Raw genomic sequence first — 41296 nt, 5'->3', positions numbered from 1 at the left:
GTTGAGGCGCTCTGCGCCCCGTGTTTGACGACTCGACGCCGAGCGTCCGAAAGGTAGGAACGATGGAAACTTACGGACTATCAGTAGCATAATTTTAGAAAAATGGTATAAAACTATGAGTTTGGCGTAGGTTAGTTATCGTTGTCTTATCGTTCCTACGCTCGGCGTGGGAACGGGAGTTGAGGCGCTCTGCGCCCCGTGTTTGACGACTCGACGCCGAGCGTCCGAAAGGTAGGAACGATGGAAACTTACGGACTATCAGTAGCATAATTTTAGAAAAATGGTATAAAACTATGAGTTTGGCGTAGGAACGATGGATTCTCCCCAATCTCTGGTTCAAAAGGAGGTTGGGGAGACATGAGAATTCGCCTATCAACGAATACTTTAAACCGTCAACTTTTCACCGCGAATCGACAAATCCAGAAGTTCGATTGGGTGGCGTAACGGCATCTCGCGACCCTGTAGATTCAAATGTTTCTTAATCTGCAACGAACACCCCGGATTGGCTGAGGAAATTAACGACGCTCCCGTATTAACCAAATTCTCAACCTTTTGCTGTCCTAAATCGTCAGCCACTTCCGGTTGCAACATATTATAAACCCCCGCACTGCCACAACATAACGCCGCGTCTAACGGTTCTCGTAACGTGATGTTGGGGATTTGACGCAAGAGTTCTCGCGGTTGAGAGCTAATTTTTTGACCGTGGATTAAATGACAGGCATCTTGATAGACGATCGCCAGTTCTTCGTCCGTAATCGGATGCAATTTTGCCGTCAATTCCACGGCGGACAAAAACTCATTGATGTCCTTCACTTTCTCAGTAAAAGCTTCCGCTTTTTCCCGATAGTCCGGATCGTCTTTCAAAATGTGACCGTACTCTTTTAATGTATGACCGCAACCTGCCGCATTAATAATGACGAAATCGACATCCGTTCCCTCAAAACTGTCGATGTTTTGACGGGCGAGTTCTTGGGCTTGGGCTTCTTGTCCCTGGTGGGCGGGTAACGCTCCACAACAGCCCTGGGATTTGGGAATGACAATTTCACAACCGTTGGCGGTGAGAACGCGGGCGGTGGCTTCGTTGACGGGGTTGAAAAAGAGTTGTTGGACGCAACCGAGAAGCATTCCGACGCGATAGCGTTTTTCGCCTTGGGCGGGGATGATGTCGGGAAAGTTGGGTTTGAAGGCGTCGGGGGTGATTTGCGGGAGAATCGATTCCATCGCCCCGAGTCGCGGAAGCCAGCGGTTGAGTAATCCGGTCGATCGCACAAGGTTCTGCAATCCCGATTTTTGATACGCCATTAGGGGATACAGTAGCGGACGCAGGCGATCGGGGTAGGGAAACAGGTTGAAAATGAGGCTGCGAATGAGGCGATCGCCGATCGATCGCGGAACGTTGCGTTCGACTTGCGGGCGAGTGGCGGCGATGAGTTTGTCGTATTGAACGCCGGAAGGACAGGTGGTGACGCAAGCCAGACACCCCAAGCAAGAATCGAAATGTTGGACGGTGGCGGGTTCGAGTTCGGCTTCGCCGTTGTGAATGGCGTCCATCAGGTAAATTCGCCCTCGGGGGGAGTCCATTTCTTTTCCGATGACGCGGTAACTCGGACAAGTCGCCAGACAAAAGCCGCAGTGAACGCAGGTGTCGATGAGTTCGGGTTTGGGGGGATTTTGGGCGTCGAATCCGTCTTTGGGGAGTTCGCCGAGGTGGGGGTTCTGTTGGAGGAAGTTACTGTCTTTGGCGGGGATGCGGTTGGTTTCGGTGGGGTTGGGTTGAGTCTGCATAGCTGCGGTGAGGATGCGATCGACTGGTTTTTAAGGGAATGTCTGAAATGGGGTTTTGATGCTACAGGGAGGCTAAGCCTCCCGATAGCATTCCCAGCGAGAGGCTGGGAATCTGGTGAGAAAGGCGCGAGTTACGAGCTTTTCTCGGGGGAAGTCGGGGTTTCTGAAGCTGTTTCTGAGGCTGTCTCTGAAGCTGTTTCTGAAGCTGTTTCGGGGGTGTCAGCTTCGGTACTTTCGGAACTGGTGACGGTGACGGTTTCGTTGGCGGGAAGGGGTTCGATCGCCTGAATCGGTTTGGGATCGTTTTCGATTCCTAACTGTTCTTTAGCCCGATCGATGGCGAAGGCGGTTCCCGAGGAACTCGCCGACAGCAGGGCTTTTCCGGCTTCGTTAAACAGATTTTCGTGGTCGCGGCGTTCTTGGTTTTGATACCAAACTTTGGCGTTTCGCCCGATTTGGGTGGCGTAATCCCATCCCCAGACGAAGATGAGGAACACTAAGCAAAACATCATCCACAGCAACAAGGCGGTTTCTTTGATGATGTTCCAGGTGAGTTTGAAGGCTTGGGAGTAGGTTTCGCCGGTGTTCGGGGAAAAAACGAGTTCTCCAACTGTGGCGAATTGGGTTTTGAGTTTGTTCATAGGTTAAAGCTCCATGCAATATCGATCGACAGTAATATTTAAACGATAAACCTAAACGATAAACCGTTTCGGACTGAGTAAATTCTGAGCGTCGAACTTGGCTTTGATTTGCTGCATGGCGGTTTGGGCGTTTCCGACGTAGCCCCAAACGTCGAGTTGGCGTTTGAGGGATTGGGGGGCTTCGAGAATCGTCAGGAAGCCGCTGTTGTGTTGAAGGTGGTTTCGTAGGTTCAGGAGGTTAGATGTCGTCGCCAGGGGGGTGGGAACGCGAACTCGCCCTAAGCCACATCCGGCGTGAACCACTGCGATCGCATCTCCGCTAAAGGCTTCCTCGAGGTATTTCAAAGCGGCGACGGCGGCGGTGGGGCGTATTCCTATTTTCCCGAGAACGCGGGTTTGAGGATCGTCGGCTTCGATGAGGATTCGCGATCGATCCCATAAGTCGGTTTCTGATTGGGCTTCAGTGTCGTCGCGGTAGCTTGTCGCCGTCAACCCCAGTTTTTCCCCGAGTTGTCGAAGGCGATCGATCTGCTGGTTGACGCTTTCGGCGACGCTTTGGAAGCGAACCAACAGCCCGAAACCGCTTCCCAATTCCAGAGATTTGACGGTTCCCGGCGACAGAAGATCGATCGCCGTGGGAACCAGCGACGAAGCGAGAACCGTTTGAGTCACGCTGGCGATCGCCTCGGCGTCGCCGCAGAGGGCGAGGGTTTCAGAGGCTTCGGGAATGGGATACAGGCGAAAGGTGAGTTGGGTGGCGATCGCCAAGGTTCCGTAAGAACCCGTCAGGAGTTTCATCAAATCGTACCCGGCGACGTTTTTCACCACTCGCCCCCCAGCTTTAACGATTTCCCCATCCGATCGAACGAAGGAAATCCCGATGAGTCGATCGCGAACGCTGTTGTAACGCTGTCGCCAACTTCCCATATCTCCCGTGGCGACAATTCCCCCAATGGTGGCGTCGTCGGGATAACTCGGATCGAGGGCGAGAAATTGTCGAGATTGCGCCAAAATTGAATTGAGATGGCGTAATGTCGCTCCGGCTTCGACGGTGAGAGTGAGATCGCCAACAGCGTGTTCGACGATGCGATCGAGCCGTTTCGTACTCACCACCACCTCGACATCTTCGACGACGCCGCCCCAGTGCAGTTTACTCCCGTTCCCCATCGGTAACATCCGCCAACCCTGGCGATGACACGCCGCCACGACGCGGGATAAGGCGTCGGGGGTTTCGGGATAAACGATACAAGCGGGGGGAGTTCCCGCGATCGCCTGTTGGAGACGCTGACGAGACGGTTCGTCGAGGGTTTCCCAAGTGCAAACGCTGTCTTTGTCGAGGAGTCGTTCGAGTTCCGGTGTAATTTCGCCCATTCCCTGCCGATTCTGTCGAGTTGTCATAAAAACATGGTACAGATCGACCACGTTCACTTCTACGTTGAAGACGCCAAATCTGTTGGCGAGGATTTCGTCAAACGCCTGGGATTTCAGGCGGTGGGGGAACAGACAACCGACGACACCCACATGGAAATTTTGCAAACGGGGGGATTGCGGTTTTTACTGTCGTCGCCGCTGAAGGAAACCAGTTCCATCGCTGCGTATTTGCGGCGACATCCTCCCGGTGTGGCGGATGTGGCGTTTCGAGTTCGGGATTTAGACGAGATTCTCGATCGCCTGGTGCGATCGCCTCGCCCACTTTCCCCATTTCCCATTCTCCCATCTCCCCTCGTTCGCCAGGGGGAACGTTGCAACCAAATCGCCGCCTGGGGTTCCTTGCGTCATACGTTAATCGAAGGCTACTGCGAAGTTGAAACTTCCGAATCGGGGACGTTTGAGGCGATCGATCATCTGGTTCTCAACGTGGAATCTCGAGAGTTCGCCGCCGCTGCGAATTGGTATTGTGAGGTATTCGGCTTCGTTCCGCAACAGCAATTTTCCATCGCCACGGATCGATCGTCTTTGCATTCTCAAGTTTTGGTACATCCGGAAACCGGGGTTCAGTTTCCCATCAACAAACCGACTTCGGAAAATTCCCAAATTCAAGAGTTTTTAGATTTCAATGGTGGGGCGGGACTTCAACATATTGCCTTGAAAACCTCCGATATTTTAACGACGGTTCCTCGAATGCGTCGAGCGGGGGTGGATTTTTTAGAGGTTCCCGAAACCTATTTCGATCGCCTCTCTCAAAAACCGGGATTTAATTTGAACGGTTCTGAATTTCAGATTCTCCGAGAACAAGAAATCCTGGTAGACTGGAAACCATCTCGTTACCCGGCGTTTTTACTTCAAACTTTTACAAAGCCTGTTTTTAAAAAACCGACATTTTTCTTTGAGGTTATTGAAAGAAGAACGGGAATTTATGATAATATTGAAATAGAAGCCACAGGGTTTGGAGAGGGAAATTTCAAGGCTTTATTTGAGGCGATCGAGCGCCAACAAATCCAGCGAAATTCCGTTTAAAAAACAGCGGGATAGATTGATGGATCGAAAAAGGTGCGTGACGCCGGAATCAAATGTTTTAAAATTCAAATAAATCGAACAAATCAAACCGCGATGTCTGCCGACGAACTCCCCGAACTCGACCTTTTCCTCGTCTGTGGCTTAGGAAGCTTGGGACAACAATGTGTCTTAGCCCTCAAAGACTTCGGCGTTCGCGTCATCGGCATCGAACTCACCCCACCGAGTTACTGGGACGTTCCCAACCTGCCCGAATTGCTCGACGATCTCATTATCGGCGACTGTCGCCAAAACCGCGTGTTCGAGCAAGCCCAAATCCATCGCTGTCGCGCCGTTCTCCTCGTCACCAGCGACGAAGCCATCAACATCGAAACCGCCCTCGCCGTGCGTCGCCTCAACCCCCGCACTCGCCTCGTGGTGCGATCGGCGAAAGACACCCTCAACCAACTCCTGCAACGACAACTGGGTAACTTCACCGCCCTCGAACCCACCCAACTCCCCGTAACCGCCTTCGCCCTGGCTGCCCTTTCCGTCAAAACCCTGGGCTTTTTCAACCTCGACGGAACCTGGCTGCGGGTGGTTCGCCGCAAAATCGAACCGTCTCATCCCTGGGGCGGGCGCAATCTCCACGAACTCAACAGCCGCACGCAACGGATTTTAGCCCATTCGGGGGATGTCACCGACGCCGCCGAACCCTTCCACTGCTGGCATCCGGAAACCCGGATTTGTCCGTCTGACGTGGTGGTGTACGTCGAAACAACCGATCGCTGGACGTTTCGCCGCCCCAGAAACCGCAAGATCGATCGCAACCGCCTCCATTCTCCCTGGCGTCGTGTCTACCCGGAAGAACTCAAACGCCTTTGGGTCAAAATTTGGTCGAATCCCAGCGATCGCGCGTGGCGAGTGGCGATCGTCTGCGGCATCACCGTTTTCGCCTTGCTAGGCATCGGAACGGTACTGTTTCACCGCTACTATCCCGAAACCACCTGGATGTCGGCGTTTTACGCCACGGCGATCCTGTTGCTGGGGGGATATTCCGATTTGTTCGGCAACTTTACCCCCCTCCCCGTCGAGATTCCCCATTGGTTGCAATCCTTCGGACTTCTCCTCACCCTCGCGGGAACGGCGTTTGTGGGAGTTCTATACGCTCTGCTGACGCAAGCTTTACTGTCGGCGAGATTTCAATTTACTCAGCAACGCCCGCCCCTTCCCAAACGGGATTTCATCGTTATCGTGGGGTTGGGGCGCGTGGGGCAGCGGGTAGCGTCGTTGTTACAGTCGTTTCAACAGTCGATCGTGGGCGTGGCGTTTAACGCCGATCTCGATCGCAACATCCTCCCGCAAATTCCCCTGTTGCTGGGTTCCCCTCGGGAAGTGCTACCGCACGTCAACTTCGCCGACGCCCAAAGCCTGTTGGTGTTGACAGACGAGGAAATCACCAACACCGAAGTCGCTCTCATCGCCCGAGAAGCCAATCCTCAGCTTCGTTTAGCCATCCGTACCCAACACCAACGCCTCAGCGAAGACTTGGCGGAGTTGTTCCCCAAAGCGCAAATTATCTGTGCTTATTCCGTCGCCGCCGAAGCCTTTGCAGGGGCGGCGTTTGGCGAGAAAATCCTCAGTTTGTTGCGTCTCAACGATACGACGGTGTTGGTGACGGAGTACCAGGTGGAAGCGGGGGATACCCTCAACGGCTTGCTGTTAGCAGAAGTCGCCTACGGTTACGGGGTGGTTCCGCTGTTACACCAGCGATTCCCCGGTTCGTCGAAGTTGATGCCCCTCGACGACGTGGTGTTGGAAATCGGCGATCGCTTGGTGGTATTAGCCACCAGTGAAGGGTTGCGTCGCGTCGAATACGGCGATCGATCCCGGTTTTCGAGAAACATCTGGATTCGCGTTACGGGTGTCATGACGCCCGATAGTGCCTTTGAAGGAGCCAACGCCATTTCTCGCATCGCCGGATACCGTTTGAAAGAGGCGCGAGAACTGTTCGATCGCCTCCCGATAACGCTCCCCAAACCCCTTTACCAACATCAAGCGTGGCGTTTGCTCCGGGCATTGTATAAAGCTAGAGTAGACGCCCATGTGGTTAACCAGCTTAACCTTTAATTGAAGAATAATTGAGAAAATCTAACTCTCGCCGAAATTCCATCCTCGATCGCACCCAAAAAAACACCCGCCGGGTGCGGGTGTTTCCAAGTGAACTTCGATGCAGGTTAACCAGGCAGATAAACCCTATCCTTAACCTTCCGGCGTTTCGGCTTCAATTTGTTTCGGTTCCGGCGTTTCGTCGAACAAGTTCACCTTCACCACGCGATGAACCGCTTCCGGGGCTTTCGGCAACCATAACATCAAGATACCGTCGCGATATTCCGCTTTTACATCGTTATTGACGATGGGTTCGGGTAAATCGACACTGCGGCGGAATTTACCGATGGGAAATTCGCTGTAGAAACGATGTTTGTCGTCTTCCGGTTCCCGTTTGCGATATTCGCCTGCGATCGTAACTTTATCGCGAGTGACTTCAATATCGAGATCGTCGCGATCGATCGCCGGAACTAACGCCCGCAACAGAAACGCCTCGGGTTTTTCTTCCAGTTCCACGGCGATCGACCAATTGCGAGAATAGTTTTCGCCCGAAACTTCATTAAACACGCGATTGAGTTGACGTTCGATTCGATCGAGTTCTTCAAAGGGATTGACGGTGTAGAATCGCATAACTGCCTCCTCTGACTTTCGGCGGTTTTTCGCTCTCAGCGAACCGTTTCTTCGGACAGTTTTATTGTGCGATCGCACCGCCGAAAGTGAAAATGCAGACAACCGTACTTCCATAGGAAACTTGCCGAAATTCGGTTCGCCTCACCCCATTTTCGGTTCTCCGAAACCTTAACCTTCGCCAGGACAAATCCCACCAGCACGGGCGGCAATTTACGGCTGAATTTCCATCCGTTGCGCGTTGAAACCAGGGCTGGCGTCGGAGTCGATTTCGTCGTACAACAAGCCGTTGATACGGCGTCTCACCACGTCTTCGCAATTTTCCGCCCGGGTGAGAGACGCAAGGAGGAGGGGAATTCCGAGAGCGGTGAATCAGACCAGTTAGAAAAGTTACATAGGTCTATCACGAACCGCTTCCGAGGATGACCAAACTCAGTAACGTACCGCTATTCCACAACCCGTGCATTAACATCGCGGCTAACAGATTGCGAGAGCGAGTGTAAACGACCCCTAACACGATACCGAGAGTCGCCAACGGCAACACTTCCGATACGCTTAAATGAGCTAGAGCAAAGACGAGACTGCTGAGAACGATCGCCCCCCACACGGGGACGTATTTGGTCAAAGACGGCAGTAAAAATCCACGAAAAATCAACTCTTCAAAAACCGGGGCGAGAATCGAGGCGGTAAGAAAGAAACAGGCGATCGCCACCCAATCCCCACTTTCTAAGGCAATTTCCAAAATTGGGTTGCTACCGCCTTTTCCGTCCCAAATTTCTTGGTTGATTAACGACACCCCTAAGACCAACGGAACAGCCGCTAAATATCCGGCAAAACCCCAAGCCAGACCCTTCGGCAAGCTCAACCGAAACCACTCGGATTTCAAGGGAAAATAGGGTTTCACGGAATAATACAACACCGATAAGGCGGCGATGGCAGAAATGAAATAGCCTCCTAAAATCGAGGCGGCCTGGCCGCGACTCTCTAAATTGGCAGGATCGACATCGAACAAAGCGTAAATCAAAGGGAAGAGAAGACTTCCCATTAAAACTTGGCTGATAAAAAAGACGATGAAGAAGCCCACTACAACCACTTGCGCGATCGTGTCCCACTCCCATTCCACCGTCCAAACCACGCCTTTATTTCTCGACAAAAGCGATTCTTCCCCTTTCACGATTCGCTGTCCGACGAGGAACAGCAACAGTCCCGTTCCCAATAGCAATCCTAAACCCGAAATCGCGGTTAAAATTACCAATTTAACGAGGGTTTTTCGGGCGAATTTCTGTTCGGATTGTCTTAAAAGTCCCAGGTCGATGGGTTTCTCTTCCACCTGATAGAACTGTTCTAAAGCGCGATAGCGAAACCACCCATTTAACTGATTTTGCAACTGCGTTTCGGCCTGGGGAACCACTTGCGGCGGTTGACGCCACAATCCGGCTAAAACCAATGCTGTCGCTGCGTCGTTGGAAAGGAGGTCGGGGGTGGTTTTGTCTTCGGAAGTGGTGTTTCGCGCGATCGCTTTCGACCAAATGTCTAACGCCTCGCTGACGCGATCGCGACTGGCGAATAAAATACCGAGGCGAACCTCTAAGCGATCGCGCAAGGCTTGCTGTTTGTCGATGACCGATTGCAACTTCTGAACCCGAGATAAATTACTCGGCGATAAATTTTCCAGTTGCGATAACTGCAACTTCGTTTGCGTCTCGTTCAAACTCTCGCGCACCGTTTCGAGAGACTCGCGATATTGCGCGATCGCCGTTTCGTAAACGTCCTCGCCAATCAATCCTCCCGGTAACTCCTCCATCTCCCACTCATCCGGAGGCGTCCACTCTGCCGCCTGTAACGCGAGGTTAGTTTGCGCTAAATCCAGGCGACTTTGAATTTGCGGTTGTTGCCAACTTCCCAGCAACGCCAATCCCACCACAACGGCGGTAATGGCAGTCAGGATCGCTAAAACCAGTTGCTTGAAACTCATGGAAACGGTTCGTAAAAGACTTGTTCCATCATCGCATCATCGTCGAAAATTCGGCGCGACCCCCGTTAACCCTGACGGGTTTCACGCCAACCCCCGCAACCGACAAATGCAGAAACCCCGTCGCGATCGATCCCCCCCAACTCATCAGAGACTTTAACAACTTAAATGTTGCTCAAGTCCCCGTTAAATGTAAAATATCCCTTAAGATCGTCCAAATATAGAAGAGGATAATCATTTCGCTATGACCGCAGCGACCCCCGCCGCCCCTAGCACAATTCCTTCTTTTTGTCAAGGTATTCAATTTTTCGCCGAATCCCTTCCCGGATGGGACGAATACGGCAAAGAACCGGCCATCAAAGCCGGAGAAAAACTGATTTCCGCCACCCGCGACAAAGCCGCCGTCTATCAAACCCTGTTAGCGGCCGACGCCCTGCGCTATCTCACCTTACAAGTCACGTCTAGCAAAGCCTCCGGTCACCCCGGCGGATTTGCCAGCATTGCCGACACCATCGCCGCCTTAGTGATGTTGGGTCACAAAAACATCATCACCGAAGTCGGCCACCACGCCCCCGGATTTTACAGCAACGTCTTCCTCGATCGCTCCCTGGAAGACATGGGCATCGAAACCGTCCAACAACTGCGCGATCGCTTCCGCGAAACCGGGGGACTCCTGGGTCACCTCTCCGGACAAATCCCAGGACTCCTCAACCCCGCCGGCCCCCTCGGACAAGGACAACACTTCGCCATGGCCGGCGCCAAACTCAACCCCGGCGTCCTTTTCCCCGTGACCATTGGCGACGGCGGCATCGGCGAACCCTACGTCATGAGTAGCTTCGGTCACTTCAACACCGCCTATCCCGACGTGACCAACTTCCTGCCCATCCTCGTCTGGAACGGTTACAGCCAAGAACACCATAGTATGGTGTCCACCAAAACCAACGACGAGATGGTCGAATACTGGGCGGGGAACGGCTTCCACGAAATCATCCTCGTCGATGCCAAAGACTACGACGACTCCAACCAAACCAGCGATTACGTCGATAGCACCCTCTTCTCCCTCGAAGGGCGCATGGCGTTCACCCAAGCCGTTCTCGAAGCAGTAGACGAAGCGGCCAAATCTGCCCTCAACGGCACGCTGACGGTTCTGATTATCAAACAACTCAAAGGAGCGGGAGTTCACAAACGGGGCGCCCAATCCCACAACCTCTATCCCGGCGACACCGCCGAAAAAGACTACATCGCCAACGCCATGAAAGCCCGGGCGTTGACTCCCGAAGCGTGGCAACTGGTTCGCAACAACTACGAACGCGCCGCCGGCGGAACCGCCTCGAAAGTCGTTCTCACCGAATCCGAACGAGACTTACCGGATTTGGGCGAATTGCCCCTCACCGAGTTTCCCGTCGGGGGAGATAAAAAAGTTGCCACCACCGCTATGGGCGAACTGGTGGTTCACGTGGGTAAAAAAGACCCCCACTTCCTCGTCACCAACGCCGACGGAAACGCCGCTTCCGGCATCAACAACATCAACATCGGCTTGAACATCGTCCACCCCACCACGGACGAAACCTATCACCAGCAACCGCAGGGACAGGTTTACGAACCCCTCAGCGAAGACGCCTGTGCCGGACTCGCCGCAGGGTTGGCGTTGTTCGGTTCGCGGACGCTGTGGTGTTCTTACGAATCCTTTGCTATCAACGGTTTACCGATTTGGCAAACGGTGACGCAAGCGATGGCGGAATTGCGCCGCACCACGCCTTCGACGATTACGCTGTTTACGGCGGGAGCGTTGGAACAAGGGCGTAACGGTTGGACGCACCAACGGCCGGAAATTGAGAACTATTTCGCCGCCATGATGCGAAATGGCAACGTTTTCCCGCTGTTCCCCTGCGATGCCAACGGCATTCAGGTGTGTTACGACTGGGCGGTGACGACGAAGAATAAAGGGATTACGATTACGGCGAGTAAAACCCCGTTACCGGTGCGATCGACCCTGGAACAAACTCGCCAAGGTTTGGAAAAAGGCGCGTTTGTCTTGGACGAACAACCGGGAGAGAAAACCGTGGTGTTTGCGGTTCTCGGGGACATGATTTTACTTCCGGTATACGAAGCTGTAGAACAGTTGAAAGCTCAAGGGATTGGCAGCAAAATCGTTTCCGTGACGAGTCCCCGTCGTCTGTATCGTCCGTCTGATGTGGCGTGGGAGACTTGCGCGGAAGCCGATGGCGGTTTCCTCGACGATGCGGAGTTTGCGGAACTGTTTGGCGGCGATGCCTTGATTGCTGTGACAGGCGGTTCTAGCGCCATGTTGGAACCGGTGATGTTGCGGAGTAACGCGCCTCGCGATGTGGTGTCGTGGAAGCGTGGAGAAACGGCGTCGAGTGCGGCGGCGGTGATGAAGTTGAACGGCATCACGGCGGAGAATTTGGTGAAGCGATCGACCGAGTTGTTGGGTTAGGTTTCCCTAGGCGATCGCAATAAACCACGGGAAAACTTTCTCTAGGGATTTCCCGTCTCAGCTAGATCCTCGCGCTAGATCCCCGGCATCTCCAAGATGTCGGGGATCTCGACGAAGCTTAAAGGTAGAGCGCGAGTTCCTTATCGCGGGTTAAGCTAAAAACCGGGGTTTCAAGATTCTCTCGATTTCGGCTTTAAAAGTCGCCGCGAGATTCAATGGCGTCCGTCAATTTCTCGATAACCTCGTCAATCGGCATCGAACCCAATTCCCCAGACGCGCGAGTGCGGATGCTGAGGCTGTTGGCTTCCTGTTCCTTGGCACCGACGATCGCCATCACCGGAATTTTCGCTTTTTCGCCGTTGCGAATTAGCTTTCCGAGACGTTCCCCACTGGTATCGGCGGCGGCGCGAATTCCACTTTGCAACATTTTCGCCGCTACGTCTTTGGCGAAGGGTAAAAAATCATCGCTCACCGGAAGTAACCGCACCTGTTCCGGTGCCAGCCACAGGGGGAAATCTCCCGAATATTCTTCGATGAGAATGCCGATTAACCGTTCCAAGGAACCGAACGGGGCGCGGTGAATCATCACCGGACGTTGGCGAGAACCGTCTTCGGCGACGTATTCTAACTCGAAGCGTTCGGGGAGGTTGTAATCGACTTGTACCGTTCCTAGCTGCCACTCCCGTTCGAGGGCGTCTTGGAAAATAAAGTCGAGTTTGGGACCGTAGAACGCGGCTTCGCCGGGAGCCTCGAAATAACTCATGCCTTTGGTGTTCATGGCGTGGCGGATGGCGTCTTCGGCTTTGTCCCAGGCTTCATCGGAACCGATGTATTTGTCGGAGGAGCGATCGCGCGTACTCAATCGCGCCTTAAACTGATTCAGGCGCAAACTCTCGAACACCGACAAAATCAAATCGACGACGTTGAGAAACTCCGTTTCCAGTTGGTCGGGGGTGACGAACAGGTGCGAATCGTCTTGGGTGAAGCCGCGAACTCGCGTTAAACCCCCCAGTTCTCCCGACTGTTCGTATCGGTAAACCGTACCGAACTCCGCCAGACGTAACGGTAAATCCCGGTAAGAGCGCAGTTCGCTTTTATAAATCTGGACGTGGAAGGGGCAGTTCATGGGTTTGATGACGAATCCCTGTTCGGCGCGTAACGCCTCTTCGTCGTCCGCCATCAAGGGGAACATATCTTCTTTGTAGTTCTGCCAGTGTCCCGAGGTTTTGAACAAGTCCACTCGGGCGATGTGGGGGGTAACGACGCCGAAATAGCCCCGTTTTTGCTGTTCGTCTTTGAGGAAGTTTTCCAGGGTCGATCGCAGGATGGTGCCTTTCGGCGTCCACATGGGTAAACCGGGACCGACAGAATCGGAAAAGACGAACAACCCCAGTTCTTTGCCAACTTTGCGGTGATCCCGTTTGAGGGCTTCTTGTTTGCGGCGTTTGTATTCCTTGAGTTGTTCGGGGGTTTCCCAGGCCGTTCCGTAAATCCGTTGCAGTTGCGGGTTGTTGGCGTCGCCGCGCCAGTATGCACCGGCGATACTTTCGAGGTCGAAGGCTTTCGGGTGCAGGTCTCCGGTGGTTTCGACGTGAGGTCCGGCGCAGAGATCCCACCAGCGATCGCCTAGATGGTAAATGGTGATGGGATCTTCTTTGATATCTCCGAGAATTTCCAGTTTGTAGGGTTCTTTAATCTCGGTGATGCGTTTTTCGGCTTCTTCTCGCGTCACCACTTCCCGAATCACGGGCAGTTTTTGCTTGATGATTTTGACCATCTCTTTTTTGATGGCCTTGAGATCTTTTTCCGTAAACGGTTCCGGGCGATCGAAATCGTAGTAAAACCCGTATTCAGTCCACGGGCCGATGGTGACTTGGGTTTCGGGAAACAACCGCTGTACTGCCATCGCCATGACGTGAGAGGCGGTGTGACGGATGCGTTTGAGGGAGTCGGATTCGCTGGTACGGGGTAGGCGAATCGGTTGTTGTTCCACGGCTTCGGCTGATTGGGACGCTGAGGGTGACATGGGTAATTCGATCGAAAACGGAACTTTACGAGCTTAACGGATAGCGCGGCGCGATCGATCGTCTCTGTTGTAGAGCGTTGCGATGGCCACAGCTTGCATTTTCTATCTTAAACGGTTGCATTCGATCGCGGAAAAGCTGCGATCGATCGACCCTCCCCGTTCGGTTAACCGCCCTCGACAGCTTGCCAGGGTATCGGTAACAATCTCGATCGTTGACGGAGTGTACCGCATTGTTTTTCCCAATTCGCGAACCGCTGTCGGTTTGATGGGAATGCCGCAACTCCCGATAGCCTAATTCATTCCAGGAGGCAGTCACGATGCCCTTAGGCGATTTCGGTTAGGTCAGCTTACACCAAACTTTTCCAATTCAACCCCTAGGCGAACCCTAGCCTTTGTGCGTTCCGGATTTCCCGCGAAATTCGTGAGGCTTCGCCTTGTCAAATTCATTGCCACATTCATCGTTGCCCAATTCAACGGCGATTGGATTTTGTCCTCGATCGTTTTGCGTTTCGATCGAATAAGGAGAGGAAAACAGCTATGCGTATCGCTCAAGTTGCACCGTTATGGGAGCGCGTTCCCCCTCCCGGTTACGGCGGAATCGAACTCATCGTGGGACATCTGACGGACGAACTCGTCCGACGGGGACACCAAGTCACCCTTTTTGCTTCGGGCGATTCCCAAACTCTGGCGCGTTTGGAAGCCGTTTGTCCGCAAGCGTTGCGTCTCGACCGGGAAACCCTCGAACCCGAGGCTTATGCCGTTTTGCAATACAAGCGCGTCTTAGACGCCGCTGGGGAGTTCGACCTGGTTCACTTCCACACCAGCTATCCAGCACTCCCTTACGCCGAGATGCTGAACATCCCGGTAGTGCATACCTTGCATAACGGTTTTACCCGAGAAAACCAACAGGTGTTCCAACATTACCGACATCAGCCGTTTATCAGTATCAGCGACGCACAACAGCAGCGCATTCGGGAACTGAACTACGTGCGAACCGTCCACAACGGCATCGATCCCGCCAGTTATCCCTTTGTTGAAGAACCCGCCGACGATCCTCCGTATTTGGCCTTTTTAGGGCGAATGTCTCCCCAAAAAGGACCGCACCACGCCATTGAAATCGCCAAACGCAGCGGTTGGACGCTGAAAATGGCGGGAAAGGTCGATCCGATCGATCGCGCCTATTTCGAGGCAGAAATCGCCCCCCAGATCGATAACCGACAAATTCAATACCACGGCGAACTGTGCCATCGCGATAAAGTGCGGTTGTTGGGATATGCTACGGCAACCCTATTTCCCATTACTTGGGAAGAGCCGTTCGGATTGGTCTCGATCGAGTCCATGTGTGCGGGAACCCCCGTTATCGCTTTCAACCGGGGTGCGGTTCCGGAAATCGTCGCCCACGGCGCAACTGGGTTTATTTGCCAAACCGTCGATGAAGCCGTCGATGCGGTGTCTCTCGTCGAGGATCTCGATCGCGAAAACTGTCGGGATTTCGTCGAACGCCATTTCAGCGTCTCCAGCATGGTGGAGAAATACGAAGCGGCGTATCAGAAAGTCCTGAACGAATTCTGGTCTCGCAACGGCCGTCCTGTCAGCGAACCGACGTTAGCCGCTTAGTGCGAGCTGTTTCAACGCTGTTTCAAAAGTCAGAAAACGTCAGAAAACGTCAGAAGGAGAAACGATATGGCTGTTAAAACTTGCCCCTGTTGCGGAAAATCGATGTTGCAGCACGTGCGATCGACCAAACTGGAATGGTTCTGTTCTTCCTGCACCTTCGCCATGCCGGCCAGCGGAGGATCTCGACTCTCGCCACCGGCCGCGGCAACCCCTGCCCGATAAGAGGATGAGGGGATGATGGGATGAGGGGATTGACAATTTACCATTTCTCCCCCTCTCCTCATCTCCCCCTCTCCTCAAGACCTCATCCCCTCAACAGGGTCACTGTTCACTGCTCACTGTAAGAGCGATGGCTTCAGAGGAGTTGTTAAGTCAGCAATACGTGCCGTCTTGGGAACAGGTTCGCTGGCCCGAAGCCGAAGGCGAACCTCGCCAACCGACGCGGGTTCTGAAAGACGACGATATTTTTCTCGTCACCGATCGCCTCGGAAATATTACCTCCCCGATGGCGGGGAAATTTGAAAAAAATCATTATACCACAACAGGATTATTTTGTCAAGACACCCGCTTTCTCAGTCGCGGAGAACTGCAAATTGAGGGGCGATCGCTGCTTCTGTTGGATAGCGAAGCTCTCTCAGGCGGAGAAATGACGGTGTCTTGTACCAATCCTAGTTTCGGGGAACGGATTCCCTTGGAAACGTTGGGGATTTTTCGCCATCTGGTGCTTCGCGGCGGATTGTTTGAAGAAATCGAGGTGACGAATTACAACAGGCATCCGGTTTCGGTGCAACTGAGTTTCAGTGTGGATGCGGATTTTCGGGATCTGTTCGAGGTGCGACAGTACCAGCAGCGATCGCATCGCGGTCAAGTATTGGTAGCTCATCCCGATATCAGCCGGATTCAGTTTGCCTACAAAGGCTTAGACGGGGAAGTGATGGAATCGGAAATCGAGTTCCAACATCGCCTCCCCGATGGCAAAGTCGGTAATACAGTCGTTTGGCAACTCACTCTCGATCCCCAGGTAACGCAAACCCTCGGCTATCGGGTGCGTCTGCTGCGAAATCGCCAGTTGAGTCCGACGGTGGCGATTCCGAACACCCTATCTGAGGCAAAAAAGGAAGCGCGAGAGGCTTGGAATGCTTGGCGCAGTCGCATAACTAAGCCAAAAACGGACAACCGGGAGGTCGATCGCACTCTCGCCAGCGCCCAACGAGATATTTACGTTTTGCGTCAGTCCTTTGGGGAAGAAACAGTCCTCGCGGCGGGGATTCCCTGGTTTTCGACGCTCTTCGGCCGGGATTCCATTATCGCCGCGTGGCAGTTGTTGATGTTCGATCCCCTCCTGGCGCGGGATACGCTCAGAATTTTAGCCCGCTATCAGGGACGGCGCGAGAGCGACTGGCACGACGAAGATCCCGGTAAAATCTTGCACGAACTACGTCTCGGGGAAATGGCGCGATGTGAGGAAATCCCCCATACGCCCTATTACGGAACCGTAGACGCGACGCCGCTGTGGTTGCTGCTGTTGGCGGAGTATTACGCTTGGACGGGGGATATAGAGACGCTGCGCCAACTGTGGGACTCTGCAGTGGCGGCGATGGATTGGATCGATGGGAAATCCAGCGAAACCGGCTATTTAACCTATTGGCGGCGCAGCGATCGCGGCATCGACAATCAAGGTTGGAAGGATTCGGGCAATTGTATGGTCGATCGCCACGGACAACTGGTTTCCGGACCGATCGCCCTGTGCGAAGTGCAAGCTTATGTTTACGCGGCGAAAATACGGTTGAGCGAGTTGGCCCGAAAATGCGATCGCCCCGATTTACAAGAGCGTTGGCGTAAGGACGCCGAAGACCTCAAACAGCGCTTTAACCGAGATTTTTGGCTCGAAGACGAGAATTATTGCGCCCTCGCCCTCGACGGCGACGGAAACCCCGTCGATAGCATCACCTCCAACCCGGGACACTGCTTGTTTGCGGGAATTCTCGAGGACGAGAAAGCCCAGGCGGTGGGACATCGTTTGATGGCGCCGGATTTGTTTAGCGGTTGGGGGATTCGCACCCTCAGCCACCAGTCCCCCGCCTACAATCCCATCGGCTACCATTTGGGATCGGTTTGGCCTCACGATAACGCCATCGTCACCTTGGGATTGCGTCGAATCGGCCATCTCGACAGTGCGTTAAAGGTGGCGCAGGCGATGTTCGATATGACGAAACATCAAACAGACGGACGGCCGCCAGAACTGTTTTGTGGGTTCGATCGCCACGATCGACGCCCTCCGGTGCCTTACCCCGTCGCCTGTTCCCCCCAAGCCTGGGCGACGGGAACGGTGTTTCAACTGTTGCAAATGACCCTCAACCCGGTTCCCGAGGCAGACTCTCAGCGGTTAACCTTGCGAAATCCCAGTTTGCTACCCTCTTTAAATCAACTGAAACTCTACGGCGTTAAACTGGGTTCGGCGACGGTGGATTTAGCGTTCGATCGTGTCGGAGAGTCCATCGTGGCGCGGGTGTTGAAACGAAACGGGGATCTGACCGTGGCCATCGAACTCCCCTGACGGCCTTCCAAAAAACTAAACTAAAGACACAGACGTTTCGTTTTCGCAGTGATGGTATCTGTTTCACCCGCCAGTTCTGCCCCTTCCGCCGAGGTCGATCGCTTTTGGCGTTGGCGCGGTTTCCGCATCTGTTACCGACAATCCGGCGAAACCGGCCCCGCTGTGGTGCTAGTTCACGGTTTCGGCGCCTCCATCGGCCATTGGCGCGATAACATTCCCGCTCTCGCCCGCTCCTGTCGCGTTTACGCCCTGGATTTACTGGGATTTGGCAAATCTCACAAACCCACTCCCGGTTTAGTCGTCGATTACACTTTTGAAACCTGGGGGGATTTGCTGGCGGATTTCTGTCGCGACATCGTGGGAGAAGCGGCGTTTCTCGTGGGAAATTCTATCGGCTGTATCGTCGTCATGCAAACGGCGACAACCCATCCGGAATGGGTGCGCGGCGTGGTGCAGTTAAACTGTTCGTTGCGTCTGCTTCACGACAAACGACCCGCTACGCAATCTTGGTTCAAACGCATGGGAGCGCCCCTATTGCAGAATTTGTTAGGGATTAAACCCGTCGGCGACTTTTTCTTTACGCAACTGGCGACGCCGAAAACGGTTCGTAATATCTTGCTACAAGCCTACAAACGCCAGGAACGGGTGACGGAGGAACTGATCGAACTCCTCATCGAACCGGCGAAAGACCCCCGCGCCAGCGATGTGTTCGTGGCGTTTACGCGTTATTCTCAAGGTCCGCTTCCGGAGGAGTTGCTCGAACGCTTGACTTGTCCGACGCTCGTGGTTTGGGGGGCTGAAGATCCTTGGGAACCGTTGGAACTGGCGCGAGATTTCGAGAACTATTCGGCGGTCGATCGATTCGTCGTCTTGGAGGGCGTCGGACACTGTCCCCAAGACGAAGCCCCCGAGGAAGTTAACGGGATTTTATCGGAGTGGATTCTCGATCTCGTGCCGCTTTCCGCCACGGATGAAAAATCATCCCTTTGATTGTGGAGGGTGAAGTTTTGACGGGATTTTGGCTAACTTTCCCAGGAACGCGATCGCCAACCTTTGCGTCTTCTTTCGATAGATAGAGCCAGTGTTGAGAAAATCAGCATTTTCACTTTCTGTTGGATTAGTTTTTGTTATCGATCGAGCCGAATTATCGGCGCGAGTGCCTAAAATTTCGGCTTTTTTGCGACAGTGCTTGTCAAATTGGGTTGAATTCAGGTATAAATATAGTATTGGAAATTTGTCGGCGCTTTTTGTCGAAGCAAGAACTCATCAAGCGCCGCGATAGCAACCCCATAAAGTCAAGAGGATTTGAACAATTCAAGAGGTCGTATGAACCATCAGGTAATTCATCCTATGGTGAAAATGCAGCGTCAAGTACGCTCGCTCGTCGATTCTAAGGTCGTTCAACCTAGCGATCGCATTTGGAAAGTCGCCTTCCTGTTTGGCGACGAGTGGCCCCGTCTCAAGCAAGAACTGCTTGAATTCGAGTTCTCCATGCAAGATCCCCTCAGCGAGCTGTTAGCCGTTGAAGTCTGGGAAGACGAGTAATCTAAACCCTATTCTCGTTTTTGTCGATTTTTCGGTGCAATTTCCTCAGTACGCCCTTTAAATACCCGCTGTACTGGGGAAATTCGTCGCGTTTAGGCTAGGTCGATCGGGGTCTGGCTTAAGTTGCATTGCAACCGGATTAGAAGTTTTTTGCAATGGGTTATCTCGAGACTCGGTGCGATCGCCCTAGATTCCCAGTCTGATGGCAGGTTCACCTTTCCCAACTTGCAGAACCCGCCAGATCCCCGGCATCTCCAAGATGCCGGGGATCTACAGCCTTAACGTTATATTTTCAATCAAACCCCTTCAAAACAAGCTTTTATATCGTCAGAAACAGTTCCGACCGCCGAAACCTCCACCTGAAGCGCCGTATCCTCGTGTTGCAAGCGAATGCGAACGTAGGCTTTCGGTAAATAACTCAACCGTTCAGACCATTCGATCGCGGTAATTCCTGGTCGAACTTCCGTCCCTTCCCAATAAACTTCCGGTTGCAACTCTTCAATCTCATCAGGATGCAACCGATATAAATCGAAATGATACAACGGCACGCGACCTTCAAGATATTCATTAATCAGCGTAAACGTGGGACTGACAATCGCCTCAGCAATCCCCAACCCTTCGCCGATTCCCTGAACCAGCGTCGTTTTACCGCTACCTAAATCCCCCTCAAGAAGTAACGTCGTCAGCGGCGGCAGATATTTTCCCAATTGAACCCCGAAACGGCGCGTCGCGTCGGCGTCGGGAAAAGACAGAACTGCAAGGGTCATCGCGGAAAATGTAAATTTATGTAAACTAATAAAAAGCAATCGAACCGATCGTTCAGATATCGAACAAAACCGATGGTATCTCGTCGCAAACTTTTACAACTGATTTTGCAACTCACCTGGGCGAGTTGTCTCGCCATTGTCGCCGCCTGGGGTGGAATGGCGCAACCGGCTTTCGCGATGGGGGGAACGCTACCACCGTTGAACGAACCGGCGCCAGAGTTTACCTTACCCACGAATACCGGAGAGGGAGAGGTGTCGCTATCCGACTATCGAGGTAAGTGGGTGGTGGTGTACTTCTACCCTGCCGATTTTACCCCCGGTTGCACCTTGGAGGCACGACGATTTCAACAAGACTTACCCGAGTATATCGATCGAAACGCGCAAATTCTCGGCATTAGTGCCGACGACGTGAAGTCTCACGAAGATTTCTGCGACTCAGAAGGCTTGCGGTTTCCCTTGCTCTCCGACCTAGACGGCAGCGTTAGCAAGGCTTACGGCTCTTGGATTTATTCACGATCGGTTCGTCACAGCTTCATCGTCGATCCCGAAGGGATTTTGCGCGATCGATTCGTCAAAGTCAATCCCTCCATCCACAGCCAGGAAGTCTTAACCCGATTAGAGGCGTTGCAAGCCACCTCGTAAACCCTAAAACCTTTCTAAAATTTGTCAAATTCACCGAAATCCCGCGCTACGGATGAAATCGTAGCTTTGAAAACTGCCGTCTGGCAATGCCAACCATGCAAAAATACGTCTGCACAGTCTGCGGTTACGTCTACGAACCCGAAAAAGGCGACCCCGACAGCGGTATCGAACCGGGTACGGCATTCGACGATATTCCCGACGATTGGGTATGTCCAGTTTGTGGCGCCACTAAAGAGGACTTCGAGCCGCAAAGTTAACAGGCTCCTCCCTACAAGCCCTTGACCCGGAGGAGGAGAGCCATCGACGGCGATGGAACCGTCTCCTCAACGGGCTTGTTGTACCAACCATTGAAACTTCGCCCGCACTAAATCCAAATCCTGCGGGTGGAGGGTCAGGGGTTCGGTGTCAGACAGTTCCGGAGAGTCTAACGTGGTTCCGTAACCGAGTCGGCGCACCGTGGCCCGCATTCGATCGCACAAACACAGAGACAGTCCGCGATAAAAGCGAGAGGCGAATCCTGCATCTTGATTTAACTTCGATACGATGCGAAATCGAGGAATTTCGAGAATTTCTGAGGGTTCGACTGCGTTCACCGTGGCAATGGGCAAGCGATTATCGATAAACGAAATTTCTCCAATGACCTCTCCGGCTGCAATGCGAGCCAGTTCTCGTTCGGCGTCGGGGGGATGCAGAACGACGCTGAACTCTCCTTGCAACACGAAATACAGGGCGCTAATTTGCTGGCCTTCGTAAATTAAAGTCCCTCCCGCGTCGAGGGTGCGTTTGCGACCTTGGCGAGCCAGCCAATCGATATCTTCGTTGTTGAGTTCGCCTAGGATTAAAAATGCTTTTTTCATTGTTTTTGTTGTCGCGTGTTGTTGTCGCCTGTCAAACTCAAATCTGATTTCGATCGAAGTTCCATCGCGTCAGGTCAGTTTGACCCGGAAAGTTTGACGATTTAAACGGCGATCGCACCCCTGTTATCTCTTATTGTTATCGTTACTGTAACGATCGCGCTGTCCAATCGAGAACCCGATTCCACGCCCACCAACAATCTTCGTCTCTCGCCTGACGGCGAGCGCCCTCACTGGCCAGATAACCGACATGGCCGCCCCGTTGGGTCAGTAGTAGATCGATGGCTGGATTCATGGCGCAAGCACTTTGAAGATCGGGGAGAATTGTCGGCGCGAAAAGGGGATCGTCAGCGGCGTAGAGAATCAGCGTCGGATGTTGGAGTTCTTCAAGCCAGGGGAGAGGACTGCTGGCGGCGTAATAGTCTTCGACCGACTCGAAGCCTAACGGCGAAATAACGAATTCTCGATCGAATCCCCAGATCGTATTGGCCCGATCGATGGCTTCGGGATCGATCGTCCCCGGATGAGCCTCTTTTAACTGGTGTAGCAGCTTTTTCAAGGCTCGGACGATCGACTGTTCTAAATAGCGTCCGATGGGGTGAGCCGTTAAATAAGACAGCGATCGCGTCGAATCCAAACTCGGACAAATCGTCGCCGCACCGCCGAGTCCCTGCAACACCGCCTCAGCGTTGGCTAAATCCGCCAACCGTTCCGGTTCCCGTTCCGCAATGCGAACCCCCCACAGCGCCAGTTGACCGCCCAGAGAATAGCCGGAAAACCAAATCGGCGCCGGACATCCCAATTGCAGCGCCGCCGCCGCAATTCTCAGGAAGTCTTCTCCTTCATACAGACCGTCTGAGGTGAGCGCTGGAGACAGTAACCCCGTGCGTCCGTGGGCCCGCCAGTCAAACGTCACCACCGCGTAACCGCGATGGTACGCTTTGCGCTTCAACAGTTCCAGATACCATTGATTGTCTAGGGTTCCTACAATGCCGTAAGTAGCAACGAACGTCCCTTTTGGATTGTCCGGACAGGCGACGCGGCCGTAAATGGGCGTTCCTCCCGCTCCCACAAACTCCATTTCCCGCTCTGGCGGGGCGTCGTAGCCTATCGTTTTTTCCCAAGTGTGGCGCGATCGCAAGGCGATGTACGCCGTCATGGCCACGCCGTTACTGAGCCAGAACGGAGGTTTGTATCTCGGAAAATCCATCTTGATAATTGATAATTGATAATTGATAATTTACAGGAAAAATTTTCCTATACCATATTTATAGTTAAATGTCAAGAATCGGGATGCGATCGATACTCGAATCTCTGTCCCTCAAGGACTTCCCTCTCGTGCTTTTCTCAGGTACCTCTTAGGTGTGAGAGATTCGAGAAAATCCAACCCGCGAACAAAGTCCGTAGGAACGAGTCGTGCAGACAAAAAAACCTCTCAAGCCCATACTCGCCATTTTCAAAGATACCTGGTGACGGCCTCGGCCGTCGGAATTTTCATCGTCAGCGCGATCGTGGCGGCGGTGGCGGTGTTTCCCCTGTCGCGACAGATAAAAGCCGAAGTCCGCAAAGAACTGCAATTCGCCGCCACAACGCGCATCTTTACGGTGGAAGAATTTCTCTCGCGACTCGAAAGCATCGCCATGCAGATTACCAGTCGCACTCGCGCTCGTCAAATCCTCGAAACTTACAATCGCGGCGAGATCGAGAGAGGGGAATTTGCCGCTACCAGTCAGGGGATTTTAACAGATGCGTTAAACCAATTTGAAGACGTTCTGGGAATTACCCGCCTCGACCGACAAGGAAATCTAGCCGTCAGCGTCGGACGGGAGATTCCGCGATCGCTGTGGGTGGTTCCCTCCGCCAACGCTCGAACCGCAGAATTTCGCGATCCCGTTACCCTGTCGGGTCAGTCCTATCTTGTCGTAGGGGCGCCGATTCTCGACGGGAACGGACAACGCGTCGGAACGGACGTCGTGCTGTTCGACTTGTCGCGCTTGAAAAATATCCTGCGCGATCGAACGGGATTGGGCGAAACGGGAACGACAGCATTGGGAACTCAGCGCAACGGTCAGATCGAGTTGTTTTTGTCCCAATACGACGACACCCAAGAGAGGGTACTGAGACAGGGAATCGAACGCGCCCTCACTCAAGGCGACAGCGGGACGCACTTGGTTTCCGACTCGGAGAAGCCGCAAATCGTCGCTTACGTCCCCATCGAACAGATAGATTGGGGTCTCGCCGTAGCCATGAATCGCCGGGAACTCTACAGCGCGATCGATCGAGATTTGAGAGTCCTCGGTTGGACGATCGTCGGCGTGACCCTACTGGGAACGGGGATAACGGTGTTGTTGTTGCGTCCGTTCGCACGTCGATCGATCCAACAGGCGACAGAATTAGAACAGCAAATCAAGGAACGCAACGATTTGTTAGCCCAGAAAAACCAGGCGTTGCAGGAAGAACAGCGCAAACAGGCGCTCGTGCGGGAAGCATTACAACAAATCGAAGGATTGAAATCTTCCGCCGACCGAGTCTCGCAGCAGTCCCAAGCCGCCGGACACCGCGTGCAACAGTCGTTAGTCTTGGTGAAATCCGGAGCCTCGTCAGTGGGGCGAGCCTTTGACGGAACCCAGCAGGTGCGAGAGCAAGTGCGGGAAATCGTCGATCGAATCCGTCAGTTAAGCGACAGTATCGATCGCATTAACACCATCGCCCAGCTTGTGGGAGATTTCGCCGCCCAAACCAATATGTTGGCCTTGAACGCCGCCGTGGAAGCGGTGCGAGCCGGAGAAACCGGGAAAGGATTCGGCGTCGTGGCCGGAGAAATTCGCAAACTGGCCGACCAAAGCCAGCAGTCAGCGGAGAAAATTCGCACGTTGATTACAGAGGTTCAAAACGACATCAACCGCACCACCAACGTGACCGAAGAAGGCAACGAAACCGCCGATTCTGGGGTGCAGATGGCGCGAAATACCTCCGAGCTTTTCGAGGACATCCAAGGGGCGATCGACGAAGTGTCCACTAGCACGCAAGAGATCGTTCGGGCGAACCGAGAGCAGGCGTTGGCGCTCGAAGCCTTAGTCGAAACAGTGCGATCGATCGCCTAATTCTAGAAGCGTCGGCGTTCCGGTCAGGCGATCGAAACCGTTTCAATGGAGAAACAACCCCTTAAGTTAACTGCACGGCGTGTTTTTTCTCCAACTTCTCGAAAATCGGGATCTGCTGGCTTTCCAAAAGCAGATGGTCTAAAAACGACCGTGCGATGACAGAAAGCTGCTTTCCGTGGAGATGAATCGCGTACCAGCGACAGGCGATCGGGAATCGATCGACCTCCAACACCGTCAAATCTCCCACCGTCAACTCCGGCAGCAAACAGTGCGCCGACAGAACCGAAATCCCCAAACCTCCGGCCACAGACTGTTTGATAGCTTCGTTGCTGCCCAATTCCAACCGCACGTTTACCGAAATCTTCTCACGATCGAGTAACTGTTGCACCGCTCGCCGCGTTCCCGAACCCGGTTCCCGCATGATGAAGGTTTCCCCCTGCAAAGCTGAAATCGGCACTCGCTTGCGTCGGGTGAGGGGATGGTTGGGAGGCGCCACCACCACCAAGGGATTGTCGAGAAACGGCTGCGCCACCAAATCGACATCTTCGGGCGGTTGACTGAGAATGTACAGGTCGTCTTGGTTGTCCAACATCCGACGCACCAGTTTTTGATGGTTCGTGACTTGTAGGGAAATATCCACATCAGGATACTGCTGACAGAACGAGCCTAAAATGCGCGGAACGAAGTATTTGGCCGTCGTGACCACTGCTAGGCGCAGTTGTCCCCGTTTTTTGCCCTGCAAGTCCGCCACCGTCATCTCGAAATTCGCCAGTTTCGAGAAAATGTCTTGACAAGTGGTGAGGAGTTCCTGTCCTGCCTCCGTGAGGTATAGTTGTTTGCCGATTTGCTCGAACAGAGGGAGTCCGATGGACTTGGTGAGTTGTTTGATTTGAGTTGAAACCGTGGGTTGCGTAATGGACAGTTCTTCGGCGGCGCGGGTAAAACTGCCGTGACGGGCGACGGTTTCAAAGACGTGCAATTGGTGGAGAGTAGCTTGAATCATCCTTCTTTTCGCGACAGTTACGCTACGGTCTCGCGATCGCACCTTCGGCTCGGAGTTTCCGGTGCGAGAGAGTTTGACGCAGCCAACAAGACTCGATCGAAAGTTCGATCCTAACCTATCTATAGATTTTTATCAATTGTTTTTAATTTAGTCATCGAATAAAAACAATATATACCCACAGCTCTCGAAAGTACAGAACCCCCGGCATATCTGCGATACCGAGGGTTGAAAGCGGGGGATTCACCCCCAAGAGAGTCGAGGGTCTAGACCGACCGTCTCGATCGATTCTCTAGAAAAACCAACCGTAGGAGTGCAACCCTTTCCCGAGGAGGTTAACGCCCAGGTAGCACACCCAAACCACCACAAAGCCAGCCGAAGCCAGCATGGCGGGGCGACGCCCCTGCCAACCGCGAGTAATGCGGGCGTGGAGATAGGCCGCGAACACCAACCAGGTAATAAACGCCCAAGTTTCCTTCGGGTCCCAACTCCAATAGGTTCCCCAAGCTTCGTTGGCCCAAACCGCCCCGGCGATAATGCCGATGGTGAGGAGGGGAAAGCCCAAACCGATAATGCGGTAGCTGACGTTATCGAGGGTATCGGCCAAACTCAACCGTTGCGGTGAGAGAACGGCAGTTTTCGGCGTCGTGGCGACGCGATCGAGCGTGGCTACACCACCCCCTTGGCTGTCGGACTGAAAGGCGTTGACCGTAGCTTCAGACTGAGGTGCCTTCGCTTGAGGTTGCCAGATTTGACGCTTGGGATCGCGAAACGCTCCAGTTCCGACCGAACTTCCCCGCAATTCCACGTCCTGGCCGCGCGTCACCACCAAAAAGGCGATGGCCAACAGCGATCCCACCATCAACGTGGCGTAGCTAATCATCATGACGCTAACGTGCATCATCAACCAGTTCGATTTCAGCGCCGGGACTAACGGTGCCGACACCTGCATCGTTTCCGGCAGCGTCAAGGCCGCAAACGCCGTAATGCTCATGGCGACCGGGGCGGTGACGACTCCCACCAAACGGCTGCGACTGGTGTACTCTGCCACCAGATGGATGGCCGTTAGCCCCCAAGTCAAGAAAAATAAAGATTCGTACAGGTTGCTGATGGGAAAGTAACCCGCTTCGAGCCATCGCGCTCCCAGTAGCGTGGCGATGCAGAGGTTGGCGACGGCCATTCCTGTCGTCCCCAAAACGTTCAGGTATGGAAGGCGCGGGAAGGCAGCGCCTACCCAGTAGACCAACATGGTGGCAAACAGAACAGCGAACGAAATATTGTCCAGTCCGTTCTGGAGCGATACCAGATCCATTGAAATCTTCTCCCTTAGTTATCGATCTCGAAATTTGGCGTGTTATGAGTTCAGTGCGTTCGAGGCGCGAAACGCCGATCGTACTGTCTCGATCCTAGCGAGTCGCGGGACAAAGCGGAAATCCTGTAGCGAAACTGCTCCCAACTCGTCAGAGTCTCAACCTAATAGAACCATATAATATTAAGAATAACTTAAGATAGTACGAAAATTCAGACTCATGCAATCCACTTCTATCGCGGCCCTGGCGAAAGTCTCCGACTACTTTAAAGTGTTGTCCGAGGTCAGTCGCTTGCTCGTTCTCTGTACGTTGAAGTCGGGAACGAAGAACGTTTCTGAGATTGTCGAGGCCACGGGACTCGGTCAAGCCAACGTCTCGAAACACTTAAAAATTCTCACGCAAGCGGGATTTATCCAGCGGACGCCCCAGGGGGTTAGCGTTTACTATGAAATCGCCGACCCGGTGGTGTTTCAACTGTGCGAGGTGGTTTGCGATCGACTGTCGGTCCATCTCGAAGCCCAAGCACAACACTCGGAACACCTCAAAACCTTCCAACAGTCGATCTGATAGGTTCTCACGGTTTTCGCCTTACAACCAGGAGGAGGTTTCAACGGGTTCTCCAGCGGCTTTCCAGCCTTGAAAGCTCGGGGCGAAACCGGAGACGTTCTCGTAACCGAGGAGTCTCAAGGCGGAAACGCCCATAGCCGTGCGATAACCCGTCGTACAGTACAACACCACGGGGCGATCGCGAGGGATGCGATCGCTGCGACGGGCAAGATCTCGCAAGGGAATATTTTTCGCGCCGCCAATGTGTCCTCGGCGGTATTCTCGCGGTTCCCGCACGTCGATGAGGAGAGCCTCGTTCGAGGCGACAACGTTTTTCAGGGATTCGACGTTATTAATGTTGTAGTAGTCGCGGGGCAGTGATTGCAACCACTGACCCACCGCTTCCGAGACTGGGGCGGTTGCGTCGAGTCCTTCCGCACGAGCGGGACTGGCAACGCTGCCTAGCACCAGCAGCATCGCGAACAGCAAACCGGCCAGGGCGCGGCGGAGGAGGCGAAGAGAGTGAACACGCAGCATTTCTTAAAATTAGAAATAAGTTACAAAACGTTTACGAGTCGTACAAGTTAATTAACATAAATTTTTGTATAAATCAATTCATAAATCCAGCGGGCTTTAAAAATCTTATCGATAGGGCGATCGCTTTTCGATAAAAGAAGAATTAAAATTAAATAGAAACTCGCGAACCGGGGAGTGAAGACGATTTGGTTCTGAAGACCTCGGATATCTGAACCTCGTTTTCCCTTGGAGTTTTATGGGGACTCTCGCGGATTAAAAATCGCTCGATCGAATTTTTTTGTCCGAACGCCGAAGCCAAAAATTGCGTTATCGCCCTATGGGCTTTCCCTCGATCGAGTGTCCGATCCGTCGTCCCCCTCACTTGTCTTGAAACCCATCGAGACTCAACTCGCAGGAGATAAATATGGGATTCGATCGCGTTGTAAAATTCCTACTGTCTTGCCTACTATTTCTAGGGTTGTTGTTCGCGGCCTTCCCCAGTCAGGCGGTGGCCGAAGAAAATACCTTAGAGGTCTATTTCTTTTACAGTGCTACCTGTCCCCACTGTATGAAACAAGAACCGTTGATGGAATACATTGACGAAACCTACGAAGAAATCGACGTGATTTCTTACGAAGTCACCCAAAACCCCCAAGTCTGGGACAATTTTCGGGAAGAATACGGCATTAGCAACGCCGCCGTACCTCGAACCTTTATCGGAGAAATGTCATTTATCGGCTATACCGAACAAGAAGGAGACCTCGAATACAACCCCGTTTACAATGGTTATTCCGGCTATCGCAACCAAATTATTCAAGCTATAGAAAACCAGGCCGGAATCGATATCGTTTTACCCGAAGAAGCCGAAGAAAACTCATCATCGGGGTTGCCCTGGTACGTCTTTAGCTTGTCGGGAATTTACCTCGTCAGCTATCCCTTCGTGCGACCTCACCTCAAAAGTTCGCAAAAACAACGGTATTGGATCGGTGGTTTTTTTGCCGTTTTAATCTTGAGCCTGTTTTGGTTTGTCACCTTAGTACCCGACGCCCTCATTCAACAATTTGCCCGACAACTTCCCTTTCCTCTTTTCGTCTCCATCGTTGCCTTAGCCGACGGATTCAATCCCTGCGCCTTTACCGTTTTAATTATTTTACTCTCCCTGCTGACCTATACCAAAAGCCGTCGCGACATGACGATCGTGGGAACCACCTTTATCACCACCTCCGCCGTCATGTACTTTATCTTTATCATGCTCATGGTGTCCGTCGGCTCGGTATTTATCGAACAGTATGGAAATATCGTGTTGGTGGTTTTAGGAATTCTCGTCACTGCGGCCGGAATTATCAACATTAAAGACTACTTTTTCTTCAAAAAAAATATTTCCCTCACCCTGTCCAACAAGCAGCAAGTGGCCATTACCAAACGGGCGAGTTCGATCGTTCGCAACCTACAACACTCCACACGAGATCGTCGGTTCTTCGCAACAGCCATCGGCGGTACCGTGGTTTTGGCGGCTTTCGTGAACCTAGTCGAACTCGGCTGTACGGCAATTTTGCCCACCGTCTACATGGCGAGTTTAGTCCAACGCTGTCAAGGGGGCATTAACCTCTGCGGCATCTCTTGGACAGCACTGTACGCTGCCATTTACGTCGTTCCCTTGTTCGCCATTCTTTTCAACTTCATCTACTCCTTTAAATCCGCCCGCATCACCGAAAAACAAGGGCGCGTCTTAAAACTCGTCGGCGGTTCCTTCATGCTGTTTTTCGGGTTAGTGATGATTGCCAAACCGCAATTGTTAATGCTAGGTTAGCCGTCTCTAGGAAACCTTTCCCTATCGGCTGACAGTATGGACGTTTGGACGCCTCTCCACACGCGGGTTCACAGCACCCTCAAACAGAGCCAACTGCTCCCCAAACGCCAACGAATCCTCATGGCTGTCTCGGGGGGACAGGATTCCCTCTGTTTGGCGCGGCTGCTGCTGGACTTACAGCCGAAATGGGAATGGGAGTTAGCGATCGCCCACTGCGATCACCGATGGCGCGACGATTCCGCCGCCAACGCCGATCGCGTCGAAGCCTTAGCCAAAACCTGGAACTTGCCGTTTTACCGTTGCGTTGCCAGCGAAGCCGTTCCCAGCGAAGCGGCGGCGCGTCGGTGGCGTTACGGCGAACTGGCGCAAATTGCGGTAAGGGAGCGTTTCAAGGTTGTCGTGACGGGACATAGCCAGAGCGATCGCGCCGAGACGCTCCTCTACAACCTGGTTCGCGGTACAGGTGCCGACGGCTTGCAGGCGTTGGCATGGCGTCGAGAACTCACAGACGGCGTATCTCTCGTGCGTCCGTTACTAGAAATCTCCCGAGACGAAACCGGGCAATTTTGCCGAGAGCGAGGATTGCCCGTGTGGGAAGACATCACGAATCGAGATCTCAAGCATCCTCGCAACCGCATTCGCCTCGAATTGCTGCCCTATCTCAAAGAACAGTTCAACCCCGCCGTCGAAGTTCACCTCGCGCGAACCGCCGAACTCCTGCGGGCAGAGGTGGCGCATCTCGAACGAGAAGCTGAAATTTTGCTACAACAGGCGATCGCCGCCGCCGACGACGATACAGACGGGCGTTTGCCCCTGCGGCTCGATCGCCGTCCCTTAAAAGCCGCACCTCTGGCCCTGCGGCGGCGGGCGATGCGTCAGTTTCTTACCCTTCACCTAGCCGTCGCCCCTAGCTTCAAACATATCGAAAAACTCACCGCCCTCATCGAGGCACCGGGTCGCAGTCAAACCGATCCCTTTCCCGGCGGTGCCATCGCCTGCGTCGAGCGTCCTTGGATTCTCTGGCGTCCGCCTCCTCAAGCCGAAGCCGACTCCTCCATCAATCCCGAAATCGACGCTTGCAGTTGACTGACCGCGTTTCGTTGCGCCTCGGCCATTTCCTCAAACTCACCGAGACCTTGCGAGAGCGCCTCGAGATGAGACTTCATTTCGTTAACGCGATCGCGCAGCGGGTCGAACACCTCGTGATACGTATTGACCTTACCCCACAACTGCGCCACCTGAGCGCGGCGATCGCGCAGTTCCCGATCTTGCTGTTGCAGTTCCCCGAGGCGGCTTTCCCCGTCCGCTTGTTTCTGTTCGACCTCCTGACGCAAACCGTCGATTTCCGGTTGTAAGCCGTTAATTTCCCCTTCCAGAGCTTGCAGTCGATCGAGGAGTTGTTGGCGCAGTTGCGACGCCTTCTGTTGCAGCGGACCGACATCCACGCCGCCGCCAGAACTTGGCGGTTCCGGGGGGTTGCCCAAGCGACGCCACAACACGCTCTGATGCTGGTTCATAATGCGTTCTCGATCGCGCAAACTGCGACGCTGACCGATGAGAGTTTCGTTGAGGAACTTATAACTTTCCTGTTGGTCCGCCAGTTCCGCCTGAAGCGACGGTCGATCGGCATCGCTGGCGCGGGCTAACTTCGCCTCCAACTCGTTGAGGTCGAGCCGTTGCATCATCAACTCTTCCTGCTCGTCGATGACCAACCGCAGCCCCGTTTCCAGCTCGCTTTGCAGTTCCCGAACCCGCTGTTGCAGATCGTTGAGGGGCATCCGTTCCAACTGTTCCCAATCGACGCCGCCTCCATCGCGATTTTCACCTCCAGAAACGGGAAGGTTCGAGAGACTGTTGGCGAACTCCTCGCTCGACTGAACTTGAGACCGCAAAACTTCAACAAATTGCTGCTTGGCCTCTAACAGGCGCTCCTTCGCTGCCAGATCGACCCGTTTTCCTTCCAACTCCAACTGGAGTTGACGCCACTCTTCCCAACGGCGATCGAGATCCGCCACCGCCGCCTCGAGATCCCCTTGTTGCCCTTCTGCCTCCGAGCGCCACTGTTCCAACTGAGTCGTCCGTTCCTCGAGCCACCCTTGCTGAGCCGACACCTGGCCTTCCAACCCCGCCAGCGGTTCCCGAAGTGCAGCTCCATCGCCGACGCTTTCAGCCAGATATTGCAACCACTGCTGAAGACTTTCCGCCTGTTCCGCGTCCAACCCCACAGAATCTTGGAGTTCCGATTGTTGGTGTTGAAGACTTTCCCGTTCCCCTTGAAGCTGTTCCCAGGCGGCTTCGAGTTCCTGACGAGAGCGATCGACCTCCGCCCGCAACTGCTCCATTTCCGCATTACTGGCTTCGATTTCGCCGCGTTTAGCTTCCAGTTCGCTCAACTCCTGCTGAACGTTTTCTAGCTCCTCCCGTCGCGCCTCCATCTCCATCTCGCGGCGGTTGAGTTCCTGACTTTGATACGTCAGCGATTGCTTCCACTGCTCGATCTCTTCCTCTTGAGTTTTGAACTTTTCCTGAAACCGCGAAAAATTCTGGAGGATTTTGACCAACTGTCCCCCAGCTTCCTTGGGCGTCCCTTGAAGTTGCTTGTTCGCCGTGAGTTCGGCGAACACCAAAGCCCCCGAGTTGAAATTTCCCGCTTCATCAGCCGAAATGACATCATCACCCGTGACAGGCATCCAGTTATACTCACCTCGCTGCATCGCCAGCAGCTTCAACTCCGTTTTTCCACTTCCGAAAACGCCGCTTTTCTTGAGGACTTCCGCTAGATACAGCACGCTAACTCTTCCTTTCCCGAATATCGTATGCCGAGGATCGAACTCGCTTGAGAGACAGACTAAAGACGCCTGCGCTACCAGTTTAAGGGCTGCGCTGCACCGTAGCGTCGCCCGATCGAGAAGATCGCCGCCCCTAAACCGAACGTCGAGATCGAGTCCATAATAAATTAGTATCGTTGAGTATCGTTTAACCCACTGATACGACACTAGGGGGAGCCGAGGCGACCCGGATTTTTGCAGGTGCGATCGCGATCGACCTCTCCTATCCTAACCCGCTCGCTTTCGTCTGGCACAAGACGCCGCCCCCGAAAACACGACTGTCGGACCCCGCAGAGCGATCGCACGGGTCTCCCTTGGAGAGCGAATCGGCGAAGCGCCTCCCTCGTCCAGACCGTCCGCCGACGGAAACGCCGAGAAAACGTTGCCGTTGCCGTAAGTGGGGATATCGCCAGAACACAGCACCAGTTGTGAGCTAAATGCAGGGAAATTTAAACGAAATCGATATTCGGAGCATCCTGCAACTGATCGAACTCGGTCAGCGGACGGGGGAACTCTTCGTGGAAACCTATAGTGCGCTCCCTACCGGCTCGAGATCCTATTCTCCAGCCTATATCAGTCGCGACGCCGCCTCTCAAAGCTCCTGGTTCGTGTTCTTCTTTAACGGACAAATCGTCTACGCCGCCGAAAGTCGCGACGGCAACCTCGGACGCTTGCGGGATTACCTACGTTACTACCAACTCGACGACGTACTCGAAGGCGTCGAACGCCCCGATCTCGCCTCAACCAACGCCCCCGAGTACGGATTTCTGTGGCATTTACTCGAAACCCACCGCCTGACACCGATGCAAGGGCGGAGCATTCTCCGCAAAATGATTCACGAAACCCTGTTCGACCTCTTGAGCCTGCATCAAGGCAGCTTTATCTTCGACATGGGGCCGGCCTTAGCTCCCCAACTCACCACCCTCGAAATCGCCCCCCTGATGGCGAAAATTGCCAAACAGGTGCAGGAGTGGAAACAGTTTTATCCCCACGTCCAATCTCCCAACCAATGCCCGCTGATTTCCGATCCCGATCGCCTGCGGGACGCCTTACCACCAAAAGCCTTTACCACCCTCAGCCGCATTGCCGACGGAAAAACCTCCCTGCGGCAAATGTCCCGTTACCTACACCGAGAAATCGTCCCCATCGCCAAAGCCATCTATCCCTACGTCAAACAAGGCTGGGTACAGTTATTTTCCCCTCATCCCGATATTTCCCCCGCCGCCAAGTTCGATTCCGGCTTGCGTCCGCCGACTGCCAGAGTCCCTCGCATCGTCTGCATCGACGACGAGAAAACAGTTCGTAAAACCGTCGAGTATATGCTCGAACAACATGGTTACGAAATCACCTCCTTCGGCAGTTCCCTCAAAGCCCTATCCTTAGTCTTTCCCCTCAAACCGGATTTAATCCTGTGCGATATCGCCATGCCGGAACCCGACGGCTACGAACTCTGCGCCATGTTACGCAAGTCCGCCGCCTTCCGCCAAACGCCCATCGTCATGTTGACCGGAAAAGACGGATTTATCGATCGCGTGCGTGCGCGCATGGTAGGCGCCAACGACTATCTCACCAAACCCTTCGGCGAACAAGAACTGTTAATGCTCGTCGAAAAATACGTCGGCCCCGGCGGGCCGCCCGATCGCCCCTCCACCGACGCAGGCTTCGACGATCCCGACCTGTTTCAGTGAAGAGGTGATGAGATGATGAGATGGTTGATAGTTTCTCCCCATCCCCCCTCTCCCCATCAACGGCAGTAGACATCGATGGCGAAATATAATAATACTGAATCCTCGGCAAAAAACGATTCAGTTTGATGGAATCGAAAACCGTTGGCGTTTAGGATAGTGTTGGCTTTCCCCAGACGAACGCATCGCCCGAGTGCCATCGGCAGCGAAGGGCGAGTGGGGCGGAGTTCGTCAAGCGCGTTTGCGAACAGGTAAGACAGTAATGAGTAGAGTTCTGGTTATCGAAGATAGCGTGACCCAGCGAGAGATGATCGCCAACCTCCTGCGCGGAAGTGGGCTAACGGTCATCGAGGCCACAGATGGCGTCGAAGCTCTCGACAAAATTCAGGGAAATCCTCCCGATCTCGTGGTGTTAGATATCGTCATGCCCCGGATGAACGGTTACGAGGTGTGTCGGCGACTCAAAGCCGATCCTAAAACCCAAAACGTTCCCGTGGTGATGTGTTCCTCCAAAGGGGAGGAATTCGATCGATACTGGGGCATGAAACAGGGTGCAGATGCCTACGTGGCCAAACCGTTCCAGCCAACGGAGCTGATCGGCACGGTCAAACAAATGCTCAGAGGTTAAGATAGCAAGGGAATGGTCGGTAACCCAGACTTTTTAATGGGCGAGGCGGACCCCAATCAGGCGCCGGAATTCCAAGAACTCGAGACCCCCGAAGGCGAACTACACCTTCGATTTCAAGTTCCTTCTGGCAACGAATTCGCCCTCCCCGCTACGGGAATTCGCGAAGTGCTAGACCCACCGCCCGATCGCATTACGCCGATGCCCAACGTTTCGCCGTTGTTGCTCGGAACGTTTAACGTGCGCGGTCGCGTGATTTGGGTAGCAGACTTAGGACAGTTTCTCGGTGACAACCTGGCGCTCAACTCCGATCGCGCTGAAATATTTGTGATTGCCGTCGAAGACCAAGACACTATACTAGGGTTAGCCGTCGAACGTATCGTCAAGATGCAGTGGCTCGATCTCGAGAAACTGCAAATGCCCACCAACGTGCCAGATGGCATGGCCCCCTTTTTACAAGGGGAATGGGTATTTGAAGAAAACGAACGGCCAGTAACGCTGAGACTACTCGATCGAGTCTCAATCCTGCGTTCGGCACGGTGGGCGGCTTGAACCCGAGGTGTGGATGAAGGGGATCGCCGTCCGTTGTGGCTATCGACTTCCTCGTTAAAGCGAGGAAAACCTTCGGGTGTCCACCCCTCGTATCCGCTACAGGAGATGGAGGAGTTTTGACCGTAGAACTGGGGGAGGCAAATGGAACCAGGTATTGACTTTGCCCGAGAATACGAACGTGTCGAGCAAGCTTACGTCGAAGGAAACTACGACGAAGCTGCGCCGCTGGTGGACGAACTGGCCCAGAAGTATCCTGACGACCCCAGTACTCGGCTGCTGAGAGGGCATATTTATTGTGGGTTGCAAGCTTACGATATTGCTCGGACGGAATATCAGAGCGTTTTTGAAATTACAGACGATTCGGAATTCCACGACCACGCTCGTCAGGGTATCGATTATGTGGCGCAAATTTCCGGAAACGGTAAAGCGCCAGAATTTGAAGAGTACGATGCTGAAGCGACGCAAGCCTACGACAACGGCTTCGAGTCCGATGGAACTGAACTGTTAGAACCTGAAGCCGATTACGGAGAAGCCGATTACAGAGAGATAGAAGAAGATTTCGAGGCTGAGGGCGCTTGGGACGATTTAGGGTTAGAAATAGAGGGAGACGAGTCAGAATCGTTCGATTTCCAAAACGGCGCGATCGAAGAGGTCGATGAAGGCGAGGCGTTGGAACCGTTCGACTTGTCCCCGGAAGGGGATGCTGACGAAGGCGAGTTCGGCGAGTTCGACCTCAATGCCGAAAGCCCCCTGGACGAAGAGGCTGTCGCAGAACCCGCACTGGGTCACTTCGACCTCGAGGAGGAAACCCCTGGAAGTGGAAGCTTCGAGCCGTTCGAGGTGGCTCAAGGGGCCGGTGAGGAAGGCGAAGCCTTCGAGCCGTTCGACCTCGAAGCGGCCGAAGAAGCGCTGAAAACGGGAGAGTTCGACCTGACGCCGGAGACGCAATCGGAAGCCGATAACCCCTTTGCAGTAGAGGAAACCCCGCAACTCGACGAAGAGGATAGTTGGGACGAATTACCCAACTTGTTACCCACCGAAGAGATGCCGGATTTAATCGGAGAAGAGGAAGAGGATCTCGAGATCGAAGACGGACTCGATGATATCGAACTCCCTCAACTGTTCGCTGAGTTCGACGAGGGGCAAGAAGACGAAGCGTTCGCCGAGGAAACGCCGTTTGAGGAAACGCCGTTTGCTGAATTCGATGACCGCGAGTTCGACGACGGCGAAGAAGAACCGTTTGCCAGTCCGACGAGCGGGATGCCTTCGAGTTTAAGCGGTGAAACCTTTGAAGAAGATTGGGACGAAGAAGAAGAATACGAAGAAGTGCCTTTCGGCCATTTCGATCCCGATACGGACAGCAAGGACTTCCAGCAGGTTTCGACTGAGGAAACCGACGAAAGCGGCGCGGAAACCTTTTTGACTTCGCCGCCGGACGACGATGTGCCCAGTGGGGAGTTCGACGAAGAAGCGGCCAGTTGGGCGACGGCAACCGAGGAGGAACCGCCAATTTCGGGTCGGATGTCCTCTCCCGGTTTCGACAACACTGAGGAAGACGACCCGACGCTCGTCGCCCCGGAAACCGCTCGTCCGGGGGGCGATAGTTTCGACTTCGAGAGTTTTGAAGGGGATTTCGGCGATAGCGAGTTCGATATCGACGACGAGGACTTTACCGCCGACGAAACGGGAGATCGCTCCTCGAGTGTGGATTTTCTCGAGGAGTTCGACGAGTTCGACGACCTCGGGGATATGCCCAGTTTTGAAAGCGACGAGGATACGGATTCGTCGGATTTCAATACCACCTCGGGCTTTTTAGAACAGACGACGGGGGTGGAAACGGAAGATTTCGCGGATATGACCGACGGGTCGATCGTTCGCGATGAAGAGTTGTTTGCCATCGCCAACAGTAGCGAACGGTTGCCAGCGTTCGCACAAACGGAAAGCGGCACGAGCGAACCTTCGGTGAGCGTCGAACAAGGTCCGCTGGCGTTTTTCGAGAACGCTAACTTACAGGCGAAACCCCGTTTGGCGGCGTTCGTGGCCGGCATCGCGTCGGCGGTGGCCGTGGCCGGCATCGGTCACGTGACCACGAGGTATTTGGCGGGCAACGATCGCCTCGATTTGGCTCTGCGCGATCGCTTGCTGCCCCAGGCGCAACTGGCTAGCCTTGCGATGTCCGTCACGGCCGGTTTGGCCGGCGGAACAGCCACTTGGTTGTTGGGACGTTTGAGCGCGGGTCAGGTACGGCGCACCACGACGAACTTACAAGCGGCCTTTGAAGCGATCGCTCAAGGAGATTTCGGCGTGCGGGCCGCGGTGCTGTCGGAAGACGAACTCGGGCAAATGTCGGCGAAGTTTAACCAGATGGCTCGCATCGTCTACACCACTACCAACGAAGCCCAACGCCGCGCCGAAGAAATGGAACAGGCCAAGGAAGACTTGCAGCGGCAGGTGATTCGCCTCCTCGATGACGTCGAAGGCGCGGCGCGAGGCGACTTGACGGTGACAGCGGAGGTGACAGCCGACGTTCTCGGGGCGGTGGCCGACTCCTTTAACTTGACGATTCAAAACCTGCGGGAAATCGTTTTGCAGGTGAAACAGGCGGCGCGACAGGTGAGTAAAGGAGCTACCGATAGTGAATCTTTCGCCCGCAGTTTGGCCTCCGACGCTCTACGACAAGCGGAGGAACTGGCAGCGACCTTGAACTCGGTTCAAGTCATGACCAACTCCATTCAACAGGTGGCTAAGAGCGCTCGAGAAGCTGAAGAAGTGGCGCGATCGGCGTCGGCGACCGCTCTCAAAGGGGGCGAAGCCGTCGAACGGACCGTGGCCAGTATCTTGGAAATTCGCGAAACTGTAGCAGAAACCACGCGAAAAGTCAAGCGCCTGGCGGAATCTTCTCAAGAAATTTCCAAGATCGTCGCCCTCATCAGCGGTATCGCCTCCCGAACCAACCTGTTGGCCCTCAACGCCAGTATCGAGGCGGCACGAGCCGGGGAAGCCGGTCGCGGCTTCGCCATCGTTGCCGACGAGGTGCGACAGTTGGCAGACCGCTCGGCTAAGGCGTTGAAAGAAATCGAACAGATCGTGATGCAGATTCAAAGCGAAACTGGGTCGGTGATGATGGCCATGGAAGAAGGTCAGCAACAGGTCATCGGCGGGACAAAACTGGCCGAACAGGCCAAACGCTCCCTCGAAGATATTATTCAGGTGGCGAACCGCATCGATGTCCTGGTGCGATCGATTACCGCCGATACCGTCGAACAAACTGAAACCTCCCGCGCCGTGGCTCAGGTGATGCAAGCGGTCGAGTTGACCGCTCAAGAAACCTCCCAAGAAGCCCACCGCGTATCCGGTGCGCTACAAAACCTCGTGGGTGTATCTCGCGACCTGCTCACCTCCGTGGAACGGTTCCGCGTCGAAACCAACGAACGCTAAGACTCTCCCTTCAGCAAGAGGCAAGCGGCAAGCGGCAAGCGGCAAGCGGCAAGAAGGGAAAAGCGAACTGCCCTCACTGTTCACTGCTCACTGCTCACTGCTCACTGAAAAAATGGTACCCGAACAATCGCAAATTATGGGGTTCTTCATCGAGGAAGCCCGCGACCATCTCAATACGATCGAACGCGGACTGCTCGACCTGCAAGGCACCCTCGACGATCCCGAACTCCTCAACGCCGTGTTCCGCGCCGCCCACTCCGTCAAAGGCGGAGCGGCGATGTTAGGACTCGACGCCATTCAAACCGTCGCTCATCGCCTCGAAGACTGTTTTAAAGTTCTCAAAGATGCCCCCGTTACCGCCGACCGACAACTCGAATCGCTGTTTTTGCAGATTTTCGACAGCCTGCAAGAACTGCTCGATCGCCTGCAAAGTCCAGCCGGACTCAATCCCGATGAATCCGAGCGGGTGGTGGCCGACATCGAACCCGTCTGTCGGGAGTTGGTCGCGCATCTCCATCGCCTCGTGCGCGGGGAAGTGGTTCCCCCGCCCAAAACCTCGCCCCATTCGCCTGCACTGCCCGTCACCAGTCCTCTACCCACTCGGTCGGAAGAAGACAGCGCCCTGCACCTGATTTTCCAAAGCGACGTGATGGCGCGACTGCGGGAAATGCTGCAACTGTTCAAACAGCCCGATACCTCCGACGTTCGCCAAAACCTCCAACAACTCTGTCGCCTATTGGGGCAAGTGGGGGAACAGTTCGACCTCGATGCCTGGGTCGAACTCCTGCAAACGACTCGGGCGGCGATCGCCTCCCCCAACAATACCTTTTCGAGTCTGGCCTCGGTGGTCATAAAAGACATCAAACAGGCTCAAGAACTGGTGTTAGCCAATCGCGCCGAGGAAATTTCCCCGAGTCAGCGCCTTCGAGATCTCGTTCCCGAACCCGAGACGACTGAAACTGAGGTCGAAGCCAACGGGCGATCGCCCCAACCTAGCACCCCCGAACCTAAATCGCCGCCGGTTTCCCAACCGACCTCGGATCGACCTCGCAAACCCAAACGCGAAGCCAACGGACCTCAAGTAGGTATGGCCGAACTCAGCAGCTTGGCCGATCTGTTTGAAGGAGATACCGAAGACCTCGAAGATTGGGACGACGTGGAGCATTTCGACCCGTCGGGTATGGCCGCCGCCGCTAACGGGAAAACGCGCGGCGATGTGGATAGCGATTTTTCCGATTTGTTCGACGACGAGAACGAAACCTCCGCCACGAACTCTCAAACGGAAGCCGAAGAACTCTTCGGCGATAACTTCTTTGGTGACGGCGAAAGCCCCGATGCCGACGAAGACGATACGGGACTCGACGACCTCCTCAATGCTGTGGGACCCGATGGACCCGATGCTGACGATGGCGATGAGGAAGACCTCGATGCCGATTTTCAAGACCTCCTCAATATTGGTGGATTGGAAGATGAGGACAACGCTCCGGTTGAGGAGGCTGAAGACGACGACATTTCGATCGACGATTTGTTAGCTACAACAGACGAAGCCGACTACGCTGAGGCTGAAAGCGACGATTTGGGCAACGCTCTGAGTCTCGGACAAGAAAGTACGGCCGAACTCGAAGCACTCTTCGGACAATCTCCACTACCCGAGGGAAGTTCGGACGGAGAGGCTTTAGGAGAAGCTTACGAGGAGTTAGATTTTGACTTGGGAGAACTGGAGGAAGAAGCCGAACCTGAAGCCCAAGCTGAAGAATTTGATTTGGATTTTGATTTAGAAGAATCAGAAGAAAGCGAACCTGAAGCCCAAGCTGAAGAATTTGATTTGGATTTTGATTTAGAAGAATCA

The 41296-nt window shown here is 54.0% G+C and carries 33 protein-coding genes; 19 read left to right on the top strand and 14 right to left on the bottom strand.

Annotated elements, in window-relative coordinates:
• Positions 1-384: 384 nt before the first annotated feature.
• From ACP5D4_RS08090 to ACP5D4_RS08080, 3 genes are all read right to left on the bottom strand, one after another.
• Complete coding sequence (locus ACP5D4_RS08090; RefSeq protein ID WP_428011121.1) at positions 385-1785, bottom strand: (Fe-S)-binding protein; 1401 nt, start codon at positions 1783-1785, stop codon at positions 385-387.
• Between the two features lie 131 nt (positions 1786-1916).
• On the bottom strand, positions 1917-2426 hold the full coding sequence (locus ACP5D4_RS08085; protein ID WP_428011120.1) for a hypothetical protein: 510 nt from the start codon (positions 2424-2426) through the stop codon (positions 1917-1919).
• 51 nt (positions 2427-2477) lie between these two features.
• Complete coding sequence (locus tag ACP5D4_RS08080; protein ID WP_428011119.1) at positions 2478-3824, bottom strand: FAD-binding oxidoreductase; 1347 nt, start codon at positions 3822-3824, stop codon at positions 2478-2480.
• Between the two features lie 6 nt (positions 3825-3830).
• On the opposite strand from ACP5D4_RS08080, the gene hppD reads away from it, so the two are divergent.
• Both hppD and ACP5D4_RS08070 read left to right on the top strand, forming a co-directional pair.
• Positions 3831-4883, top strand: a complete 1053-nt coding sequence (gene hppD, locus ACP5D4_RS08075; protein WP_428011118.1) for a 4-hydroxyphenylpyruvate dioxygenase — start codon at positions 3831-3833, stop codon at positions 4881-4883.
• A gap of 93 nt (positions 4884-4976) precedes the next feature.
• Complete coding sequence (locus ACP5D4_RS08070) at positions 4977-6989, top strand: potassium channel family protein (protein WP_428011117.1); 2013 nt, start codon at positions 4977-4979, stop codon at positions 6987-6989.
• A gap of 132 nt (positions 6990-7121) precedes the next feature.
• On the opposite strand, the gene ACP5D4_RS08065 is transcribed toward ACP5D4_RS08070, so the two are convergent.
• Together ACP5D4_RS08065 and ACP5D4_RS08060 are read right to left on the bottom strand one after the other, a co-directional pair.
• Positions 7122-7598, bottom strand: a complete 477-nt coding sequence (locus tag ACP5D4_RS08065; protein WP_428011116.1) for an Hsp20/alpha crystallin family protein — start codon at positions 7596-7598, stop codon at positions 7122-7124.
• A gap of 400 nt (positions 7599-7998) precedes the next feature.
• The gene (locus ACP5D4_RS08060) at positions 7999-9570 is read right to left on the bottom strand and encodes a lysostaphin resistance A-like protein (protein ID WP_428011115.1); all 1572 of its coding nucleotides are present in this window, start codon (positions 9568-9570) and stop codon (positions 7999-8001) included.
• 241 nt (positions 9571-9811) lie between these two features.
• Between ACP5D4_RS08060 and ACP5D4_RS08055 the strand changes: the two genes are divergently transcribed.
• Positions 9812-12025, top strand: a complete 2214-nt coding sequence (locus tag ACP5D4_RS08055) for a phosphoketolase (RefSeq protein WP_428011114.1) — start codon at positions 9812-9814, stop codon at positions 12023-12025.
• Positions 12026-12218: 193 nt separating this feature from the next.
• Here the strand turns inward: ACP5D4_RS08055 and thrS are convergent, their stop codons facing one another.
• Positions 12219-14051 carry a threonine--tRNA ligase gene (gene thrS, locus ACP5D4_RS08050; protein WP_428011113.1) on the bottom strand — a complete coding sequence of 611 codons (1833 nt, stop codon included), beginning with the start codon at positions 14049-14051 and terminating at the stop codon, positions 12219-12221.
• 82 nt (positions 14052-14133) lie between these two features.
• Here thrS and ACP5D4_RS08045 point away from each other — a divergent pair, with 82 nt between their 5' ends.
• The 5 genes from ACP5D4_RS08045 to ACP5D4_RS08025 all read left to right on the top strand — a co-directional run bounded on the left by ACP5D4_RS08045 (position 14134) and on the right by ACP5D4_RS08025 (position 19770).
• Positions 14134-14346 carry a hypothetical protein gene (locus tag ACP5D4_RS08045; protein ID WP_428011112.1) on the top strand — a complete coding sequence of 71 codons (213 nt, stop codon included), beginning with the start codon at positions 14134-14136 and terminating at the stop codon, positions 14344-14346.
• A 242-nt stretch (positions 14347-14588) separates the two neighbouring features.
• Complete coding sequence (locus ACP5D4_RS08040; RefSeq protein WP_428011111.1) at positions 14589-15668, top strand: glycosyltransferase family 4 protein; 1080 nt, start codon at positions 14589-14591, stop codon at positions 15666-15668.
• A gap of 349 nt (positions 15669-16017) precedes the next feature.
• Positions 16018-18225 (top strand): amylo-alpha-1,6-glucosidase, encoded by a 2208-nt coding sequence (locus tag ACP5D4_RS08035; RefSeq protein WP_428011110.1) that lies wholly within the window; start codon positions 16018-16020, stop codon positions 18223-18225.
• Between the two features lie 51 nt (positions 18226-18276).
• The gene (locus ACP5D4_RS08030) at positions 18277-19215 is read left to right on the top strand and encodes an alpha/beta fold hydrolase (protein ID WP_428011109.1); all 939 of its coding nucleotides are present in this window, start codon (positions 18277-18279) and stop codon (positions 19213-19215) included.
• 336 nt (positions 19216-19551) lie between these two features.
• Positions 19552-19770 (top strand): DUF4327 family protein, encoded by a 219-nt coding sequence (locus ACP5D4_RS08025; protein ID WP_026098007.1) that lies wholly within the window; start codon positions 19552-19554, stop codon positions 19768-19770.
• A 296-nt stretch (positions 19771-20066) separates the two neighbouring features.
• Here ACP5D4_RS08025 and tsaE read toward each other — a convergent pair whose 3' ends face one another.
• Positions 20067-20537 carry a tRNA (adenosine(37)-N6)-threonylcarbamoyltransferase complex ATPase subunit type 1 TsaE gene (gene tsaE, locus ACP5D4_RS08020; protein WP_428011108.1) on the bottom strand — a complete coding sequence of 157 codons (471 nt, stop codon included), beginning with the start codon at positions 20535-20537 and terminating at the stop codon, positions 20067-20069.
• 72 nt (positions 20538-20609) lie between these two features.
• Here tsaE and ACP5D4_RS08015 point away from each other — a divergent pair, with 72 nt between their 5' ends.
• Both ACP5D4_RS08015 and rd read left to right on the top strand, forming a co-directional pair.
• Positions 20610-21179 (top strand): peroxiredoxin, encoded by a 570-nt coding sequence (locus ACP5D4_RS08015; RefSeq protein ID WP_428011107.1) that lies wholly within the window; start codon positions 20610-20612, stop codon positions 21177-21179.
• Positions 21180-21274: 95 nt separating this feature from the next.
• On the top strand, positions 21275-21436 hold the full coding sequence (rd, locus tag ACP5D4_RS08010) for a rubredoxin (protein WP_428011122.1): 162 nt from the start codon (positions 21275-21277) through the stop codon (positions 21434-21436).
• A 66-nt stretch (positions 21437-21502) separates the two neighbouring features.
• Here rd and ACP5D4_RS08005 read toward each other — a convergent pair whose 3' ends face one another.
• Both ACP5D4_RS08005 and ACP5D4_RS08000 read right to left on the bottom strand, forming a co-directional pair.
• Positions 21503-22036 (bottom strand): cyclic nucleotide-binding domain-containing protein, encoded by a 534-nt coding sequence (locus ACP5D4_RS08005; RefSeq protein ID WP_428011106.1) that lies wholly within the window; start codon positions 22034-22036, stop codon positions 21503-21505.
• A gap of 142 nt (positions 22037-22178) precedes the next feature.
• Positions 22179-23243: a YheT family hydrolase gene (locus tag ACP5D4_RS08000; RefSeq protein WP_428011105.1), complete on the bottom strand. Its 1065-nt coding sequence runs from the start codon at positions 23241-23243 to the stop codon at positions 22179-22181.
• A 259-nt stretch (positions 23244-23502) separates the two neighbouring features.
• Here ACP5D4_RS08000 and ACP5D4_RS07995 point away from each other — a divergent pair, with 259 nt between their 5' ends.
• A complete protein-coding gene (locus ACP5D4_RS07995; RefSeq protein WP_428011104.1) occupies positions 23503-25137 on the top strand; it encodes a methyl-accepting chemotaxis protein in 1635 nt (544 codons plus the stop codon).
• A gap of 61 nt (positions 25138-25198) precedes the next feature.
• On the opposite strand, the gene ACP5D4_RS07990 is transcribed toward ACP5D4_RS07995, so the two are convergent.
• Together ACP5D4_RS07990 and ccsB are read right to left on the bottom strand one after the other, a co-directional pair.
• A complete protein-coding gene (locus ACP5D4_RS07990) occupies positions 25199-26140 on the bottom strand; it encodes a LysR substrate-binding domain-containing protein (RefSeq protein WP_428011103.1) in 942 nt (313 codons plus the stop codon).
• Positions 26141-26429: 289 nt separating this feature from the next.
• Positions 26430-27449, bottom strand: coding sequence for a c-type cytochrome biogenesis protein CcsB (ccsB, locus tag ACP5D4_RS07985; protein ID WP_428011102.1), 1020 nt, complete (start codon positions 27447-27449; stop codon positions 26430-26432).
• A gap of 217 nt (positions 27450-27666) precedes the next feature.
• Between ccsB and ACP5D4_RS07980 the strand changes: the two genes are divergently transcribed.
• Complete coding sequence (locus ACP5D4_RS07980; protein ID WP_428011101.1) at positions 27667-28014, top strand: ArsR/SmtB family transcription factor; 348 nt, start codon at positions 27667-27669, stop codon at positions 28012-28014.
• 21 nt (positions 28015-28035) lie between these two features.
• Here ACP5D4_RS07980 and ACP5D4_RS07975 read toward each other — a convergent pair whose 3' ends face one another.
• A complete protein-coding gene (locus ACP5D4_RS07975) occupies positions 28036-28530 on the bottom strand; it encodes a rhodanese-like domain-containing protein (protein WP_428011100.1) in 495 nt (164 codons plus the stop codon).
• Between the two features lie 403 nt (positions 28531-28933).
• Between ACP5D4_RS07975 and ACP5D4_RS07970 the strand changes: the two genes are divergently transcribed.
• Both ACP5D4_RS07970 and tilS read left to right on the top strand, forming a co-directional pair.
• Complete coding sequence (locus tag ACP5D4_RS07970; RefSeq protein WP_428011099.1) at positions 28934-30319, top strand: glutaredoxin family protein; 1386 nt, start codon at positions 28934-28936, stop codon at positions 30317-30319.
• Positions 30320-30355: 36 nt separating this feature from the next.
• The gene (tilS, locus tag ACP5D4_RS07965) at positions 30356-31405 is read left to right on the top strand and encodes a tRNA lysidine(34) synthetase TilS (protein WP_428011098.1); all 1050 of its coding nucleotides are present in this window, start codon (positions 30356-30358) and stop codon (positions 31403-31405) included.
• Here tilS and hmpF read toward each other — a convergent pair.
• Together hmpF and ACP5D4_RS07955 are read right to left on the bottom strand one after the other, a co-directional pair.
• On the bottom strand, positions 31354-33108 hold the full coding sequence (gene hmpF, locus ACP5D4_RS07960; RefSeq protein ID WP_428011097.1) for a pilus motility taxis protein HmpF: 1755 nt from the start codon (positions 33106-33108) through the stop codon (positions 31354-31356). The two genes, tilS and hmpF, sit on opposite strands and share 52 nt — an antisense overlap.
• A 267-nt stretch (positions 33109-33375) precedes the next feature.
• Positions 33376-33570 carry a hypothetical protein gene (locus ACP5D4_RS07955; RefSeq protein ID WP_428011096.1) on the bottom strand — a complete coding sequence of 65 codons (195 nt, stop codon included), beginning with the start codon at positions 33568-33570 and terminating at the stop codon, positions 33376-33378.
• Between the two features lie 14 nt (positions 33571-33584).
• On the opposite strand from ACP5D4_RS07955, the gene ACP5D4_RS07950 reads away from it, so the two are divergent.
• The 5 genes from ACP5D4_RS07950 to ACP5D4_RS07930 form a co-directional block, all read left to right on the top strand.
• Positions 33585-34835, top strand: a complete 1251-nt coding sequence (locus tag ACP5D4_RS07950) for a response regulator (RefSeq protein WP_428011095.1) — start codon at positions 33585-33587, stop codon at positions 34833-34835.
• Between the two features lie 259 nt (positions 34836-35094).
• Complete coding sequence (locus tag ACP5D4_RS07945) at positions 35095-35460, top strand: response regulator transcription factor (RefSeq protein WP_017663555.1); 366 nt, start codon at positions 35095-35097, stop codon at positions 35458-35460.
• Positions 35461-35472: 12 nt separating this feature from the next.
• Complete coding sequence (locus tag ACP5D4_RS07940; RefSeq protein ID WP_428011094.1) at positions 35473-36009, top strand: chemotaxis protein CheW; 537 nt, start codon at positions 35473-35475, stop codon at positions 36007-36009.
• Positions 36010-36150: 141 nt separating this feature from the next.
• Entirely contained in the window at positions 36151-39447 is a 3297-nt protein-coding gene (locus ACP5D4_RS07935; RefSeq protein ID WP_428011093.1) for a methyl-accepting chemotaxis protein, read from the top strand.
• Positions 39448-39559: 112 nt separating this feature from the next.
• The coding region (locus ACP5D4_RS07930) for an Hpt domain-containing protein (RefSeq protein WP_428011092.1) at positions 39560-41296 on the top strand (1737 nt) is incomplete at its 3' end.

Origin of the sequence: Baaleninema sp. (assembly GCF_049974805.1) — a bacterium.
Lineage (GTDB): Bacteria > Cyanobacteriota > Cyanobacteriia > Cyanobacteriales > Geitlerinemataceae > Baaleninema.
This window is presented reverse-complemented; position numbering and strand designations above follow the sequence as displayed.

Excerpts from the sequence above, each read along its gene's own strand:
- ACP5D4_RS08090 (WP_428011121.1), bottom strand. The coding sequence starts at position 1,785 with ATGCAGACTCAACCCAACCCCACCGAAACCAACCGCATCCCCGCCAAA.
- ACP5D4_RS08085 (WP_428011120.1), bottom strand. The coding sequence starts at position 2,426 with ATGAACAAACTCAAAACCCAATTCGCCACAGTTGGAGAACTCGTTTTT.
- ACP5D4_RS08080 (WP_428011119.1), bottom strand. The coding sequence starts at position 3,824 with ATGACAACTCGACAGAATCGGCAGGGAATGGGCGAAATTACACCGGAA.
- hppD (WP_428011118.1), top strand. The coding sequence starts at position 3,831 with ATGGTACAGATCGACCACGTTCACTTCTACGTTGAAGACGCCAAATCT.
- ACP5D4_RS08070 (WP_428011117.1), top strand. The coding sequence starts at position 4,977 with ATGTCTGCCGACGAACTCCCCGAACTCGACCTTTTCCTCGTCTGTGGC.
- ACP5D4_RS08065 (WP_428011116.1), bottom strand. The coding sequence starts at position 7,598 with ATGCGATTCTACACCGTCAATCCCTTTGAAGAACTCGATCGAATCGAA.
- ACP5D4_RS08060 (WP_428011115.1), bottom strand. The coding sequence starts at position 9,570 with ATGAGTTTCAAGCAACTGGTTTTAGCGATCCTGACTGCCATTACCGCC.
- ACP5D4_RS08055 (WP_428011114.1), top strand. The coding sequence starts at position 9,812 with ATGACCGCAGCGACCCCCGCCGCCCCTAGCACAATTCCTTCTTTTTGT.
- thrS (WP_428011113.1), bottom strand. The coding sequence starts at position 14,051 with ATGTCACCCTCAGCGTCCCAATCAGCCGAAGCCGTGGAACAACAACCG.
- ACP5D4_RS08045 (WP_428011112.1), top strand. The coding sequence starts at position 14,134 with ATGGCCACAGCTTGCATTTTCTATCTTAAACGGTTGCATTCGATCGCG.
- ACP5D4_RS08040 (WP_428011111.1), top strand. The coding sequence starts at position 14,589 with ATGCGTATCGCTCAAGTTGCACCGTTATGGGAGCGCGTTCCCCCTCCC.
- ACP5D4_RS08035 (WP_428011110.1), top strand. The coding sequence starts at position 16,018 with ATGGCTTCAGAGGAGTTGTTAAGTCAGCAATACGTGCCGTCTTGGGAA.
- ACP5D4_RS08030 (WP_428011109.1), top strand. The coding sequence starts at position 18,277 with ATGGTATCTGTTTCACCCGCCAGTTCTGCCCCTTCCGCCGAGGTCGAT.
- ACP5D4_RS08025 (WP_026098007.1), top strand. The coding sequence starts at position 19,552 with ATGAACCATCAGGTAATTCATCCTATGGTGAAAATGCAGCGTCAAGTA.
- tsaE (WP_428011108.1), bottom strand. The coding sequence starts at position 20,537 with ATGACCCTTGCAGTTCTGTCTTTTCCCGACGCCGACGCGACGCGCCGT.
- ACP5D4_RS08015 (WP_428011107.1), top strand. The coding sequence starts at position 20,610 with ATGGTATCTCGTCGCAAACTTTTACAACTGATTTTGCAACTCACCTGG.
- rd (WP_428011122.1), top strand. The coding sequence starts at position 21,275 with ATGCAAAAATACGTCTGCACAGTCTGCGGTTACGTCTACGAACCCGAA.
- ACP5D4_RS08005 (WP_428011106.1), bottom strand. The coding sequence starts at position 22,036 with ATGAAAAAAGCATTTTTAATCCTAGGCGAACTCAACAACGAAGATATC.
- ACP5D4_RS08000 (WP_428011105.1), bottom strand. The coding sequence starts at position 23,243 with ATGGATTTTCCGAGATACAAACCTCCGTTCTGGCTCAGTAACGGCGTG.
- ACP5D4_RS07990 (WP_428011103.1), bottom strand. The coding sequence starts at position 26,140 with ATGATTCAAGCTACTCTCCACCAATTGCACGTCTTTGAAACCGTCGCC.
- ccsB (WP_428011102.1), bottom strand. The coding sequence starts at position 27,449 with ATGGATCTGGTATCGCTCCAGAACGGACTGGACAATATTTCGTTCGCT.
- ACP5D4_RS07980 (WP_428011101.1), top strand. The coding sequence starts at position 27,667 with ATGCAATCCACTTCTATCGCGGCCCTGGCGAAAGTCTCCGACTACTTT.
- ACP5D4_RS07975 (WP_428011100.1), bottom strand. The coding sequence starts at position 28,530 with ATGCTGCGTGTTCACTCTCTTCGCCTCCTCCGCCGCGCCCTGGCCGGT.
- ACP5D4_RS07970 (WP_428011099.1), top strand. The coding sequence starts at position 28,934 with ATGGGATTCGATCGCGTTGTAAAATTCCTACTGTCTTGCCTACTATTT.
- tilS (WP_428011098.1), top strand. The coding sequence starts at position 30,356 with ATGGACGTTTGGACGCCTCTCCACACGCGGGTTCACAGCACCCTCAAA.
- ACP5D4_RS07950 (WP_428011095.1), top strand. The coding sequence starts at position 33,585 with ATGCAGGGAAATTTAAACGAAATCGATATTCGGAGCATCCTGCAACTG.
- ACP5D4_RS07945 (WP_017663555.1), top strand. The coding sequence starts at position 35,095 with ATGAGTAGAGTTCTGGTTATCGAAGATAGCGTGACCCAGCGAGAGATG.
- ACP5D4_RS07940 (WP_428011094.1), top strand. The coding sequence starts at position 35,473 with ATGGTCGGTAACCCAGACTTTTTAATGGGCGAGGCGGACCCCAATCAG.
- ACP5D4_RS07935 (WP_428011093.1), top strand. The coding sequence starts at position 36,151 with ATGGAACCAGGTATTGACTTTGCCCGAGAATACGAACGTGTCGAGCAA.